Source organism: Exiguobacterium sp. SH5S13, assembly GCF_004337085.1.
GTDB lineage: Bacteria > Bacillota > Bacilli > Exiguobacteriales > Exiguobacteriaceae > Exiguobacterium > Exiguobacterium aurantiacum_A.
Window position 1 is genome coordinate 171,472 of record NZ_SJUS01000002.1, and the last position, 57,671, is coordinate 229,142.

The following is a 57,671-nucleotide window of genomic DNA, read 5'->3' on the forward strand; positions in this document are numbered from 1 at the left end:
ACATCGCTTGAAGGAGCGTTCCTTGCACCGGAATATCCGAACCAATCGAAACAAAACCCGATCGTCATCGAAGGTGCCGAAACAGATACGCTTCGGATTCGGATCGGTTTGATCGGTGGCGTCGAGAAGATTGTCGTCAACGGCCGTGAGCTTGAGCTTGCTGATTCTCCGGTCACACAAAATATATTTGTGAAGAGAGTCGACGCTGAATAAGTCGACGTCTTCTAGAGGAGGAGTTCTCGATGAACCTACCTAACCGCCTGACGATGTTGCGGGTTTTGCTCATCCCCGTATTCGTCGTCTTGCTCGCTGTAGATTTTAACTGGGGAGACATCGCTTTCCTCGGGGCGGAAGTACCGCTTCATCAATTCATCGCCGCGGTCATATTTACGATCGCAGCGATTACCGATTGGCTTGACGGGCACTTGGCCCGTAAGCACAACTTGGTCACGAACTTCGGCAAGTTCATGGACCCGCTCGCTGACAAGTTACTCGTCACGGCGGCGCTCGTCTTGCTCGTCGAGATGGACCTCGTCGCGGCATGGGTCGTCGTCGTCATCTTGTCACGTGAGTTCGCGGTGACGGGGCTTCGTCTCGTCGCGGCTGATGAAGGGATTGTCGTGGCGGCCGGTAAGTCGGGTAAAGCGAAGACATGGGTCCAGCTCTTTGCCATCATCTTCTTATTGTTCGGCAACCCGATTTTCAACTATATCGGCATCCCGTTCGGGGAGTGGGCGATGTGGCTCGCACTCGTCTTGACGATTTATTCTGGGGCCGAGTATTTCGCACAAAACTATAAGATCATTGTAAAATCGATGTAAATCGACGACAGGCGAGTTGTGGGAGCAACTCGTCTTTTTTTTGAATCAAAGGAGGAACTTCGATGAAACGGACCGAAATCATTGCGGTAGGTTCTGAACTACTCTTAGGGGAAATCTCGAACACGAACGCCCGTTACTTATCAGAGCAGTTGTCGAAATATGGACTGTCCGTACTGTATCATGTAGTGGTCGGGGATAACTTCGATCGCTTAAGAGAAACATTCGAGCAAGCGAACCGACGGAGCGAACTCGTGATCGTCACCGGGGGACTCGGTCCGACGAATGATGACATCACGAAACAAGTGCTCGCTGACTTGCTCGGCCGCCCGCTCGTTCGGGACGAAGCGTCTTTAGACACGATCCAGCGCTTTGTCGCCTCGCGGGGACGAGCGATAAACGACGGGGACGCCAGACAAGCGGATGTTTTATCAGGAGCTGAAGTGCTTCACAATCCGGCCGGTCTCGCTCCCGGCATGTGGGTCGAGGACGAGACGACGTGGCTGCTCTTGCCCGGGGTGCCGCGCGAGATGACAGCGATTGTCGAAGCGACGTTTCCGAGCAAATTTTCGGGTGCGACGATCGTTTCTGAATCACTACGTTTTTATGAGATCGGTGAGTCGGCGCTCGACGAGGCGGTATCCGATCTAATGGACGGGGTGAACCCGACTGTCGCCCCGTACGCGGAGTCAGGGGAAGCGCGACTGCGTGTCAGCGCGAAAGCGGAGACCGAGGACGCGGCCCGGCAGATGATCGACCGCGTCAAACGAGACATTCTGTCCCGTGTCGGCGCCTATTATTTCGGTTCGGACGAGGATACGCTGGCTGCGCATTTGATTCGCGAGCTAAGACGGCGCCACGCGACGCTATCGATCGCCGAATCGTTGACTGGGGGACAAGTCCAAGCGATGCTGACGGCGGTCCCAGGGGCGTCAGAAGTCTTTCTAGGAGGCGTCGTCACGTACTCGGACAAGCTAAAAAATAGGTTTTTAGGGGTATCCCTTGCTACAATTGAGTCACAGTCGGTCGTCTCAAAACAAGTTGCTTTAGAAATGATCCAAGGGCTCGTTGATCAGACGGATTCGGATTACGGATTGTCCTTCACCGGTGAGGCCGGACCCGTCTCAAATTCGGGTCGACCGGTCGGCACCGTGTTCATCGGGGTGAAGACGCCGTCAGGTATGGAAGTGATCGAACGCGTCTATCCGCACCAACAGCGGAACGTCATCCAGGCGCGGGCGGCCAAGGACGGGTTATGGGCATTGTGGCAACGAATGAAAAAAGGCGAATAAACGTTCGTAAAAACCTTGTGTAAAAGGTTGGGTTCGTTTATAATGAAGATACAAATCAAAGGAGGCTCATTAATTTATGAGTGATCGTAAACAAGCGTTAGAAATGGCATTACGCCAAATTGAGAAACAATTCGGTAAAGGCTCAATCATGCGCCTCGGTGAAAATACAGATCAACAAGTATCCGTCACTCCGTCAGGATCGATCGCCCTCGACATCGCGCTCGGCGCAGGCGGCTATCCACGTGGTCGTGTCATCGAAGTGTACGGACCGGAATCTTCAGGTAAGACGACAGTGGCGCTCCATGCGATCGCTGAAGTCCAAAAACGCGGTGGCCAAGCAGCGTTCGTCGATGCGGAGCACGCGCTCGATCCGAAGTACGCGCACAACCTCGGTGTCAACATCGATGAACTGCTCTTGTCACAGCCGGACACAGGGGAGCAAGCGCTCGAAATCGCAGAAGCGCTCGTTCGTTCTGGTGCCGTCGACATCCTTGTCGTCGACTCGGTAGCGGCACTCGTGCCAAAAGCTGAAATCGAAGGTGAGATGGGTGACTCACACATGGGACTTCAAGCCCGTCTCATGAGCCAAGCGCTCCGTAAGTTGTCGGGTGCGACGAACAAATCGAAGACGATCGTCATCTTCATCAACCAGATTCGTGAAAAAATCGGTGTCATGTTCGGGAACCCGGAAACAACTCCAGGTGGACGTGCCTTGAAATTCTATTCGTCGGTTCGTTTAGAAGTTCGTCGTGCAGAGACGTTGAAGCAAGGCCAAGAAATGGTCGGTAACCGGACGAAGATCAAAGTCGTCAAGAATAAGGTTGCCCCACCATTTAAAACAGCTGAAGTCGACATCATGTACGGTCTAGGGATCTCACGTGAAGGTGAACTCATCGATATCGGTGCCGATCTTGATATCGTTCAAAAAAGTGGTGCTTGGTATTCGTACAACGAAGAACGCGTTGGACAAGGTCGTGAAAATGCGAAGCAGTTCATGAAAGAAAATCCACAAATCGCCGCAGCGATCGAACAACAAATTCGTGATCACTACGGTCTCAACGGTGAGAAGACGGTCACGGTCGAAGCCGACAGTGATGAAGTGCTCTCACTCATCGAAGAAGATTAAACAAGCGACCCGCCGGATGCGTCCGAGCGGGTTTTTTGTATATCACAATATTTTTTAAGGAATTGGGAGTTCTATCCTGTCCTTGCATTGCATTCTAACAGGTAAATAAGTACAATAAAGCTATGCGCGGGTCCACCCGTGTCATTCAATCTTAAAAAAATAAAATAACCTTGCGAAAGGGAGGTGAACATGATGGAATGGCTAAATTGGCTTATTCTGATCCTCCTTTTGCCGATAGCTTTTGTTGCAGGTTTTTTTGTGCGTAAATCGATCGCCGAAGCGAAGATTCAAGGTGCTGAGACGGAAGCGACCAAGATTGTGGAGCAAGCGAAACAACAATCGGAAGCGATGCAAAAAGAGGCACGGCTTGAAGTAAAAGAAGAGATGATTCAACTTCGCAATGAGACGGAACAAGAGTTACGCGAACGTCGCGAAGAGCAGAAAGTGAAAGAGAATCGCTTCGTTCAAAAAGAAGAGCTTCTTGACCGGAAAGCAGACATGCTCGAACGGAAAGAAGATGCTTTGGATGAACGCGAGGCGGGCATTGCGAAACGGAAACGTGAAGCAGAGACGCTCGAAAGCAAAGTGGAGGAATTATACGAGGAAGCCCGTCAAGAACTTGTACGCGTGGCGGCCTTGTCGAAAGAAGAAGCACGAACCATCATCATGGACGAAGCGAAGCAGGAAGCGCTTCACGATGCTGCTCTCCTTCAAAAAGACATCGAGCAAAAAGCAAAACTTGAAGCTGATAAAAAAGCGAAACACTTGTTGTCTCTCACGATGCAACGTTATGCGGCTGAACATGTCGCTGAGACGACGGTATCCGTCGTCAACTTGCCGAGTGACGAGATGAAAGGGCGCATCATCGGTCGTGAAGGACGTAACATCCGCACGCTCGAGACGCTCACTGGGATCGATCTCATCATCGATGACACGCCTGAAGCGGTCATCTTGTCCGGATTTGACCCGGTCCGTCGTGAGATCGCCAAGATGACGCTAGAAAAACTCGTGCAAGACGGACGGATCCATCCGGCCCGGATCGAAGAGATGGTCGAGAAGTCACGCCGCGAAGTCGATGAGCGCATCCGTGAATACGGTGAGGAAGCGACGTTCGAGGCTGGTATCCACGGGGTACATCCTGACCTTATCAAAACACTCGGACGCATGCGTTACCGGACGAGTTACGGTCAAAACGTACTCGCCCATTCGGTCGAAGTGGCCCACCTCGCCGGCATGATGGCCGCCGAGCTCGGGGAAGACGTGACGCTCGCCAAGCGAGCGGGACTCCTCCACGATATCGGGAAAGCGATCGACCATGAAGTCGAGGGCAGCCACGTCGAAATTGGCGTTGAGCTGGCCACGAAGTATAAAGAACATCCGGTCGTCATCAACTCGATCGCCTCGCACCATGGAGACGTCGAAGCGACATCGACGATCGCTGTTCTCGTCGCAGCGGCAGACGCGCTGTCTGCGGCACGGCCGGGCGCTCGTCAAGAGACGCTCGAGAGTTACATTCGCCGCTTAGAACGCCTCGAGTCAATTTGTGAGTCGTTCGAAGGTGTCGAGAAATCATATGCGATCCAAGCAGGACGCGAAGTCCGCATCATCGTCCGCCCAGACGTCGTCGACGACGTCGTGGCGAACAAGATGGCCCGCGATATTTGCAAACGGATCGAAGATGAACTGGATTATCCAGGACAAATTAAAGTGACGGTCATTCGTGAAACGCGGGCCGTCGATTATGCGAAGTAAAAAGCGGAGACATTCTCCGCTTTTTCTGTTTTGAAGGAGGAAATATTTATGAAGATTTTATTTATCGGTGACGTCGTCGGGAAACCGGGTCGTGACATCTTGGCAGCACAAATCGGGCGCTTGAAAAGCAAATACAGTCCGACGTTCATGCTCGTCAACGGTGAGAACGCAGCCAACGGGCGCGGTATCACAAAAAAAATATACCAACAATTTCTCGAACTTGGATTCCACGGCGTGACGATGGGGAACCATACATGGGACAACCGTGAAATCTTTGATTGGATCGACGACGCCGAGCGCATCGTCCGTCCGGCCAACTATCCGGACGGCACGCCCGGTGTCGGCATGATGGTGCTCAAGCAGAACGGGAAGAAGCTTGCCGTCATCAACGTCATGGGGACGGTGTTCTTGCCGTCGCTCGATTGTCCGTTCCGCAAAGTCGACGCCCTCGTCGATGAGGTTCGGGATGACGTCGATGCCATCTTCGTCGATATGCACGCCGAGGCGACGAGTGAGAAGATTGCGATGGGGTACCACCTAGACGGTCGTGTCCAAGCCGTCGTCGGGACGCATACCCATGTCCAAACCGCCGATGAGCGCGTGCTCAAAAACGGGACGGCGTATATCACTGATGTCGGGATGACAGGTCCGCTCGACGGTGTCCTCGGCATGGACGCGTCTGTCGTGTTGAAAAAGTTTGTGACACAACTCCCGGTCCGGTTTGAAGTTGCCGAGGGACGGGAACAACTTAATGGAGTTTTAATCACGATCGACGACCAGTCGAAACGAGCGACCAAGATTGAACGCATACACCTAGATGATCAGACCGTCTGGTTTGATTGAACAACCTACCCGAGGGGGAAACAAGAATGGACGTACTCAGAGTTTCAGCAAAATCGAATCCCAACTCCGTTGCGGGTGCATTAGCTGGCGTTCTTCGTGAAAAAGGAACGTGTGAGATTCAAGCGATCGGCGCCGGTGCGCTCAATCAATCCATCAAAGCTGTCGCCATCGCCCGCGGTTTCGTCGCGCCGAGCGGTCTTGATTTGATCTGTATTCCAGCGTTCACGGATATTCTAATTGACGGGGAAGAACGAACTGCCATCAAGCTCATCATCGAACCTAGATGAGCTTGTGCGGTCGGGACATAGGTCCTATTCTTGTGAAGAGAAGCCATCGGAGCGGATGGCTTCTCTTTTTTGTTGAAAAATGAGGTTCTATCTTCTCAGTTTCGTCATTTTATGACAAGATGAAAGAGAACGTGAAGTTCGACAAACAGACAAGAGGGGGACGTTTTCGATGGAACAGCTCGTGTCAACGACAGAGAAGGAAGCAACGACACCTGTGATGAAAGCGATTCAAAAACACACGGCCGGATTTGGGGCAAGGCTGGTCGAGGTGCCGATTCCGACACCGGGTGCCGGTGAAGTATTGATTAAAGTGAAAGCGACATCGATTTGCGGGACCGACGTCCATATTTATGAATGGGACGACTGGGCGAAGAGCCGGGTCAAACCGCCTTACGTGTTCGGGCATGAGTTTTCAGGGGAAGTCGTGGCGCTCGGGGAAGGGGCGAAGCGCATCAAAGTCGGTCAGACCGTGTCGGCCGAGACACACATCGTCTGCCACCAGTGTAAACAATGCTTGCGTGGTCAGTATCACATCTGTAAAAACACGAAAATTATCGGGGTCGACACCCAAGGCTGTTTCGCCGAGTATGTCGTCATGCCGGAAGAGAACTTATGGGTCAACCCGGAGACGATGCCGTCGAAGCTCGCGTCGATTCAAGAACCGCTCGGTAACGCGGTCCATACCGTGCTCGCAAGTGACGTAACGGCACAATCTGTCGCCATCGTCGGCTGCGGCCCGATCGGTCTCATGGCCGTCGGCGTCGCCAAGGCGGCCGGTGCGAGCCGCGTGTATGCGATTGATATCAATCCGTACCGGTTGAAGCTTGCAGAACAGATGGGAGCGGACGTCGTCATCAACAGCATGGACCAAAATCCGCTCGACCTGATCATGGCTGAGACGGACGGGGACGGGATCGACGTCGTCTGTGAGATGAGCGGGCATCCGGTCGCGATCGACCAGGCGTTCAAGATGGTGACGGCGGGCGGCGACGTCAACGTCTTGTCACTTCCGGCACGACCGGTCGCGCTCGATTTGACGCGTGACGTCGTCTTCAAAGGAATCCGGGTCCAAGGCATCACCGGTCGTAAAATGTACGAGACGTGGGGCCAAGTGTCGACAATGCTCGCGTCCGGCCAATTGAACGTCGAACCGATCATCACCCACGTCTTCAAGCTCGAGGAGTTCGAGCAAGGTTTTGAGCTCATGCGAGCCGGGAAATGTGGGAAAGTCGTCTTACTACCATAAACAGGGGGAATCGATATGGCATTTGAACATATTACAGAAGCAGTCAATGAAATGAAGCAAGCGGGTACGTTCCGCTCGCTCGTGCCGCTCGAATCGGCGCAAGGGAACGAGGTCACAATCAACGGCAAGTCGCTCGTCCAGCTGTCGTCGAACAACTACCTCGGACTCGCCAACCACCCCCGTTTGAAACAAGCCGCGATCGAAGCGGTCGAAGCGTTCGGAGCCGGGACGGGCTCGGTCCGGACGATCGCCGGAACGTTCGAGATGCACGAGGCGTTCGAGCGTGAACTCGCCGAGTTCAAGCATACGGAAGCGGCACTCGTGTTCCAATCGGGATTCGCGACGAACCTCGGCGTCTTGTCGGCGCTGCTCGGACCGGAAGACGTCGTCATCAGTGACGCGCTCAACCACGCCTCGATCATCGACGGCATCCGTCTGACGAAAGCGGCCCGCCGCATCTACAAGCATACCGACCTTGAAGACTTAGAGGCGGCCTTGAAAGAGACGCAAGACTACCGGACGCGTCTCGTCGTCACGGACGGCGTCTTCTCGATGGACGGCAACATCGCACCGCTCCCGGAGATCGTCGAGCTCGCCGAGAAGTATGATGCTGCGGTCATGGTCGACGACGCGCACGCGTCGGGCGTGCTCGGGCAGAACGGTCGCGGGACGGTCAACCACTTCGGTCTCGATGGCCGCGTCGCGCTTCAAGTCGGGACGTTGTCGAAAGCGATCGGGGTCCTCGGCGGCTACGTCGCCTGTTCGAACGACGTCCGTGACTTCTTGATTCAAAAAGGGCGTCCGTTCTTGTTCTCGACGTCACACCCACCAGCGGTCGTCGCGGCGAACCGTGAGGCGATTCGTGTCATGAAAGAAGAAGAAGAGCTGTTCGACAAGCTTTGGGCGAACACCGAGTTCTTCAAATCGGGTCTCCGTGACCTCGGCTTCGACATCGGCCACGCGACGACGCCGATCACACCGGTCATGCTCGGGGAAGAGACGCTCGCGCACACGTTCTCGGACAAGCTGAAAGACCACGGCGTGTTCGCGCAAAGTATCGCCTTCCCGACGGTCGAGAAGGGCAAGGCCCGCATCCGGACGATTGTGACGGCGGAGCATACCCGTGACGACCTCGACCGCGCGCTCGCTGCCTTCAAGGCGGTCGCGGAAGAGTTGAACGTGACGCTCCACGCGTAAGATTGGACTGCAGACAAATCGTCTGCAGTAGAGGAATGAACCACAGCATGCCTATATCGGGCATGCTGTTTTTGTTTGAAAATTTTGGTAGACATTTAAGAGGACAGGTTCTAAAATTTGAAAAGATGCACTAGAAGATTGAAGTACATATTATTTCAAATACCGAATTTAGAATAAGGAGCTTATACGAATGATGTTAGGGAGCTTTAAGGACGTCGGGATGTACATCGGATTATATGATGAGATTGTTCCGTATGTAAAAGAGATAGGGGAGCGAGGATGATGCAAGCTTCAAGTGTAGTGAGCGGCACGCTCCTGTCCGCTGAAACATTCTCTATCCTGACGATTTCACCGCCATTCATCATCAATGTCATCTTTAGCGTAGTGGCTTTGATGGCAGTGTTCTATTTCCGAAGTGAGAGCTGGAAAGGCCGATTGCTGAATATGGTTGTAATGATGTGGTCGCTATTCTTCATTTCGGTGTATGTGTTCGCTTGGTATGTGAGATTAAAAAACAATATAACTCCGGACTTTGCGGCTTCGTTTGCGCCGGGTCCATTTCCGGGATGGAAAGAGTTGATTGCGCAAAGTATGGAGGAGCCAGATGTTACCGGGAATGCAATCACATATGCTGCGTTTCTATTCCTTACTCGAAAATATAATGATTGGTACATGTGGCCAGTAAAAATCGTCTTTATTTTTTTCGTAGGTCTGTTCTTTGTAAAGTACATCCCCGTCGTCTTTCACTGGCTCATTGGATAAAAAAAGCAAGGCACTTGGCCCTGCTTAAAGGATCAACATCCCGCGGAACCCGCGGGCCGCGTAATAGGAATCCGCACCATTGTGGTAGACGAAGATGTGGTCATAGCGGCGGTCACAGAACAAGGCGCCGCCCTTTTGACGAATCGCTCCCGGGGTTGAAATCCAGCTCGAGGTTTTCACGTCGAACGTGCCGAGCGTCTGTAAATGGCGATACGTTACTTCGTTCAGTAGCGCTATTCCCATCACCTCAGCCAATGTGACGGCGCTCCCAGACGGCTTGTTCTTCTTGCGAGCCGTCAACGCCGGTTCGTCATAGCACAGGCTGCGGCGACCGCTCGGACTTTCGGCTGAGCAGTCACAGAAGACGAGGTCTCCGTTCGGGAGGCGGATAACATCCGGTTCACCACCGGTCTTTTCCATTTCAGAGAGTGCGATGAGCTTGTTCGAATCCGTCTCAAGCTTCGTCAACACGTCTGACCAGACGGCATCGAGATGTCGCTCCATGTGGGTGTGAAAGCGTGATTCGACGATAGCTAATAACTCGTTTTTGTCTTCAGTTGAGAGGGTGGCCATGTTTTTTCACTCCGTTTCAGCAGTTTCTACCAGTATAAGATATTTTTTCGTCATCCATTCATAATTCATTGAGCGAAAGGGGGATGTATGATGAACTTCGATGATATAAATGTTGAGCAACTACACGCGCATTCGTTCCAGACGATTGAGTTGTTTCAATTAAGAACAATCTGGTCACAAAGTTTGCCGCGTGATGCTTACCGAGTGACAGACTTTTCAGAGCTGAACTTACATGTGACGAAGCCAGAATTGCTTCAGCTTCGATGGATCGATTTGACGTTACCGTTCGGAATCTATTCGAATGAAAAACTAGTTTTTTTGTATGACCCGTATCATCGCAAGCTACATACAGAAAAAGTTGTGCCTATTGAGTTAGCCGGACACGATGTTTCCATTCTCGATTTTTTATTGGCACACAGCCAGACGTTTCATGATCCGGATTCGTTTTCTGCAAAAATGGGATCACTCTATGATTTTTCTTGGGACAGCCAATGGAGAGAGTTCGGTTTACCGAAATTGAAAGAACATGCACCATTCCTTGCTGATTTATTGGTTACGCTTGGAGTGCAATCGTTTCAAGTCGTGTCATTTAAGAATGAATTTTTGTCCAATTTTGATATCTGGGCGAAGCGTACGGGATGCGACCATTCGATAGAACGTATCGGGAAATGGAAGTGGTCGAAGACGTATAAGGTGAGCTGCGACGTTTCAAGGCTTTCAGAACACGAGATGCGTCAACTTGTGTCAGTAGTCGAACACTATGAAGAGTGGGAAGGGTTCCGATTCTTAAACCCGACCGAGACAGAAATCGTCTCATTGTTCATTGGAGGCAATTTGACGCAAGGATATGGCTACGGTGTGTTTCAGTATGAACATCCTGGAGAGGTGGTTTCCAATGAGATTTGAAGATTTGTTCCTGTATGACGGGACGATTGAGGTGTTCGCTTTCAATTATGACATCGGTACCCAACAAAAGCCTGACATTTAATCTACAGCTCTACGACCATCCTAGGAAGCGGAACGCCTCCTTCCGTGAGCGGCTTGAGGCGAATGGGATTTCTCCGCAAAGCGAGGTGGTGAACGTGAAGCTCTGCTTTGAAGACATCATCTACATGGAAGTCATCGATGAATCGTATGCCGATGGGGTGGTGATGACGCCTCACGACCAATATGACGGAAATCAAATCGTTCGTTATACAAGGTCGGGATATCTCGAACAGCTACAAGAAACGCGTTTCCAATTGTGGGAAGACATCAAACCGGATAAATGACTTCATCACAAATCTCCTCCAGAACTATTCAATTTGGGGTGGGATGAATGAAGCCAGCTTACATATTTTCACCGCTTTCAAATTATTTACAGATGGTTTACAATAAAACGATTACGAAAACAATGATTGGAAATCGTTTTGGGGGATTCTCATGTTGACCTATGACATCAATGGACAGCTACAGTTACGGATGTTTACCATCGACGACGCGGAGGCGTTGTTCCAATTGACGATGGCGTCGAAGCCATATCTTCGCGAGTGGCTCGGATGGCTCGATTACATCGAGACGATCGAGGACTCGAGACGAAACATCGAAGGGCGAATCAAAGGATTGATTGAGACGGGCGGCTATCCGAAATCGTTCGCTATCTTCTATCAAGATGAGCTCGCCGGCACGATCGGCTTCAACGATCTTGATGCGGGCATCAAGTGCGGGACGGTCGGCTATTGGCTCGGCCAAGATTTTCAAGGGAAAGGGATCATGAGCCAAGCGCTCGAAGCGATCATCGAGTACGGATTTAAGGAACTCCGCTTACATAAAATCGAGATCCGTGTCGCGACCGGGAACGTGAAGAGCCGGGCGCTGCCGGAACGGCTCGGCTTCAAACAAGAAGGCGTGCTTCGAGACGCCGAATGGCTGTACGACCGGTACGTCGACCATGTCGTCTACGGGTTACTAGAAGATGAATGGGCCCATTGATCGACAAAGCAAAACCCGTCCTCGGAAAAGGGCGGGTTTTAGTTCGTCACATTTTCACCGAACAGCTCGGCACCGAACTCGGCATACGCCTGCTCGTATCGGCGGAGCGATGATTCTTTATGCATGCACGTCACGTTCATCCGCTCGAGAGAAGTCATGTCGGTCGCATACGTCTTTAAGACGTGGGCGTTCCGGAGCATCGACGGGGTGACCGAGCGGGTGACGCCGCTGCGCTCGTTCAACTGCCGCATCATCTTCGTGATCATGACGATCGTCAGCTGTTTCGGCTGGTTTTTGGCGTACACCCAGCGGAACGTCATCCGGGCAAAGTCGAACGAGACGAAGACCGGATCTTCCGAGTACCAGCGCGGGCGCACCGGCGTCGGGATGTCGGCGAGATAGTTCATGAGGAGTGATTGGTCCTCAGGCGTCAGCTTCAGCGTGAATTTGTTACCGAGACGGTCATAGACATCGAACTCGTAGCTCGCCAAGTGTAGGTCGTTCATTTTCAGACGGATGATATGATGGACGCGCAAACCGTATTTGTAGAACAGTGTGACGATGAGCGCGTTGCGGTTGACGAGGTACGGATGGGCCTGAAGCTGGTTCTCGCTCAATCCCCGCGGCGACCGGATCGTCCGGACGAGCTTGTCGAACTCGGACTGTAACGCGATCTGGTCGATGGTGAGCGTGTGCGCCGGTTGCGAATAGGCGAGCATCTTTTTGCGGAGCGGGTTCAAAAACTGGGTCAAGCTGTTGATGACGGTGACGATGCGGGCGACCGTCGCCTGTTGGTACTGTTTCTCTTCGATCAAAAAATCGTTGATGAACGTCTTCCATGACTCGAGCGGGACGGCGAGCCATTCCTCGGGGGTGACGAGTTCGACGTTATGGTCGCTGAAGTATTTGTGCACGTCGATCAAGTCGTAGCGATAGCGTTTCAGCGTCGATGGCTGGCGGCCGCTCGCACCGAGATGATATAAATACGTTTCGATATACTCGGGGAGCGAGTACTCTTTTCTGCGTTTCGTCATGGGACGTCCCTCCTTCTCTTCATATCGTACCACAAACGGACGTTCTCCATTCATGGATTCGTGGTAAGATGGAGGATGAGACTTATTAGGAATGAGGGATGTATATGGAACGAGAGAAAGTGATTATCGTCGGGTGTCAGCTACCGACCGTCGACGATTGGACATATGAACAATCGATGGGTGAACTCGTCGAATTGGTCGATACAGCAAAAGGTGAGGTCGTCGCAAGGCTCGACCAGAAACGGCAACAAGTCGACCGCCGGACGTTTATCGGGAAAGGGAAAGTCGAGGAGCTCGCCGTGCTCATCGAACAGTTTGAGCCGGATATCGTCATCTTCAACGCTGAGCTGTCACCGGCCCAATCGAAAAACATTCGGATCTCGTTGAACGACCCGGACGAGATGAAATTGATCGACCGGACGCAACTCATCTTGGACATCTTCGCCGGACGGGCCCAGTCGAAAGAAGGGAAGCTCCAAGTCGAGCTCGCCCAGATGAACTACTTGCTCCCACGCCTGATCGGGCAAGGCACACAGTTGTCACGACTCGGAGGCGGGATCGGGACGCGTGGACCGGGTGAGACGAAACTTGAAAGTGACCGCCGTCACATTAAGCGCCGCATCGATGAGATCAAGAAGCAACTCGAAGGCACGGTCGCGCACCGTGACCGCTACCGTGTGCGCCGGAAAGAGAACCGTGTGTTCCAAGTCGCGCTCGTCGGTTACACGAACGCCGGCAAGTCGACCATCTTCAACCGTCTGACCGATGCCGACACGTATGAACAGGATGAACTGTTCGCGACGCTCGACCCGCTCACGCGTGAGCTCGAACTGCCGCGCGGTGGGAAAGTATTGATCACCGACACGGTCGGGTTCATCCGCGACTTGCCGACGAAACTCGTCGCCGCGTTCCGCTCGACGCTTGAAGAAGTGCTCGGAGCCGACCTCGTGCTTCATGTCATCGACGCGTCGAACCCGCACTACATGAACCAGATCGATACGACCAATTCGGTCTTGTCCGATCTCGGCGCGAGTGAGTTGCCGCAGCTCGAAGTGTACAACAAGAAAGATCGCTTGACGGCTGACTTCGTCGGTGGACCGCTCGTCATCTCGGCGCTCGACTCGGCCGATATCGAGACGCTCATCGGCGCGATCGAGGACAAGATTTCGGACGTGTTGACGAAAGTGCACGTCGTCTTGCCGGTCAGCTCGTTCGAACATTACCATCCGGCCAAAGATTCGATGTACCGGCTCGAGGAGAACTTCCTTGACGACGGCTCGGTCGAACTTGTCGGTTATATGAGAGAAGACACGCGTCTATATGCGACGCTGAAACCATTTGAGGTGTGAATGATGTGGCAAGAAAAGATTGAGCATTACGATGAACTCGCCCCGTTCGTCAAGCAAGCGGAACAACGGGTGAAACCTTATTTTGAAGCGATCGAGGAAACGGCGGAGTTCAACCAATACCGTGTCCTCGAATCGTTCAAGAAGCATAAAGTGTCGGACTTTCATTTCAATCCGACGACCGGGTACGGCTATGACGATATCGGGCGCGACACGCTCGAGTCGATCTATGCGGACGTGTTCGGGGCCGAACTCGCCCTCTGTCGTCCGCAAATCATCTCGGGGACACACGCGATCGGGATTGCCTTGTTCGGTGTGTTGTTACCGGGAGATGAACTCTTGTATATCACGGGTAAACCGTACGATACGCTCGAAGAGATCGTCGGCATCCGTGGCGACGGCCGCGGTTCATTGAAAGAACTCGGTGTCGGCTACGATACGGTCGAGTTGAAAGACGATCAAATCGATGTCGCGACTGCGATCGAACGGATCCGCCCCGAGACGAAGCTCGTCGGCATCCAACGTTCGAAAGGGTACGCCAATCGACGCAGCATCCCGGTGCGTGAAATCGGCGAGGCGATCGCGGCGATCAAAGCAGCGCACCCGCACGTGTTCGTCTTCGTCGACAACTGCTACGGCGAATTTGTCGAGACGATTGAGCCAACACATGTCGGAGCCGACCTCATGGCCGGTTCGCTCATTAAAAACCCGGGCGGTGGCTTGGCGAAGACGGGTGGCTATATCGCCGGAACGAAAGCATTGATCGAACGATGCTCGTTCCGGATGACGACGCCAGGCATCGGCAGCGAGGCCGGTCCGTCGCTCTATTCGCTGCAGGAGATGTATCAAGGCTTTTATATGGCGCCGCACACGGTCGCCCAAGCGTTGAAAGGGGCCCATTTGACGGCGAGCCTGCTCGGCTTGCTCGGCTTTGAGACCGATCCGCATTATACGTCACAGCGGACCGATTTGATTCAATCGGTCACGTTCCGCGACCGCGACAAGATGATCGCGTTCTGTCAGAGCATCCAGATGGCGTCCCCGGTCAACGCCCACGCGCTGCCGGTGCCGGCCTATATGCCAGGCTATGAGGACGACGTCATCATGGCGGCCGGGACGTTCATCCAAGGCTCGTCGATCGAACTTTCAGCGGACGGACCACTCCGGGCGCCGTACACGGCATACGTCCAAGGTGGCTTGACCTATGCACACGTGAAAGTCGCGTTAATGCTCGCCTTGAGCCAATTGCGGACGAAAGGGCTCGTCACATTTGACCGTGAAAATTCAACTCAAACGTTGTAACCGAAATGTCATGTTAACTTTCTTAACATCTATTGACAGGAAAGTTGTCATGTATTATTCTCACATTGTGAGACAGAAAAGGAGGGGTAAGGGATGGCCGATCAATTTCGTCGCTCCAACCCGTTGTTTCCGATTGGGATCGTCCAAGATCTGACGCAACTGACAGGCAGGCAGATTCGATATTACGAAGAACAGGGTCTGGTTTCGCCTAGTCGGACGGAATCGAAACGACGACTTTATTCCTTTAATGATGTCGAACGTTTGCTCGCAATCAAAGATTTCATTGACCAAGGCTTCAACTTGGCGGCGATTCGCCATATGCTCGACAACGACGGTGCCAAAGAGACAGAACAATCTGCTTCTGCGGCTCCGCCAAGCGAACCGCCAAAGATTTCCGAGAAAGAGTTACATCAATTATTGAAAACACAGCTTCAAGAAGCTGGTCGTTTCAATAAAACGTCGCTCATCCAAGGAGAGTTGTCACGTTTTTATCGATGACGCCAGTACACAAACCATTACACAATGTGAGAGGGGACTTTTACCATGGCCAGAAAAACGTTCACAAAAGAAGACATCAAACGGATCGCACAAGAAGAGGACGTACGCTTTATTCGTCTTCAATTCACGGATATCCTCGGTACGATTAAAAACGTCGAGGTGCCAATCAGCCAATTGGACAAAGCACTTGATAACAAGATGATGTTCGATGGCTCTTCAATCGAAGGGTTCGTACGCATCGAGGAATCAGACATGTACCTCTATCCAGACCTTAACACGTGGGTTGTCTTCCCATGGACAGACGGCAGCGGTAAAGTCGCTCGCTTAATTTGTGATATTTATAATCCGGACGGCACACCGTTCAGCGGTGACCCGCGCGGCATTTTGAAACGCAACCTCGAGCACATGCAAAAGCTCGGCTTCTCAGCGTTCAACGTCGGACCAGAGCCAGAATTCTTCCTCTTCAAGAAAGACTTGAACGGACAGCCGACACTCGAATTGAACGACCAAGGCGGTTACTTCGACTTGGCACCGGTCGATTCAGGCGAGAACTGCCGTAAAGAAATCGTTATCGAGCTCGAAAACATGGGCTTCGAGATCGAAGCGTCACACCACGAAGTCGCACCAGGACAGCATGAAATCGACTTCAAATACGCGGATGCGGTAACGACTGCCGACAACATCCAAACGTTCAAACTCGTCGTCAAGACGATCGCGGCGAAGTATGGCCTTCACGCGACGTTCATGCCGAAACCACTCTTCGGTGTCAACGGTTCAGGGATGCATGCGAACATGTCACTCTTTAAAGGCGACACGAACGTGTTCTACGACCCGAACGGTGACATGGAGCTCTCGGATACGGCACGTGCCTTCACAGCTGGTATCCTCGAGCATGCACGTGCGTTCACGGCGATCTGTAACCCAACGGTCAACTCGTACAAGCGTCTCGTGCCTGGATACGAAGCACCATGCTACGTCGCATGGAGCGCCCGTAACCGTTCACCGCTCGTCCGTGTACCGGCTGCCCGTGGCCTCTCGACACGTATCGAAGTACGTTCGGTCGACCCGGCGGCGAACCCGTACCTCGCGCTCTCGGCCCTCTTAGCTTCTGGTCTTGACGGCATCGAGAAAGACTTGAAAGCACCGAAACCGATCGACAGCAACATCTACGTGATGGACAAGCCAGAGCGTGTTGCGAACGGCATCGACGATCTTCCGGCGACACTCTTCGACGCACTCGAAGTACTCCGCGCCGACAAAATCGTCATGGATTCGCTCGGTGACCACATCGGCGAACACTTCCTCGAGTTGAAAGAGATCGAGTGGGACATGTTCCGCACGCAAGTGACGGAGTGGGAACGCGATCAGTACATGACGCTCTACTAAGTCGAATGAACTTGAAAAAACGCTCGATCCAGTTTCTTGGATCGGGCGTTTTTTTAGTCAAAACAAGCGACCACTCGCAATTGAGTGGTCGCTTGTTTTGCGATTAGAACGCACGTTTGAAAAATGTGGACGCATAGTCGAGTGCCGTATGGAGCGTCGTCGCGAACACGAGACCGAGGAAGAACGGGATGCCGTTCAAGTCGAGCCACGTCTTCACAACCGCTTCATACGAAGTGAACGTAAGGATGAGCGCGAGCGGGAAGCCAAGGTAGATGACACGAATGAGATCGCTCAACACCGGCAAGTGCGACAGCGGAGACCGGTGCGGCATCAGCTTCACGTAAGGGAGCCAAAAGCCACGCAGCGGTCCCCACCGATAGTATGCATCCGATTTCAAATCGAGGTCCGGGGAGAGCCAAAACGTCCCGATAAGCGCACCGAGGAAAAGGGTAGTCGGGATATCGACATCAATAAAAGGCGTGGCAATCGCTAAAGCACCGATTGCCACGAGGTTCGTACGCGTATGTGTCTTGCCGCTAGCCATTAATGGATCGTCCGGTATACACCGATGACCTTCCCTAAAATGGATACGTTATCGAAATACATCGCCTCAAGTTCATCGTTCTCCGGCTGGAGTCGGACTTTCGACGCCTCTTTGTAGATCCGTTTGACGGTCGCCTCACCCTCGTCCGTCATCGCGACGACAATCTCTCCATTGTCTGCCGTGTTCTGTTGTCTGACGAGTACGCGGTCTCCGTCGAGGATTCCGGCGTTGATCATCGAATCGCCAGAGACGGAGAGCATATACACGTTATCCGAACCGACGATATGGGCCGGGAGCGGGAAGTGTTCTTCCACGTTCTCGATCGCCGTGATCGGTGTTCCGGCCGTAACTTTCCCGATAACCGGGACGTACATGACCGTCTCACGCTCCTCGATAGACGGGGCGTCCTCGCTCAACACTTCGAGCGCACGCGGTTTTGTCTTATCGCGCCGAATCAATCCACGTTTTTCAAGACGGTCCAAGTGACCGTGCACGGTCGAGCTCGATGCGAGACCGACGGCTTCACCAATTTCTCGGACTGACGGCGGATAACCTTTCGTCCGAACTTCAGCTTTTATAAAATCAAGAATCTGTTGCTGTCTTGCTGACATTTTTTTCAATGGATTTCACCTCGTTTATGTCGAATAACCTGCGAACGCATCCTATTCTTTATGGATTTATTTTAACACAAGAACATATGAGCGTACAAACATTCGTTCGTTTTTTCTTGACCGAACAGAAGTTCTTGTTTTATGATAAGGACAGATAAAACGAACAGACGTTCCTAAGAACGCATATTCTTATATTTGGAGGCGGTTCAAATGAAAGATACAGTCAATGGATTCATATTGGTCGGAATGGTAGTGCTCGGGATGTTCGCCTTTTACTTAGTCGGCGAGTTTCGCCAAGGCGGGACTGTGGAGCCGAAAGTGATGACGGTCGAAAGAAGTATCGAACAAGAAGTTGCGTTCAACGAAGCAGAAACGCTCGAAGCCCAGCTGTTAGCGGAACGTGCGGAAAAAGAAGAGCGGAAAACGACTTGGTTCGCTGCTGAATGATCGATTTGGATTGCGAACACCCGCTCATCCTGTGTATCGTAAGAGGATGACTGGAAAGAAAGGAAGTGACGAGATGCGAGTCGTCATTTATTGTCGCGTATCGACGAACAAGTCAACTCAGGAAACCTCGCTCACGAGGCAAGAAGCAGAATTGTTACAGATGGCCAAACGTCTCGATGCGGAAGTGATCGATGTGATCACCGAACAAGAGAGCGGATTTGAGGTCAATCGGACGGGTCTGCTCGATTTGTTAGAGCATGTGTCGGCGTCAAAGCTCGATGCCGTGCTCGTGAGCGATGACAGTCGCCTCGGCCGGGGGAATGCAAAAATCGCCATCTTGCATACGCTCATGAAGCATAACGTCCGGCTGTTGACGATGCAGTCGTCCGATGAATACGTCGTCTCCGACGCCGAGAAGATGGTGCTTGAGATTGTCAGCGTCGTCGAGGAGTATCAACGGAAGATTCATAACGCCAAGATATCGCGCGGCATGCGCCGTGCGGTCGCGAATGGGTTCAACCCGCAACGCAACATTCAGCACCATGACCAAGGGGGACGGAGCCGGATTGAAGTGCCGATCGAGGAGATCGTCCAACTCCGGGAGCGGGGGCTCACTTTCGCCGAAATCGCGGCCACGCTCCGTGGATTCGGCTACGAAGTCTCGAAAGCGACTGTGAACCGTCGCTATTTGGAACATGTGGCAGTGCCAGAAACTTGATTCCTACGCCCTGATTTTGTACAGTAGAACTACAAATTCAGTAGAGAGGGGGCGAACCTCATGTTAGCACCCGAACAATTGGAGCGGATTAACTTCCTCGCCAACAAGGCAAAGACAGACGGCTTGTCACAACAAGAGATGGACGAGCAACAAGCGTTACGTCAACAATATTTAAAAGCGTTCCGTCAATCGTTCAAATCCCAGATGATGGGCATGAAAGTCGTCGATCCGGAAGGCAACGACGTGACACCAGAAAAACTAAAAGACGAACAGAACCGACACCGTTCTGAATGAACTCGAATGCACATCCTATTTCGTATAGGATGTGCATGTTTGTTATACACGAAGCTCGATAAGGTTCGACCATTCCCTCGAAAACAGACGTATGGAAGTAAACGATTCCAATCAATGTGACATACTATTTAATTAGTTGTGACACACGATTGAGTGTGCTAAAATATGACGGGTAGAAACTTTCTTAACAACAGAGAGGATGAAATTAGTGGAAACAACTACTAAAGAATTATTAGCGATTAACTCGATTCGGACGCTCTCGATTGATGCTGTCCAACAAGCGAACTCAGGTCACCCAGGTATGCCGATGGGTGCGGCCCCGATGGCGTTCACGCTTTGGACAGACAAAATGCGTCACAACCCGAAAAACCCGAACTGGTTCAACCGCGATCGGTTCGTCCTTTCAGCGGGACACGGTTCGATGCTGTTGTACTCGCTGCTTCACTTGTCTGGTTATGACCTTTCACTCGACGACATCAAGTCGTTCCGTCAAATGGACTCGAAGACGCCAGGACACCCTGAGTATCGTCACACTGCAGGTGTAGACGCAACGACGGGACCACTCGGCCAAGGGATTGCGATGGCTGTAGGTATGGCGATGGCTGAAAAACATTTGGAAGCAACATACAACCGCGATGAGTTCAACGTGGTCGACCACTATACGTTCGGGATCTGTGGAGACGGTGACTTGATGGAAGGTGTGTCGGCCGAGGCTGCCTCGCTCGCCGGTCACTTGAAACTCGGGAAACTCGTCGTCTTGTATGATTCAAACGACATCTCGCTTGATGGCGACCTTCATAAGTCGTTCTCGGAAAGCGTAGAAGATCGGTTCAACGCTTACGGATGGCAAGTCATTCGCGTCGAGGATGGAACGGACATCGATACGATCGCCAAAGCGATCGACGAGGCGAAAGCTGAGACGTCGAAACCGACGATGATTGAAGTGAAGACCGTCATCGGTTTCGGTTCACCGAATAAATCAGGTAAATCAGCATCACACGGCGCTCCACTTGGAGAAGCAGAGATCGAACTCACGAAACAGTTCTATAAATGGGAAGGCGAGACGTTCTACGTCCCGAACGAAGTGTACGACTTGTTCAACGATAAAGTCGTTGAGCCTGGCGCTAAAGCTGAGTCGGATTGGAACGAACTCGTCGCAGCCTACAAATCGGCTCATCCTGAGCTCGGTGCTCAGTTCGAACGTGCGATGAACAACGAACTTCCTGAAGGTTGGGATAGCGAGTTGCCGACGTTTGAAATCGGGTCGAAAAAAGCGACGCGCCAAACGAGCGGAGAAGTCTTGAACGCGATCGCAAAAGCGGTACCGACATTGTTCGGGGGATCGGCTGACCTCGCCGGCTCGAACAACACGATGATTAAAGGCGCTGCTGACTTCGACGAAGATCCGGCCGGCCGTAACATCTGGTTCGGTGTCCGTGAATTCGCAATGGCGGCAGCTGTCAACGGGATGGCGCTTCACGGTGGCGTACTTCCTTATGGCGCAACGTTCTTCGTCTTCTCGGATTACCTCCGCCCAGCGGTCCGTCTCGCTGCACTCATGGGAATCCCGTCGACATTCGTCTTGACGCATGACTCGATCGCAGTCGGTGAAGACGGTCCGACGCACGAACCGGTCGAGCACTTGATGAGCTTCCGGGCGATGCCGAACTTGTCAGTTCTCCGTCCGGCAGACGGAAAAGAGACGATCGCCGCTTGGAAACAAGCGATCACGACGACGTCAGCTCCGTCACTTCTCGTCTTGACGCGTCAAGCGTTGCCAGAACTCGCAGGAACATCTGTCGAAGACGCGGCAAAAGGTGCCTATGTCGTCGCAGGTGACTCGAGCGAAGCGGACGTCCTTCTTCTCGGTACAGGCTCAGAAGTCCACGTCCTCGTCGAAGCACGTGAACAACTCGCTTCTGAAGGCGTGAACGCTGCTGTCGTCTCAATGCCGTCATGGGAACTGTTCGAAGCCCAATCGGCAGAGTACAAAGAATCAGTTCTTCCCTCGTCGATCACGAAGCGCGTCTCGCTTGAAGCGGGTGCGACGCTCGGATGGTACAAGTACGTCGGATTCGGCGGTAAAGTGCTTGGAATCGACAAGTTCGGTGCCTCGGCTCCTGGGGACCTCCTCATGAAAGAGTACGGCATGTCTGTCGAGAATGTCATCGACGCTGTCAAATCACTATAATTGTCATTAAAAACGTGTGATGGCCTAGCAATGTCTAGGTCATCACTTTTTTTTCTGACGACTAGCGAATTAGCGTAATATAGTGTATAGTAAAAAACGATGTTTCATATGGTAGAGGAGGTAAAACCTTGAGTACATTATTTTGGATTCTTCTTGTCGTGGCAGCACTCATCGGGGGTATCGCGATCGGATTCTTCATCGCTCGTAAATACATGATGAACTACCTTGAACAGAACCCACCAATCAACGAAGACATGATTCGTACGTTAATGATGCAGATGGGTCAAAAACCGTCACAGAAAAAAGTCAACCAAGTGATGCGTGCCATGAACGTTCAAGCGAAGAACGAAAAAAAATCATAATGAGTCACCGAAGCACTTCGCACCCGCGAAGTGCTTTTTTTTATTCATCTTTTGTTCGACAATCGAACAAACTTTCGCTACCATAAATGAATAGTCTTATTTCAAGATATAGGGGGCGTTTCAGATTCGTGTATTTAAACAATTAGCTTGGTTCTTCAGGCTCGAATGGCGGACGTATGCAGTCGGTATCGTCTTGCTCATGTTTGTCGCCGCACTCGAGCTCATACCGCCGCGCATCATCGGCCGAGTCATCGATGGGATGAACCAAGGTTCGCTCGAAGCGGACTTGCTGTGGATGCTGCTAGGCGGGCTTGCGGCTGTCGGGATCGGAAACTATGTGGCGCGCTTTTTTTGGCGCTATTTCATTTTCGGGGCCTCGATCCGGCTCGGACGCCTGCTCCGGAGCCAACTATATCGTCACTTCACGGATTTGGATCAACGGTTTTATAAAAAGTCGCGTGTCGGCGATTTGATGGCGCACGCGACGAACGATGTCCAGGCTGTCTCGACGACGGCGGGGGCGGGTATTTTGACGCTCGTCGACAGTGTGACGATGGGTACGTTCGTCATCATCACGATGGTGACGACGATCAGCTGGAAGCTGACGGTCGTCGCTTTACTGCCGCTGCCGATCATGGTTATTTTGACGACACGATATGGAAAGATGCTCCATAGCAGGTTCGGTGTCGCTCAAGCGGCATTTTCCGAATTGAATGACAAGGTTCAGGAGAGCGTGAGTGGGATTCGCGTCTTGAAATCGACCGGGGAAGTCGACCACGACGTCGAATCGTTCGAGAAGTTGTCAGATGAAGTCATGGCAAAAAACGTCCGCGTCGCTAAAATTGACGCCTTGTACGACCCGACAATCTTCGGGATCGTCGGATTATCTTACATATTGTCGATCGGCTACGGGGCCTATTTGATCGAACAAGGCGAGCTCACGATCGGTCAAATCGTCAGTTTTACTGCTTATCTTAGTCTGCTCACTTGGCCGATGCTCGCTTTCGGTTGGTTGTTCAATATCGTCGAACGTGGTCGTGCTTCGTACGACCGGATCGAGCGCATGCTCGCCATCAAGCCAGAGATCCAAGACGATCCGATGGCGGCGACGAAACTGGATCATTCCGAGCTCGAGGCGGATATCGGTTCGTTCCGTTATGACGATACGACCGTGCTGCGTGATGTCACATTCCGGATCGAGCGCGGCAAGACACTCGGGATTGTCGGTCGGACCGGTTCTGGTAAGACGACGATCGTTCGATTGTTGACCCGGGAATATGACGTGACCGACGGTAAAATTAAAATCGGCGGCGTCAATGTTCGTCAAGTCAAAAAATCACTTCTACTAGATAAAGTCGCCCTCGTCCCGCAAGACCACTTCCTGTTCTCGGATTCGATTGCGAGCAATATCGCCTTCGGAAAACCGGAAGCAAAAATGGATGAGATCATGGCGGCTGCCAAGATCGCCGAAGTGCATGACGATATCATGCGGCTGCCGGAAGGGTATGCCACGCTCGTCGGTGAACGCGGCGTGACACTCTCGGGGGGACAGAAGCAACGTATCTCGATTGCCCGGGCGCTCATGATCGAGGCCGATCTCTTGATCCTTGATGACGCGTTGTCCGCCGTCGATGCGAAGACGGAAGAAGCTATCATCGAACATTTCCGTGTCGGCAATCCGGAGCAATCTCGATTGATCGTCGCCCACCGTCTGTCGGCAGTGGAGCATGCCGATGAGATTCTCGTACTCGCTGATGGCCAAGTCATTCAGCGGGGCCGACACAACGATCTCATTCGAGAACCGGGCTGGTACAAAGAAACGTACGACCGCCAACAACTTGAGGCGATCGTGGAAGGAGGGGGCCACCATGAAGCATGATATTCAAGAATGGGCGGTCATCAAGCGGTTATTGGCCTATACGAAACGATACGGCCGGCCGCTCAGCCTCGCCTTCGTCTTTTTGCTTCTTGCGACGGGAGCGAAGCTTGCCGGACCGTTTTTAATCAAAGTGTTCATCGATGAGTTCGTGACACCGGGCGTCTATCCGACGAATTGGGTCGTCACGCTGCTCGTCGTCTATATGGTGTTACACATCTCGGCCGTCATCTTCGACTATTTACAATCGATTGCGTTTCAGAAGATCGCCCTTAAAATCGTCCAAAATATTCGAATGGACATCTTCCGTCATGTGATGGGGCTGCGTCTCGCCTATTTCGACCGGACGCCAGCGGGTGTGCTCGTCTCCCGGATCACGAACGACACGGAAGCGGTGAAAGAGTTGTACGTCGGCGTGATGAGCACGTTCGTCCAGTCGGGCGTTCAATTGCTCGGGACGTACATCTTCCTGTACATTTTAGAGCCGACGCTCGCCACGATCGGGCTCGTCCTCCTCCCGTTGTTTTGGCTCATCATTTGGGCGTATCGCCGGTACTCGACTAAATATTTTGCCCAAGTCCGTGATTTGTTATCGCGACTGAACGCGCAGTTGAGCGAGTCGATCAACGGGATGGGAATCGTTCAACAGTTCCGTCAAGAAGAGCGTCTCGTCCGTCAGTTCGAAGCGACGAACGAGGCGCATCAAGAAGCGCGGTTCAAGAACTTGAAGCTCGATAGTATGTTGCTCCGCCCGATCATCGAGCTATTGCTTGCGTTCTCGATCATCGGTTTGCTCGGTTACTATGGCTTCCTGTCAATGACGGAACAAGTTCAAGTCGGGGTCGTCTATGCGTTCATCAGTTATATCGAGCGCATTTTCCGCCCCGTGCTCGATATCATGCAACGGCTGAGTGAATTCCAACAAGCGGTCGTCTCGGCAGACCGCGTCTTCAAAGTGCTCGACACCGATGAACCGGCGCCAGGAAAAAGTCTTTCCGGCGAGGCAGCGATCGGGGCAGGAGAAGTTCGGTTTGACGATGTCACGTTCAGTTATGACGGGGAAGTCGATGTTTTGAAGAACATCTCATTCGTCGCCAAGCCGGGTGAGACGGTCGCGCTCGTCGGTCACACGGGGAGCGGGAAAAGTTCGATCATCAACTTGCTCACTCGGTTTTACCCGTACGAAGGTGGACAGATCACCATCGACGGACACCCGCTCGAACAGTTCGAGGAAGTGGAACTTCGCGATAAGATCGGTCTCGTCTTGCAAGACCCGTTCCTGTTCAGCGGCACGATCGAAGATAATTTAAAATTGTTCAATCCGACAGTTAATTCCGATAAAGTTCGCCAGTCGGCGGAATTTGTCCAAGCCAATACGTTCATCGAAAAACTCGAGATGGGATATGGCCACGCAGTCGGTGAACGGGGGGCGACGTTCTCGAGCGGGGAACGGCAACTGCTCGCCTTCGCCCGAACGGTCGCCCGTGATCCGAAAATACTGATTTTGGACGAGGCGACGAGCTCGATCGATACGGAGACAGAGGAGCGGGTACAGTTCGCGCTCGACCGGATGCGTCGTGGACGAACGACGATCGCGATCGCCCACCGTTTGTCGACGATTCAGGATGCCGACTTGATTCTTGTCTTACATCGCGGCGAAATCGTCGAACGGGGCAATCATCAGGCCTTATTGAAGCATGATGGATTGTACAAAAAAATGTACGAGTTACAGTCAGGACAACGTCTGATGTCATAATTTACAAAGGACACCCGTGGGGGTGTCCTTTTTCCATGGAAAAAGCTCGCCACTAGAAAGTGACGAGCTGGAGTTGATGATTAATTTAAGTTGTCTGCTAGGTGTTTGGAAAGGACGTGAGACGTGATTAACGTGTCTAGCTCTTGGCTGACATGAATCACTTCTGGAGACGTCCAACTGTACTGCGAGGCGATTTCATACAGTTCATCGCGTTTTCGTTCAATGGCATAGTGTAAGGTTTCAGCTGTGATGACCGCCACGGTATTTCCCCCATCGTATTAAAATAGAACCTGATAAAGTAGAATATCCAAATCTTAGCATTCAACACTACGCATCACAAGTTACATTTCCATTTCAATAATTACAAAATCGGACGGAGTGAACGGAGAAAAGATGCGAGCATTTTGAAATGGTTTTCGCTATAATGGGGCTGAAAGGTGGAAAAACGCATGGAAGTCACTTTATGGCTCGCTTTTGGGGCGGGCGTCTTGTCTTTTTTATCACCGTGTACGCTGCCGCTCTATCCGGTCTTTTTGTCGTATATCACAGGGGTATCTGTCTCTGACTTGAAAAGCGAAGGGCTCCGGCAACGGACGGCTTGGTTTCATACGTTCTCATTCTTATTCGGATTCTCGATCGTCTTTCTCGTCCTCGGTTTATCGACTTCGTTGATCGCCGACTTCTTCATTCAATTTAAAGATAGTCTACGCATGTTCGGGGCAATCCTTATTTTTGTGTTCGGGGTCTTTTTAGCGGGGCTGTGGCAACCGCGCTTCATGATGCGCGAAAAGAAACTCGCACTTGGAGAACGGAAGAGCGGGTATTTTGGGACCGTGTTGATCGGAATCGGGTTCGCAGCCGGATGGACGCCGTGCACAGGACCGATTCTCGCCGGGGTGATCGCACTGGCTGCGTCTAACCCGAGCCAAGGCATGGGGTATATGCTCGCTTACGTCATCGGGTTCTCGATCCCGTTTCTCGTCATGGCCGGTTTCGTCGGCAAAATCAAATATTTGGCGCGCAACAGTGCGAAAGTAACAAAGTTCGGAGGCTATTTGATGATGGCTTTCGGAGTCGTATTATATTTTGATGGAATGAATCGCTTCGCTGCCTGGATGAGCGAATTAGTGGGATTCACCGGATTCTAAAGGGGCTGACCATATGTCGATATTTTGGGGATCGACTCTCGTCGCATTGCTGATGGGGGTCATCGCGAGTTTCGTTCGCGTGAAGGCATCGGCCCGACCGACGAATGCGAAAAAAATCTTGATTCCACCGCTCGCGATGTCGACGGGCATGCTTCAATTTGTAGTGCCGGCTTTTCGTCTGACTTGGCTCGAAGTCGGTGAGGCGCTTGTTGTAGGCTTGATTTTTAGTATCTTTTTGATCAAGACGTCCAATTTTGAAAAACGTGATGGTGAGGTTTATTTATCCCGCTCGAAAGCGTTTTTCATCGTCGTCTTCGCCTTACTCGCGATCCGGACGGTCATGAAAGCGTTCCTCGGCGATGAGGTCAACATTTTCGCGACGGGCGGCTTGTTCTATTTGATCGCTTGGGGCATGATTGTGCCATGGCGGATCGCCATGTATCAAAAATATAAGCGCATCGCGACGACATAAACAACGGCGTACCTCGAGCGAGGTACGCCGTTGTTTTCAGTTTGAGCGTTTGGCCATGGCGACTTCGGTCTTGGCATCGATCCCGGTGTTCGCTTTCACAAGAATCCGTTCGAAGTTTCCGACGGCCTCGTCCGACTTCGTCAAATATGTCCCGACGATGGCAGCAAGGAAACCGAGCGGGATCGACACGATGCCCGGGTTCGTCAGCGGGAACAACGCTGCGCCGACGAAGATGGCTGAGCCGTCCGGTGCCCATAGGTTCGGACTGATTGCGACGAGGAAGAGCGACGAGAACAACCCGACGACCATCCCGAAGATGGCTCCGCCCGTATTGAAGCGTCGCCAGTAGATCGTGAACAAAATGACCGGCAAGTTCGCGCTCGCCGCGACCGCGAAAGCGAGCGAGACGAGAAACGCGACGTTCATCGATTGGGCGAAGAAAGCGAGTCCCATCGAGACGATCGCGACGGCGATCGAGGCGATCCGTGCGGCCAAGACTTGTTCTTTCTCCGTCGCTTCACCTTTTCTGACGATGTGCCCGTAAAAGTCGTGGGCAAAAGCCGATGCCGCCGACAAGACGAGTCCGGCGACGACGGCAAGAATCGTCGCGAATGCGATCGCTGCCACGAAGGCAAACAATAAGTCGCCGCCGAGTACTTGCGCGAGGAGCGGTGCGGCCATGTTACCAGCTGGGTTCGCCGCGATGATGGCGTCTGACCCGACGAAGGCGGCAGCGCCGAAACCGAGGAAGATCGTGAGGATGTAAAACGCTCCGATGATCCAAGTCGCGTAGACGACGGATTGACGCGCGGTCGGTGCGTCCTTGACCGTGAAGAAACGGATGAGAATATGCGGCAGCCCGGCCGTCCCGAGGACGAGCGCCAAGTTCAACGAGATCGTATCGAGCGGAAGTTTGAATTTGTTACCCGGATTCAAGAAGCTTTCCCCGAGCGGTGTCGCTTTGCTGACTTCGGAGAACATGTTGAGCACTGAGAAATCAAATCTCGCGAACACGAGAAACGAGATGATCGCCGTCCCGATCATCAAGAGCACCGCTTTCGTAATCTGGACCCAAGACGTCGCCGTCATGCCGCCGAAGACGACGTAAACGGTCATCAACAAGCCGACAACGACGACACTCGTCGTGTAAGGGATGCCGAGCAGGAGCTCGATGAGCGCACCGGCGCCAACGAGCTGGGCAATCATGTAGAAAATCGAAATGACGATCGCGTTCATCGCTGCGACCCCGCGGACGCGCGGCTTGTTGAATCGGGCAGCGATCATGTCGGCCATCGTGTACTTGCCGAGGTTACGAAGCGGTTCGGCGACGAGGTATAAGACGACCAGATAAGCGACGAGGAAACCGATCGAATAAAAGAAACCGTCAAATCCGGCGAGTGCGATCATCCCGGCGATGCCGAGGAATGAGGCGGCCGACATGTAGTCCCCGGCAATGGCGAGCCCGTTTTGAAAACCGGTCAAGCCGCCGTCGGCCGTATAGAAGTCACTCGCCGTCTTCGTCTTGCGGGCGGCGAAGAACGTGATCACGAGCGTCAAGCCGACAATGGCGAGGAACAAGAGAATGGCTGTCCAGTTCATCGTCCGTCCTCCTCTTGCTTGATTTTCTCGACGAACTTGTCAAAGCGACGAGCACGGCGGCTATACAAAACGCAAAACGTCCACGTCATGAAGAACTGGGCGAAAGCAAGGACCCAGGCCCAAGTGATATCCCCAGCCGCAGGGATGTTGAGGAACGTGAAATAGCTCGTAGAGATGGGGAGCGTGAAATAGAAGATAAGGGAAAAGATGATGGACGGAAGAATGAAACGGTTTTTTTCTCGCATCAGTTGGTGGAATGTGGCACTTTCGACGATTGATTCGGCAGAACGTGTACTTTCCGTACGCGTGGCTTGCGTGACGTCATGCATCGGTGGACCTCCTCGGTAATCAAGATAGCTACATTATAGAAACGGTACGAAAGGAAAAGCTATCCATTTTTTATTCGTTATTATCCATTTATTATACTAATATTGGTCATACCAATTAAATGTAAGCGTTTTCGATATTGTCTATAATTTGAACTATATACAAGAATACTAAAAAGAAGACAAAAAGGTACTTTAGACCTAGTAACCGTATGTCACATATTGGCGAACGTGCATCAAAAAATGAGCCCCGTGGAATCCAGGGGCTCACTGTTGGAAATAACGTTTATAAGTCATCCAATCAATCTGCTCTTCTTCGAGCGCTTTCTTCAAAAACTTGTGGTCCCGCTTCGGTGTGGCGGCGATATATCCTTTGACGACGAGTTCCGTCGTCATCACTTTCGCTCTCGATTCGAGCGCGAACTGTCCGATCTTGCCGGCAATCTTGCGAATGGCGACATCGCGGAACAGCTCAGGCACTGGCGTGACGAGCCGATCGAGTAGCGTCCGTGTCTCGGGTGTCCACAGGTGGCGTGTCTTCGCGATGTAATCGTCCTCGATATCTAGGAGAGAGCGGCCGTCTTCTTTCGGCATCCGTTTTAAAAACTTACGGAACATGAAGTATCCGCCGATCGTCATCAACCCGATCATCACAAATCCCCAGAAGACAATGAAATACATCATCAAGTTTTCTGGCATCGTCTTTCCCCCGTTCTTTCATTTCACAATCATTCAAGCTTAGTATACAAAAAAGACCGCGAATACAAAAGCATGAGCATCCCATAATGATGGACGAAACGACGCCGTTTCGTTAGAATAGAGAGCGTTGCAGTCAGAAATGAGAATGAATTTGAAAGTCTGGAAAGGAAAGGACTCTATATGAATCAATTAAAACAAGAAGTAGAGAAACGCCGCATTTTCGGCATCATCTCCCACCCGGATGCCGGTAAGACGACACTCACGGAGAAATTGCTCTTACACGGGGGAGCGATCCGCGAGGCGGGAACGGTCAAAGCCCGCAAAAATTCAAAACACGCCAAGTCCGATTGGATGGAGATCGAGAAACAACGGGGCATCTCTGTCACGTCGTCTGTCATGCAGTTCGTCTATCGCGACAAGGTCGTCTCAATCATGGACACGCCGGGTCACAACGACTTCGGAGAAGACACGTACCGCGTCTTGACGTCTGTCGACAGTGCGGTCATGGTCATCGATGCCGCCAAAGGGATCGAGACACAGACGAAGAAATTATTCCAAGTCTGTCGTATGCGTGGTATCCCGATCTTCACGTTCATGAACAAGTTGGACCGGCAGGCGAAAGATCCGCTCGAGCTCATGGAAGAACTTGAAGAAGTGCTCGGTATGCCTTCGGTCGCCGTCACATGGCCAATCGGCAGCGGGATGCAGTTCGAAGGTGTGTTCGATCGTATCAAGAACGAGATCCACTTGTTCCGTGGCGAGAAAGGCAAGCTCACGTTGAACGAGGACGGGGTCAACGATCCTGTGCTCGCCGACTACTTGACAGAAGAAAACTTGACGAACTTGCGCGACGAGATCGACCTGTTAGACGGTGCCGGCAACGACATCGACGTCGAGGCGATCCAATCAGGTAAGCTGACACCTGTCTTCTTCGGTACGGCGCTCGTCGACTTCGGGGTGACATCGTTCTTAGACCACTACCTCGACATGTCGCCGGCCCCAGAGGCCCGTAAATCGAACGTCGGTCCGATCGACCCGACGTCTGAAGACTTCAGCGGTTTCGTCTTCAAGATTCAAGCGAACATGAACCCGGCCCACCGTGACCGCATCGCCTTCGTCCGCATCTGTTCGGGTGTGTTCGAACGGGGAATGGACGTCACGTTGACGCGGACCGGCAAGAAAATCAAACTGAGTCAATCGACGCAGTTGATGGCCAACGACCGGGAGACTGTCGATAAGGCGTTTGCCGGTGACGTCATCGGGATCTACGATTCTGGGACGTACCAGATCGGTGACACGATCACGACGTCGAAGCAAAAGATCGCGTTCGAGGCGTTGCCGACGTTCCCGCCGGAATTGTTCATGCGCGTCTCGCCGATCAACTCGCTCAAGTCGAAACACTTCCACAAAGGTGTCGAGCAACTCGCCCAAGAAGGAGCGATCCAAGTGTACCGCAACGAGTATAACGAGATTTATCTCGGCGCGGTCGGTCAACTCCAGTTCGAGGTGTTCGAATATCGTCTCAATAACGAGTACGGGGTCGACATCCGGATGGAGCCGGTATCGTACAGTGTCGCTCGCTGGGTGAAGGACAAAGAATTGAAGGCGCTCAAGCCGTTCCAAGACTCACGAAACATGCTCGTGACCGACCGTTGGGAACGCCCTGTGTTCTTGTTCGCCAACGAGTTCACGTTTGACCGTTTCAAAGAACGCTATGAAGATGAGTTGACGCTCGTCGACGCACTCGATGTCAATGTCGAGATCGGTGCCGAATAAGCTAGATTGTAAAGACGGCCTTAGATGGCCGTCTTTTTTCGTGTTTTGAGACGATCAGAGCAATTGATAAGTTTTACTTATGACTAATTTGTGACGGAATGTATTTTACGTCACGCTATAGTTGTATTATGATAAACATGTGATAAGTAAGCGATTACGGCAACTGCTGTGGTCGTCGCTTTCAAAAAGGGGGAAATTGTATGGAACAGACGAACGTAGTAGACGCTTTTTCATCTCGGACACAGTTCGAGGTCAACGGACAAGCGTACGATTATTACCGGCTTAAAAAGTTAGAGGAAGAAGGGGTGACGGAACTCAGTCGCCTCCCGTACTCGATTCGTGTCTTGCTCGAGTCGGTTTTGCGTCAACAAGACGGCCGTGCCATCACGAAGGAACATGTCGAGAACTTGGCAAAATGGGGTACTGCCGGCGTCTCGAAAGACATTGACGTACCGTTCAAACCGGCTCGCGTCGTCTTGCAAGATTTCACGGGTGTCCCGACGGTCGTCGACCTCGCTTCACTTCGTAAAGCGATGGCTGACCTTGGTGGCGACCCGAACAAGATCAACCCGGAAATCCCGGTCGATCTCGTCGTCGACCACTCGGTCCAAGTCGATGCCTACGGATTCGCCGGCGCGCTCATGAAAAACATGGACATCGAGTTCGAGCGGAACGAAGAGCGTTACAAATTCTTGCGTTGGGCTCAGACGGCGTTTGACAACTACCGTGCCGTACCACCGGCGACGGGAATCGTCCACCAAGTCAACCTCGAGTACTTGGCGTCGGTCGTGCTTGAAAAGAATGATGGGACAGGTAATGTCGCGTATCCAGATTCACTCGTCGGAACGGATTCGCACACAACCATGATCAACGGACTCGGTGTCCTCGGCTGGGGCGTCGGCGGAATCGAAGCCGAAGCGAGCATGCTCGGACAACCGTCATACTTCCCGGTACCAGACGTCGTCGGCGTCAAAATCATCGGTGAGGTCAACCCAGGTGTCACAGCGACAGACGTCGCGCTCGTCGTGACCGAGATGCTCCGTAACGAGAAAGTCGTCGGTAAGTTCGTCGAGTTCTTCGGACCGTCACTCCACACGATGCCGCTCTCTGACCGGGCGACGATCGCCAACATGGCGCCTGAGTACGGGGCGACTTGCGGCTTCTTCCCGGTCGATACGGAAACGTTGAACTACATGCGTACGACAGGACGCTCAGAAGAGTTGATCGACCTCGTCGAGGCGTACTCAAAAGCGAACGACATGTTTTACACACCTGATCAAGCCGATCCGGCGTTCACAAAGACGCTCACACTCGACTTGTCTAAAGTAGAACCTTCACTCGCAGGCCCGAAACGTCCGCAAGATCGCATCAACTTGTCTGACTTGCATACGGCGTTCATCGACAGCTTGAGCGCACCGGCCGGGCACAGCGGCTTCGGTCTCGACCGTGCCGAGCTCGACAAGAAAGCTGCCATCCATTATGAGGATGGACCGGTCGACATGCAGACGGGTGACGTCGCGATCGCGGCGATCACGAGCTGTACGAACACGTCGAACCCTTACGTCATGGTCGGCGCTGGCCTCGTGGCCAAGAAAGCCGTCGAGCGTGGACTCACAGTACCGAAATACGTGAAGACGTCGCTCGCCCCGGGCTCGAAAGTCGTTACTGACTACCTCGATAAAGCCGGACTCACGACGTACCTCGACCAGCTCGGGTTCAACACGGTCGGTTACGGCTGTACGACATGTATCGGGAACTCTGGGCCGCTCGACCGCGAAGTCGAAGAGACGATCACGTCGAACGACTTGCTCGTGTCGTCCGTGCTCTCGGGTAACCGTAACTTCGAAGGCCGCGTCCATCCGCTCGTCAAAGCGAACTTCTTGGCGTCACCGCCACTCGTCGTCGCTTACGCGCTCGCAGGATCGGTCAACTTCGACATCATGAACGAATCATTCGGGACGGATAAAGACGGCAACGAAGTCTTCTTCAAAGACATCTGGCCGTCAAACGATGAGATCAAGATGGTCGTTCAAGACGTCGTCTCGCCGGAAGCGTTCCGTAAAGAGTACGACACGGTGTTCACAGGCAACGAACGTTGGAACGCACTCGCCGTCCCAGAAGGTAACTTGTACGACTTCTCGGACGATTCGACGTACATCCAAAACCCGCCGTTCTTCGAAAACCTCGAACCGGAAGCGGGCGTAGTGCTCCCACTCAATGGTCTTCGTGTCATCGGGAAGTTCGCCGATTCGGTGACGACTGACCACATCTCGCCGGCAGGAGCGTTCTCGAAGACGACACCAGCTGGGCAATACCTGCAGTCGAAAGGCGTCGCACCGCTCGACTTCAACTCATACGGGTCGCGTCGTGGTAACCACGAAGTGATGATGCGCGGTACGTTCGCGAACATTCGCATCCGTAACCAAGTCGCGCCGGGCACAGAAGGCGGATACACGACGTACTGGCCGACAGGTGAGATCATGCCGATGTATGATGCGGCTATGAAATATAAAGAGCAAGGCACAGGTTTGATCGTGCTCGCCGGAAACGACTACGGCATGGGCTCGTCGCGTGACTGGGCAGCCAAAGGTACGAACCTGCTCGGCATTCGTGCCGTCATCGCCCAAAGTTTCGAACGGATTCACCGTTCAAACCTCGTGATGATGGGTGTGTTACCGCTCCAGTTCATGGACGGGGAGTCTGCGGAATCACTCGGACTGACAGGCGAAGAGGCACTTGATATCCAAGTCGATGAGTCGGTACGTCCGCGCGATATTTTGAACGTCACGGCCACGCATGAAAATGGCACGGTGACAGCGTTCAAAGTCGTCGCCCGCTTCGACTCGGAAATTGAGATCGACTACTACCGTCACGGCGGGATCCTCCAGATGGTCCTCCGTAACAAATTGAAGTAAGCGTCAGACCTTCCTTTGAAAAAAGGAAGGTTTTTTTCGTGAATGTGCGAATATAAGGTGAGAGGATAACAGATATCGGGAAAGGAACGGGGAGAGGGGGGAGTGTATGGAACGACAAACAAGGTCAGGAAAAAATTGGTGGCAGCGTCTGACGCAAAAAGAAGAAGTAGTGGAGCAAGAAGTCGATATCACGTTGCCGCAACTGCGGGAAGCCATCCATGAGTACGAACAGACATTGCCGAAAGGGGTCAACCGGACGGTACTGTTGGACGAGTCCCAAGAAATCGACCTTGGACGCTTGAAACGTCATTTGCCAGGCAAGCCAAGACAGCGGTTTTACATGTCAAAAGAGACGTTCCACATCGCCCCGGAGGACGAACGTGACGTCGTCTATGAGATGGACCAGGTGCAGCGGGCGCTCGACTTATATTTCGAACAAGAAAAAAAGTTACCGTTACGCAAATTCCAACAGTCGGCGCAACTTGATTTGACACGTCTGCGTGAAGGCGGCTATTTGAAAGTGTTGCCGAAACGACCCTATTATGTCGTCGATGAGACGTTGATTGTATCGTTAGAACCGAAGCCGACCGAGTGACGAGATTACATCGTCACTTTTTTCATCGTGACACGAGCGAACACGTTTTCGGGTTGTGCCGAGATTGTAAACTGTGTTAGGGTGGAAAACGTATATGAAAATAAGAGAATTAAATAGGAGTGAGATTATGGAAAGAGAAAGTCGAGTGACGACCGTATTTATCGTATCAGCCATCATTACGGTCCTCTTTACGATTTGGGGAATCTTCCCTGAGCGTTGGCTCGGAAACACAAGCTTGATCAACGTGACGACGAAACTGCAAGGTTTGCTCTCGAACGGGATGGGCTGGTTCTACCTGCTCAGCGCGACCGGCATTTTACTCGTCGCGATTTTTTTAATCTTTTCGCGCTTCGGGTCGATCCGACTCGGAAAAGATACAGACCGACCGGATTTTGGATATTTAACATGGTTCGCCATGCTGTTCAGCGCCGGGATGGGAATTGGTCTCATCTTCTGGGGAGCGGCGGAACCGTTGCTTCACTTCCACGCGCCACCATTCGAATCGCTGACGCCGGAAGGGAATGCGCGCACGGCGATGCGTTACGCCTTCTTCCATTGGGGCTTCCACCCATGGGCGATTTACGCGATGATCGCTCTCGCCATCGCCTACTCGACGTTCCGCAAAGGGCGTCCGGCGACGATCGGGGAGACGATCGGTTCACTCGTCAACGACCGCTATGAACGTCCGGTCAAACAGACGGTCGACATTTTGGCCGTCGTCGCGACAGCATTCGGGGTCGCGACGTCGCTCGGGTTTGGTGCCAAACAGATTGCTGGTGGGCTTCACTATTTAATTCCGGGCGTACCGAACGCGTTCTCGACGCAGTTGATCATCATCGCTGTCGTGACGGTGCTGTATATGCTCAGCGCTTCGACCGGGCTCGATAAAGGGATTCGCATTCTCAGTAACACGAACATCTTCCTCGCCGTCGTCTTGCTAGTCGCGACGCTCATCGCCGGACCGAGCGCGTTCATCCTCGACTTGTTCACGCAGACGATCGGGACGTACTTGCAACAATTGCCGACGACGAGCTTCCGTACGGGTGCTTTTGAACCGGTCGAGCGCGAGTGGATCAACGGCTGGACGATCTTCTACTGGGCGTGGTGGATCTCATGGTCACCGTTCGTCGGGACGTTTATCGCCCGTGTCTCAAAAGGTCGGACGATTCGCGAGTTCCTCATCGGAATCTTGCTCGTGCCAACGTCGTTCGGACTGCTTTGGTTCTCTGTCTTCGGCGGATCGGCCATTTGGGCTGACTTGTTCGGTGGGGCGAACTTGATCGACACAGTCAACGAGGTCGGAACGGAAGTCGGACTGTTCGCCTTGTTCGAGACGTTCGGTGGATTCGGGACGGTGCTCAGCATCGTCGCCATCTTCTTGATCTCGACGTTCTTCATCACTTCAGCCGACTCGGCAACATATGTGCTCGGGATGCTGACGACAGGAGGGAAACTCATCCCGCCGATGCGGATCAAGTTGATTTGGGGCTTCATCCAATCATCGATCGCAGCCGTGCTCTTGTACGCGGGTGGTCTCGGCGCGCTTCAAGCCGTTGCGATCCTTGTCGCCTTCCCGTTCATCTTCGTGCTGATTCTGATGATCGTCGCCTTGTTCAAGGACTTGGCCGATGAACCGGACGAACGGGATAAGTGGATTGAAAGCTATAAGCGTGATGAAGATAAACTTGGATAACATTAAGGGGTCTCAGTCGAGGCCCTTTTTTTAGTTGTAAATGTTTTGCATGGCACCCTCGCTAGTGTAGGATAGTAAGTGAAGAATATTGGGAGGGCATGTTATGAAACGAGAAGTGAAAAAGCAGCTCAGTTGGATTATTTTTGCCGGCATCCTCATCGTCGGCGCTCTGCTCGCTTATAATTTTTATTTGGTCACCAACTTGAATGATGACGACAACGGTCGTGAGAACCGGACCGAACCGTTCTACACGTCCGTCGAAATCGGCTATGAAGAGAAGAAGTTGCCGGCAGACGGGGAGACGCTCGAAGTACGCAACTACCTCGTCACGTACGATGAGAACGGACATTTCGTATCCGAGGTCGTATCGGGACCGAACGCCGGTGCCCGGGCCGAATGGGATGGCACGATGTACCGTGAGTTCAATCCGGAAGGCGACGAAACGAACAGTCAAGAGACGAGTTCGGGTGCAGTCGCACCCCATCCGTTCTTGTCGCGGGCGACGAACGAACAGATTCGCAAGTGGCTTGATGACGGGACGCTAGGTACGGGTGAAGGAGACGTCAATATCATCGGTCGGACAGCTCAGGCGTTCGTCAAAACGGAATCCGCCGAGGCGGTACCTGCGGAGTGGGTCGAGAAATACCCATCGATCTTCGACGAAGGCGAAAATGAGGAAGCAGTGACGTATTACGTCGATGTGAACGAACGGATCCTGCTCGCTGCCGAGTCACGCAACAACGGGAACTTGTTCCACTCGATTCGCATGACTTCTTTTGAAGCACTATAACCCGACGAGGAGCAGACTGAGACGTCGGCTCCTTTGTCGTCTGAAAGGGAGAACTTTATGAAACAGATCCATTTGGAACAAGTTCAGCATGACTTGGAACGGTGGGAACAAGGCGACAAGGTCGATGAAGCGGCGCTCTTGTCCTATGCCCACTGGTCGCGTGCGACAGAGCATAACGACGAGTTGATCCGGACGTTGACACTGCTCTCGACGAGACGGTTGCAGCACAACCAAACGATCGATCCGCTTCTCAATCGCTGGGTGAAGGAACTCGAGTCGCTCGGCGCCTTACCGGCCGAACTGAGAGTCAGCCAACTGAATGAGAAGTTGCGCCGCTTCAGACAATCGCTCCATGTCGACTGGCCGACTCTTCGCGAAGCCGACTACGCCTCGATGAAAGTCCAAATTTTGACCGAGTACGAAGCGAAGACGTCCGAACTGCTCGATCAGCTCGATCGGTTACACGACGAAATCGAACGGGCCAAGTCAGATCTGCGGGACTCCGAGTTCAAAGATCAATTGGAGCGTTTGTTCGAGGTCGTCATCGAAGCGATGCAAGAAGTCGCGTCACTCGAAGATGACACCGCGTCGCTGCTCGCGTCGATGCAAGGCAACTACTTCAGCCGGGAGGCGTTCCGTCGTTTCGGTGAGCGGGTCGGTCTCGTCAAACAACGGATCGAGGCGATTTGCGAGCTGTTGCCAGAACGTCCGCGGGAGGTCCGCTCGAGTGCGATCGAGTCGCTCGAGTCGATGATCGGTCTAACGGAAGTGAAGCAGCGGGTGAAAGCATGGTATCGGTTCTTGTTGTTCCAAAAAGAACGGGACAAGGCCGGTTTCTCGTCGAAACATCAACCATCGCTCCATCTCGTCTTCACAGGGAACCCCGGTACCGGCAAGACGACGCTCGCCCGGCTCATGGCCGAGATCTATTTCGAGCTCGGTCTTCTCGGACGACCCGATGTCATCGAGGCAGACCGCTCGAGCCTTGTCGGTGCCTTCGTCGGCCAGACGGAAGAACAAGTCATGAATAAAGTCAAGGAAGCCGAAGGGGGCGTCTTGTTCATCGATGAGGCATACGCGCTCAAACGGCAAGATGCGAGCGGGAGCGATTACGGGCAGGCGGCAATCGACACACTCGTCGCCGCGATGACGAGTGGAGAATATGCCGGGAAGTTCGTCGTCATCCTGGCCGGTTATCCGGAAGAGATGCGCCACTTCTTACTCGCGAACCCAGGACTCAGGTCGCGGTTCCCTGAATCGAACCATTACGAGCTGCCGAACTACAGCGACGAAGAGCTCGTCGCGATCGGTGAGAAAGTGGCCGAAGAGAACAACTATGTGCTGACGACCGATGCCAAGCGCGCCCTCATCGCCCGGATTGACCGGGAACGAGTCGATGCGACGTTTGGGAACGCCCGGACCGTCCATAACATCTTGCTCGATGCGATGTTCAAAAAAGGATCTCGTTTCGGTGCCGACGCCCCGCTCGACGAGATGGCTTTGTTGACAGAGCTCGATTTTGAAGAGGCGACGAGCGAAGACGGCACGGCTCCGACGCTCGATGACATGATCGGGATGGAAGAAGCGAAACGACAGCTTCAGGAGATCGAGGCACTGATCACGATTCAAAGACGGCGGCGCGAGCTCGGGCTGAAGACGGCTCCGGTCCAACTTCACGCCGCGCTCGTCGGCAACAGCGGTACCGGCAAGACGACGTTCGCGCACGTGTACGCTCAGTTGTTGAAGAAGACGGGCTACTTGAAACGGGGACATTTGAAAGTCGTCAGCCGTGCCGACCTCGTCAGCGGCTACGTCGGGCAGACGGCCCAAAAGACGAAAGCAGCCATCCGCGACGCGCTCGGCGGGGTATTGCTGATCGATGAGGCGTACAGTTTGAACGGCGGTCCGAACGACTACGGACGCGAAGCGATCGATACGCTCGTCGACGAGATGCCGAAGCACGGGGAGAACCTCGTCGTCATCTTGGCGGGCTATGAGGCGCCGATGCGCCGGTTGATCGATTCGAACCCGGGACTGAGCAGTCGGATCAAGCGAACGATTCAGTTCGACGACTATTCACTCGCGCAACTTTCCCAAATCGCGAACAGCTATGCCGAGAAGTTTGGTTATGCGTTCGGGGACGGTGTCGAAGCTGCGCTGGCCGAACGACTGAAGCATGCAGATAAACCGAACGCACGGACGGCGCTGTCGCTCGTCGATGAGGCGATCGCCCGGCAATCGTACCGGCTCATCGCCGAGAACGCCGAGGATAGCGAGTTAAATCAGATTTTAGTAGTAGATATTAAGAGCAAGTTATAATATACTGTAGACTGAAAAGAGGGCGATTTGATGCATACGATTCAGATTCCTGTACGATACCAAGAGACGGACATGATGGGGATCGTCTATCATGCGAATTATTTAGTCTACCTTGAGATCGCGAGAACCGAGTTGTTACGACAACTCGGAGTGGAATATAAAGACATGGAACAGGCCGGGTTCGTGTCGCCGGTGACGAACGTGACGGTCGACTATAAGAAGAGCGTCACGTTCGGGGACACGGTCAACGTGCGCGTCTGGGTCGACAGTTATTCGAAGATCCGTACTGTCTACGGGTACGAGTTGACCGATCAAAACAATGATTTGGTCGGGACGGCGAAGACGACGCATGTCGTCGTGAAGCGCGGCGATTTCAAGCCGATCCGGCTCGACCGGGAATTCCCGGCATGGCACGATATGTATTTGAAAGTCTTGAGCCCGGTTCAATAACAGTCGTTCCTTTGTACCGTCAGTGTGGTATCATATCTTGACGGTATTTTTTTGTATGAAGAAAGGGGAAGATCGCATGCGAAAACCATCTGTGTTGATGGTGTGCTGCGCCTTGACGCTCACGTTAGTGGGATGTACGACAAGCGAACAAGCTGATCCGAACGAACCGATAGAACAACCGACCGTGTCTGACACGGAGAAGCCGGCGGAAACGCCGACTGATAACGAGACAGCACCGGCAGAGCCGGCTCCGGAAGCGGAAGAGCCGGCCGAAACGGACAAGGACGAACAACCGGCGACCGAACCAGAGCCGCCGGCCGAGGAAGAACCAGTGGCCGAGCCGGCAGAGCCGAGTCAACCGATTGAATTGAACGGGCAAGCAAACCTTGAGTTGGACGCACTCGTCCTCGTCAATAAACAGATTGCCTTGCCGAGTGATTATCAACCGGCTGATTTGGTGACGGCGAACATCGATTTCGTCGATTCGGCGACCGGTGAGCGTAGAATGTTGCGTAAAGAAGCGGCCCGTGCCATCGAGTCACTCATGAAGGACGCGAAAGCGGCCGGGATTGACTTGAAAGGGACGAGCGCGTTTCGGACGTATGCGTATCAAGTGCAGTTGTTCAACGCCTACGTCGCGCGTGACGGCAAGGAGCAGGCCATGAAGTACTCGGCGCCTCCGGGACACTCAGAGCATCAGACAGGGCTCGCGATCGACGTCTCGAGCGCGTCAGTCGGTTATCAACTGACGCAAGAGCTTGAACAGACGACAGAGGGCAAGTGGCTTGCTGATAATGCACAAAAATACGGTTTTATCGTCCGTTACCAACGTGCATACGAAACGGAAACCGGTTATATGTATGAACCGTGGCACTTACGATATATCGGGGTAGACCATGCGACGAACGTTCATAAAACGAACGTTCCGTTCGAGCGCTACCTCGAGCAATTAATGGACTAAGGGGAATTGCGATGCCTTACATGACAGAAGTGATAATCATCATCGTCAGCTATTTGCTCGGCTCGATCCCGTTCGCGCTCATCGTCGGAAAGCTCGGCTATCGAGTCGACGTGCGGGAGCATGGGAGCGGGAACTTAGGGACGACGAACACGTTCCGCGTGCTCGGAAAAAAAGCGGGGACGCTCGTATTATTAGGAGATATAGGCAAAGGGTTGGTTGCGGCGCTGTTGCCGCTCCTGTTCGGGAGCGACATGAGTCTCTTGCTCGCAGGGATTCCAGCCATCATCGGCCATTCGTACCCGATCTTTGCCAAGTTCAAAGGCGGAAAATCGGTCGCGACGAGCGCCGGGATCTTACTCGCGGCGTTCCCGTGGTTCTTCTTCGTCGTCGTCGGGACGTTTATCGTGGCGCTCCTCATCTCGAGGATGGTGTCGCTCTCATCGATGGCGGCGTCAGCCGTCGGACTCGTGACGGTCGTGACGTATAGTGTCATCACAAAAGATTGGTTGCCACTCATCGTCATCGTACCGCTCGCCTCGTTCATCATCATCAAGCACCGCACGAACTGGCAACGGATCCGCGCGGGCACCGAACCGAAAGTGCCGCTGTTCCAAAAGAAAAAATAAAGATGTTACCGAACGGAACCTGTCTAGCAGGTTCCGTTCGGTTTTTTAGCGTTTGCGACGAAACGATTTCGAACGACCGACCAATTGTTGTGGATTTCCGTGGATTTTTGCTAAAAAGAATGAAAAAAGTGTTGGATTTGCCCGTTCTTTACTTTCAGTTTACGTTAAATTTACATCCGTTCGCTAAAATGGAAGAGGAAGCGATTTTTGCGGAGGAGGCAGGCTTGTGTCGTTAATTGGAGAAGAACGTAAACAAAAGATTGTCGAGTGGATCGAGCGGGAAGGTAAAGTGAAGACGAGTGAACTGATCGAACGGTTGAACGTCTCGGGGGAGTCGATTCGCCGCTACTTAGAAGAGCTTGAGAAAGAACATCGCATCAAACGGGTATACGGGGGAGCCGTCTTGCATCAAAGCGTCTCGTTCCAACCGATGACGATTTCGAACATGGACGGGATTCGTCGCATCGCCTATACGGCGTTTCAACTCGTCGAAGACGACATGCTACTCTACATCGGGCATGGTGTCGCCCCCGAGCAAGTCGCGTCAAGGCTCCGCGGGCGAAACTTGACGGTCGTCACGCCTTCACTCATGGTTGCGAAAGCGCTATTCGAGCAGCGGGCCAAAGGTGTGTTCACGGGCGATATCCAATTGCTCGGGGGTACGATCGACCCGAAACATCTCGTTACCGTCGGCGAACAAGTGCTTCAACAACTGAAAGCGTACGTGTTCGATATGGCGATTTTGTCTGTCGAAGGGGTCGATGCGACGCTCGGGCTGACGTGTGACGCCCATGGGCTGTCGACCGTGACGCAAGCCGTCATGACGCAGAGCCGTATGTGTTATCTACTCGCCGACCACACCCAGTTCAATCAACAGAGACGATATCGTGTCTCCGACTTCTCGACGGTGACGACGATCATCTCAGATTTTCCAGAACCGACCGATTGGAAGCGGGCGTTGGCCGAACACGAAGTCGAATGGCGTTTCGCTCCATAACTAAAGGAGGAGTCATTTATGATCGAAGTCATCGTCACGACGTTAAACGAAGCGAAAGCAGCGGCACGATATGGGGCGAATCGGCTCGAACTGATTGCCGATATGCGTGCCGGTGGGACGACCCCGAGCTTCGGGACGATCCGTAACGTATTGGAGAACGTCACGGTCCCTGTCCACGTCATGATCCGGCCGCATACCGACTCGTTCGTCTACAGCGAAGATGATAGTGAGACGATTTTGGCGGATGTCGGGCTATGCCGTGCGCTCGGGGCCGACGGGATCGTCTTCGGTGCATTGACGGAAGACGGACGAATCGATGAACGGCTGCTCGGCGAGGTCATCAAGCATAAAGGCGACATGGCGCTCACGTTTCACCGGGCGATCGACGAGGCGGCTGATCTCGTTCAAGCAGTGGACGTGTTGAACGGATTTCCGGAAGTCGATCAAATTTTGACGTCCGGGGGAGCGGTGACGGCCCTCGAAGGGATCGAACGTCTCGAAGCGATGCGGGACGCGGCGACGATGACGATACTGCCTGGAGCCGGGATCACGGCGGACAACGTCGCTCAACTCGTCGCCCGGCTCGATGTTCCTTTCGTCCATGTCGGCAACGGCGTTCGGACGGACGGGAGACTCGACGAGGCGAAATTTCAAAACCTGCTCGAGCAAATGAAACGCTAAAAACAGTCGGATGACTGTTTTTTTGCTATAATGAAAAAAACGATAATGAAGGTGACGTCATGCAATCAGCAGTCTATAAACAATTTGCGCTCCGGATGTTGTCCGGAAACTGGGGGATCTCACTCCTTGCCGTGCTCTCGACGATGCTCGTTCAAGCGATGATCACGACGCAACTCGATTTGTCATCGACGGACCCGTCCGTCATGCTCGTCTCGATCGGTCTCTTGTACGGTGCGACCGTCTTGCTCGCCCCGCTCGAGATGGGACGAAACTGGATCTTCCTCGACATCGCCAAAGCGGAAAAACCAAGGTTCGGTCTTTTGCTCGAGTCGTTCGGATCCGTTAAAGACTACGTCCGTGCCGTCACGTATTACGCCGTGTTCTATCTTGGGTTGAACGTGCTCATGCTCTTCTTGATCGTCCCTGGCGTTTGGTTTTACTTGACGTATCGAATGGTCCCGTTCATCCTTCGCGATCAACCTGAACTGACGGCGTTCACGGCGATGCGTGAGAGCCGACGCCTCATGCGCGGGAAAAAACAGATCATGCTCAGGCTTTATGCAAGCTTTATCGGTTGGTACGTGCTTGTCCTCATGACAGGCGGAATCGCCTATATCTTCGTCCAGCCGTATCTTCATACGGCGCTCGGCGGGCTCTACCTCGAAATCAAAGCAGAAAAACAAGCAAACGAAACCACGGCCGGCTGAATCTCAGCCGACCGTGGTTTTTTTATGATCCGTGCCGATCTGACTTCTGTGGATCGGGCGCGTCCTTAAAGTCTTGTCTCTCTTCATTCGTCGCATGTTCATGCCACTTTTTAGCCTGTTCTGTCGCGATCGGTATCGCTTTTTGATCGGAATACCCTTGAGCTATGAGGGCGTTGGCGATATCGATCGCTTTCTTTTTGACGAGCGGGTCGAAGTTTTTCAGTGACTCTGGATAATCTTTCATATTCCAAGGCATCATGATCACTCCCTTCTGTACTACTAATTCCACAACAACGTCGATTCAAACGTCTTGATTCATATAGTATTCGATGAGCGCCTGCGTCCCGTTCTCACCGTATCCGTTCTCTTCTAAAATCGAATAGAGTCGGTATGCGAGCTCGAGGCTTGGCAGTTTGACACCTAACTCTTTCGCGCTCTCGAGGGCGAGCGCCATGTCCTTGATGAAGTGTTTGATGAAGAAGCCTGGCGAATAATCTTCGACGATCATGCGAGGTACCAGGTTCTCGAGCGTCCAACTGCCGGCCGCGCCGCCACGGATCGTCTGGCGCAATTGATCGGGGTCGAGCCCGGCACGCTTCGTGAAGGCGAGTAGTTCGGCGTTGCCCATCATGATGCCTGCGATCGCAATCTGGTTGGCGAGTTTGGCGTACTGGCCGCTCCCGGCGTATCCCATCCGTTCGATCGCTTGCCCCATCGCTTCAAACAGCGGCATTGCTTTCGTGAACGCGAATTCGCCACCGCCGACGAGAATCGATAGCGTCCCGTTCTTGGCGCCGACATCGCCGCCCGTGACCGGGGCGTCGAGCGGGAGCAGGCTGCGGTCGATCGCGGCCTCAGCGATTCGTTCGGCGAGCTTCGGTGACGACGTCGTCATGTCGATGACGAGTGTGCCGGGTTCGGCGGAGTCGAGAATCATCCCTTTACCGAAATAGATGCTTTCGACGTCTGACGGATAGCCGACGATCGTGATGACCGCATCGGCGTTTTGACACGCCGCTTCGATGGAGTCACACCACGCCACGCCTTCTGCGAGCAGGTCGGCGGCCTTGTCTTTCGTCCGCGTGTACGCTTGGACGGTATAGCCTGCCTTCATTAAGTTTCTGACCATCGATTGACCCATGACGCCGAGTCCGATAAATCCGATTGTCTTCATGGTTGATTTCCTCCTAGTAGTTGCTGTTTAACGAGCCGTTCATATAATTTGTTGTCTTGAAGCAGCGTCTTGTGCGTGCCGAGCCCGCTGATCCCTCCGTTCTCAAGGACGATAATTTGATCGGCGTGTTGGACGGTCGAGAGGCGGTGGGCGATGACGAGCGTCGTCCGTCCCCGCATGAGCCGGTCGAGCGCCTCTTGGACGACACGCTCGGACTCTGAATCAAGGCTCGACGTCGCTTCATCGAGCAACAAGATTTGGGGGTCACGGAGCAGCGCCCGGGCGATGGCGAGCCGTTGCCGTTGGCCACCCGATAAACGGACACCGCGTTCACCGATCTCGGTCTCGAGCCCGTTCGGCATCGTATCGATGAACGACCAAGCGTTCGCCATCTCACAGGCGTTTTTAATCTCGGTCTCGGTCGCGTCACGCTTCAGGCCGTACAAGATGTTTTGGCGGACCGTTCCCGAGAGGACGGGTGAGTCTTGGGCGACATAACCGATGACTTGCCGCCAATTGTCGCGGCCGTACGAATCGATGTCGCGGTCGCCGTACAGGATGCGCCCCGACGATGGAACGTAAAACTGTTCGACGAGCGCGAACAGCGTCGTCTTGCCGGCGCCGCTCCGTCCGACGATCGCGGTCGTCGCCCCGAACGGCACGGTCATCGAGATGGCATCGATGACTGGTTGCTCATCGTAGCGGAACGTGACGTCCTCGAACGTCAGTGTCGACTGTTGGATGTGTTCCGTGGCAGCGGCGTAACGTTCCGGTTCGACCGCGAGCAGTTCAGAGATGCGCTCGGTCGCGCCGCGAGCCTTTTGCAGGCGCGTGATAAATTCTGTCATCGTGATGAGCGGGGTGATGATTTGGAACAAGTAGAGCATGAAAGCGAGCAGCGCCCCGGTCGATAACGCCCCGGTCGAGACACGGTACGCCCCGAAACCGAGGATGGCGATCAGCATCGCCGTCAGCGTGACGTTCAAGAGTGGGATCAAGATCGCTTGAATCCGTCCTTCTTTCACACCGTAATCGAACAAGCGTTCAATCCGCCGGCTCCCTTCGGCTACTTCCTCACGTTCGGTCGCCTGTGATTTGACGAGCCGGATCTCACCGAGCAGCTCGGCGAAAAATCCAGACAACCCGCCAAGTTCGTGTTGCGTCTTCTTGGCGATCGTTCTAAGTTTGCGGCCGAGCGGGATGACGATCACGAGCGTCGTCGGGACCGAGAACAAGATGACGAGCGTCATCTGCCAGTCGAGCGTGAACAAGATACCGACGGCCCCGATGACCGATACGAACGAAGTGAGCAGGCGGACGCTCTGTTCCGACAACAGCTGTTGCAGCGTCGTCGTATCGCTGTTCAGGCGTGAGACGAGGTCCCCCGATTTGACACCGTCATAGAACGGGATCGGCAACGCGACGAGGTGCTCCCATAACGTCGTCCGGAGATTGGCGACGACGCGTTGTCCGACGATATGTAGCCAATAGATGGAAATGGCGCTCGAGACGACTTGAACGAGAAAAGCGACGACAAAAATGGCGACGAGCCGGGCATCGAGCACGGCCTCGCTCCAATTGTCGACGACACGTTGCAAAATGAGCGGGATGGCGAGGGCCGCCATCGCTTGGACTAAAGAAATCAATACGGCACCGATAAACAATTGTTTCGGCGGTTTGGCGACTCGGAACAAGCGAAGGAAAGCTTGCCAAGTAGTTGTGGACTCCATCGAACGTCCCCCTTTCCTATTAACTTTCGCTGTTTCGAAAACAAGTGTCAAGACGTCGAATCGTTGCGGTGAAAAATGCTAGAATGGGAAGAGAGGTGAGGACGAATGAAATGGATACATACGGCCGATTGGCATTTAGGAAAAATCGTCCACGGCCGCCATATGACAGAAGATCAACGCATCATTTTATTTGAATCGTTTTTACAGATTGTCGACGAGGAGAAGCCGGACGCAATCGTCGTCGCGGGAGACCTATACGACCGGTCCGTTCCCCCGGTTGAAGCCGTCGATTTGCTTGACGAGATGTGGCAAGCGCTCGTGCTCGAGCGGAACATCCCCGTGCTCGCAATCGCCGGCAACCACGATTCGGCCGAACGGCTCCAATATAGTTCGAAACTGTTGACGAAAGTCGGGCTCCATATCGTCGGGAAGTATGAGCCGGGTGCGGGACCGATCATCGTCGCGGGCATCCCGTTTTACTTGATGCCGTTTTTAGAACCGGCCCGGATCCGCTACACGCTGCAAGACGAGACGATCCGGACCCATCACGACGCGCTCACGGCCGTCGTCGAATCGTTCGGTTCCATCGATGCCCGAGCGGTCGGGGTCGGCCACAGCTTCGTCGCCGGCGGTCTCGAGACCGACTCTGAGCGGCAACTGTCGGTCGGCACGGCCGGACAAGTCGCCAAAGGACTATACGAACCGTTCGGTTATACGGCGCTCGGCCATCTCCATAACCGCGACGCGCTCCGCGACGACAAGATCGCCTATAGCGGTTCGCTCATGAAATATTCATTCTCTGAGGCGAACCACGTGAAATCGGTCGACGTCATCGAATGGGACGGAGGATGGACGCGCCGACGTCGTCCGCTTCAAGCAAGACGCGACTTGCGCATCTTGACGGGCACGTTGAATGAACTACTCGATCCGGTGTTCTATCAAGACGAGAAAACGGATGATTACTTGAAAATCGTCTTGACCGACGAGTCTGCCTTATTCGACCCGATGGCGAAACTGCGGACCGTCTATCCGAACATCTTGCATCTCGAGCTTGAACTGTTGCGCCGCCAAGACGAGACGTCCCGCTTCGAGCGTGAGACGCTCGAACGGCAGTCAATCGAGGACGTCTATATGGAGTTCTATAAAGCTGTCCATGGCCGAGACGCCGATGAGACGGTACGACGATTCGTGGAAGGAGATGGACCGATATGAGACCTGAACGATTGACGATCACCGCATTCGGTCCTTACGCCGAGACAGAACAGATCGACTTCACACAGCTTGAAGGGCGCTCGATGTTCGTCATCAGTGGACGAACCGGCGCCGGCAAGACGACGATTTTTGATGCGATGACGTTCGCCTTGTATGGACGGGCGAGCGGTGCCCTCCGGAACGCCAGCGATTTTAGAAGCCAATACGCCGAACCGGAACGAAAGACGGAGATTGATTTCTCGTTCACGATTCGTGAGGAACGGTACCGGATCGTCCGCCAGCCCCAACAACCGCACCCGAAAAATAAGACACCGATCCCGCATGAGGCGGTCCTCTATGAATGGGCGGACAGCTGGAAACCGCTGGCGACGAAAGTCGGGGATGTCGAGCAGCAGATCGAATCGTTGCTGCAACTTGATTATGAGCAGTTCAGCCAAATCCTGCTGCTCCCGCAAAACCAGTTCCGCCAACTACTCGACTCGGACTCGATGAAGAAACAACAGATCCTCCAGTCGATCTTTAAGACCGAGGCGTATCGAGCGTTTCAAGAGAATTGGGTCGAGCGGTATGGCAAGTATCGGAAACAAGTCGAGTGGGCGACCGAGACGACACGCTTGAAGCTGCTTGAACTTGAAGACGATGACATCGAAACCGTCGCCGAGCGTAACTTGCCGGAGATTCAGGACTGGCTCGAGGCCAGAGAAGAGCGCCTGCTGACGGCGACCGAGTCGTTACGAGGCGAACGGGACGTACAATCGAAACGGGTCGATGCGATACGGAGCGAACTCGAACAGGCGAACGCGCTCGTCCGTTTGTTCGTCGAACGTGACGAGCAGGCACGCGCCCTTGAACGCTACAAATCGGGTGAAGCCGATCGGATGGAGCGCCGCCGATTGATTGAACGGTTGGAGGCGTCAAGCCGTGTCCGGCCGTTATACGATCGCTACTTGGCGAATCGACAAGATATCGAACGGCTAAATCATGACATCGACGGTGTTCAAACACGGTTGACACAATACGCGAGCAAACTAGACGAGCTCCACGCCAAGACGGAGCGCATCGCGACTTCGAAGCAAGAAGTCGAGACGATCACCGCCCGTCTGAAAGCCATCGATGACATGCTTCCGTTCGTTGACGAATGGCAGACCGCCGTGACAGAGCGAGACGAGTTGAAACGCTTGACCGACCAACTCGCTGTCTTCAAGGACGATTCTCGTTTAACCGAACTGAGACGGCAGGAAGAGGTGTTGTCAGCAGAGCTCGCACAGGAAACGACACCGAACCGTCTCGTCGAAGCTGAACGAAAGTATGACCGGCTCACGGCACACACGCAACTCGAAGCAAGATTTCAAGCTGTAACGGAGCGGCTCGCATCGTGTGAGCGCAACGGCAAGGAAGCGCAACGGCGTCACAAGGCCCAGTCGGATATCGTCGAGCAGTTCATGCATGAAGAGCAGGCGTTATGGGCACAGAAGCTCAGTGTGACGCTCGTCGACGGTGAGCCTTGTCCCGTATGTGGATCGCGGACCCATGGGACGGTCGCGTCGCACGAGGTGACGAGTGACCAAGGCGAGCTCGTCGCCGCGACGGAGATGCTGAAACAATATGAGGCGGCCTTGCACGAGGCGAGAGCGGACTATCGGGCGTTGAAGCAACAGGCTGAAGAAGTCCGAGGCGAACTCGAATCGTCAAGACAGGCACTCGACTTGTCCGGGTCGGTCCAGGAGGCGATCGCTCTGCAAGAGCGACTCATCCGTTCGCTTCGAGATGAAGAGCGGGCGCGTGCTCAAGCGGAACGCACGTACCGCACGGTCATGACAGAACTAAAACGATTAGAGAAAGAAAAACGCGAACTGACGGAGCGACGGCAGCAATTGCTCGAGCGGTTGCAAGCCGTCCAAGAACGGCTGCAAGTGATGCGGCAACCGGATGCGGCCTCGCTTCAACAACTGCAAGCCGAACGTGACGCGCAATCGACGCAGCTCGACCGGTTGCAGCAAGTTATCGCGCAGTATGAACGCGAACTCGAGGACGTGACACGCTTGAAGTGGACTGAAGCAGAACGTTTGCGGCTTCTAAACGAACGGCTCGACCTCGAGCAGAAACGTTTTGACCAGACCGCGACCGAGCTCGAGGAGTCGCTAGCGAAAAACGAATTGAGCCGTGACGTCTTTTTGACACACGTCGAACAGATCGACACGGTGTCGTCGCTGCAAGAACAACTCGCGGAAGAACAGGCAGACGGGATCCGCCTCGAACATGGCTTCAACGCATTGACCGACAAGATCGGTGATGCGGTCAAACCGGATCTCGTTCTGTTAAACGACCGATTGACGACAGCGCAGGTAAGTCTCGACGCATTGGCGGAACAACTCGTCACAGCGGACAGCCAATTGAAGCGCCATCGCCATGTCATTTCGGAATGGGACCGGCTTCGAGACCAGACCGCAGACGAGCAACGCAATCTCGAGACGGTCAAACTGATTGCCGACACGGGTCGTGGTTTGAACCCACAGAAACTGACGTTCGAGACGTATGTGCAGACCGCGTTCTTCGATCAGATTTTACATGCGGCCAACATTCATCTTGATCTGATGACGAGTGGGCAGTTCCAACTCGAGCGAAAAGTCGAGACGGCGAAAGGGAACGCAAAATCTGGACTCGAACTATTGGTCTTTGACGCCTATACGGGACAATCCCGACGCGTCCAAAACTTGTCGGGCGGGGAAGGGTTCAAAGCCTCGCTCGCACTCGCGCTCGGATTGGCCGAGGTTGTCCAGCAACTGAGCGGTGGTGTCAGCCTCGAGACGATGCTCATCGACGAAGGCTTCGGGACGCTCGACGCCGAATCGCTCGACCAGGCGATCGAGTTGCTCATGTCGCTGCAGTCGAGCGGACGGCTCGTCGGTGTCATCAGCCACGTCCAAGAGTTGAAAGACCGCGTCGATGCGCGGATCGAAGTGAAAAAATCAAGAAGCGGGTCGACGATCCAGCTCGTTGTGGAGTGAAACCGATGAAACATATGGTAACAAGTTCAAGTTTGGCTGACCAGTTGCGTGCAGTGGGCATTCAGACAGGAGATTCATTATTTGTCCACAGCTCGTTATCCAAGCTCGGGTGGGTTTGCGGCGGACCGGAGGCGGTGATCGAAGCGTTACAAGACGTCGTCGGGCCGACCGGGCTCATCATGATGGCGACTCAAAGCGGGGATAACTCGGACCCGGCTGAATGGGAAGCGCCGCCCGTCCCAAGCGAGTGGTGGGACGAAATCCGAGCCGAGATGCCTGCTTATGATCAACGGAAGACGGCGACTCGCGGCATGGGCCGCGTCCCTGAGCTGTTCCGGACGTATCCGGACGTACACCGGAGCGAGCATCCGATGTGGTCGGTCGCGGCCTGGGGTCGTGACGCCGGGCAACTGGTCGCGAATCACACGACCGATATCGGATTCGGACCAGGGTCACCGATCGAAAAAATGGTCGAACGAGACGCTCGTATCCTCCATCTCGGGTCGCCGCTCGACGCGACGACGTTATGGCATTATGCCGAATATGGGATCGACGGACCGGTGAAGCAGTTCGGTTGCGCCGTATACGAGAATGGCGAGCGGGTGTGGAAGACGTTTGAACATACGGACGTCAACAGCGACCCGTTCGGTGCCATCGGGGAGAACATCGTCAAGCGGGCGGACGTCAAGACGTTCGTGATCCATGAAGCAACGTGTTACTTGATCCCGGCGTCGACATGGGAGCCGGTGCAACACGCCTTGATCGCGTTACGGAGCTGGCTCCGATGAAACGATCGGGCAATATTTTGAAGATGAGGGAGAGTCGGGCGATGAGTCGATGGGGAAAATATATAGGAATTGCGGTAAGTGTCGTGGTGACCGTCGCCATGTTGGCCGTCGTCGGCATCTCGGCCCATATCGGCGACCAATTGACGTCGCCGGTGCGGGAGACGCTGACGTTCACGCCAAAGGCGCTCGGCATCAAATATGAGAACGTGACGATCCAGGCAGAGGATGACAGTGACCTGTACGGTTGGTGGATCCCTCATCCGACGCCACGGGCAACGATCGTCTTCGCCCATGGTTATGGGAAAAACCGCGAGCAGTCCGACTTGCCGCTGAAAGAACTCATCCCTGAGTTCCATGAGCAAGGCTACCAGTTTTTGACGTTTGATTTTCGTGGCTCGGGCATCTCGGAAGGAGACCGCGTGACGGTCGGGGCGAAAGAACAGACGGACCTGATGGCCGCCATCGATTTTGCGAATGAGCGGACGGATGGACCGATCGTCCTATACGGCGTATCGATGGGAGCGGCGACGGCACTCGCGACAGCCGATGAGATGGATGTCGCGGCCGTCATCGCCGACAGTCCGTTCAGCGATCTTCGCGGTTATCTCGAGACGAATCTGCCGATATGGAGCGATTTGCCGAACGTACCGTTCACACCGGTCATCATGACGGTGACCCCGTGGTTCACGGGGCTGGACGCCGATTTGGTTCGCCCGATTGAAGATGTCGCTCAAATCGAGGCCCCGATCCTGCTCATTCATGGGAAAGGCGACGATGCCATCCCGGTGTCAGAAAGTGAGCAGTTGGCCGAGCGAAACGACGGGATCGAGCTATGGGTGACCGACAATGACGGGCACGTGGCGTCGAACCGGTCGTTCCAAACCGAGTACCGTCAGAAACTGTTCGATTTTTTAGAGCGGTCGTTATGAGTGGGGGCGCATCTTGCGCTCCTTTTTGATATGATTGCTAACGAGAATGAATGAAAGAAGGGTTCTATATGGATGTCACTGCGTTATTATCATTTTTACTGCTCGGAACGCTCATCGGGATTTTGAGCGGATTCTTCGGCATCGGGGGCGGGATCTTACTCACGCCGCTCTTACTCGTCTTCGGATATGAAGCGAGTGCGGCCATCGCGCTCAGCTTGATGCTGACGCTCGGATCGACGACGGCGGGTACGATTTCACATCTCAAACTGAAGAACGTCAATCCAAAACACGCCCTCTTGATTGGGGCGTTCGGGGTTGTCGGGACGTGGGTGGCGACGCCGCTCGTCTTTTACTTAGAGACGCTCGACGGTGCGAAGCCGGTCATCTCGCTCGCCTACATCGCGCTACTCACATACTTCGCCGTCTCGTTTTTCCGTTCGAAGCAACATGAGGAGGGAAGTATCGGATCGGAATCTTTGCCACGACTCGGTTTTATCGGTCTGTTCGGCGGATTCATCTCGTCACTCATGGGCGTTAGCGGCGGGTTCGTGTTGACCCCGCTCCAAGTCAAGCTGCTCAATACCGAGATGAAACGGGCCGTCGGGACGAGTATCGCCGCGGCGTTCCTCATCGTCGTCTCGGGCGTGATCAATTACGCGGTCGCCGGTGCCGATACGAACTATTGGCACGGTTTGGCGCTTATTGCCGGTGCGATGATCGGTTCGCCGATCGGTGCGAAGCAGTTGCAGCGGTTCAGTTCGCAGCTCGTCAAGAAAGCGCTCGGCGGATTTTACGTCGCCGTCGCCATCAGCGTCGCCCTCAACTTGCTCGGCTTCAATGACATCTCTCTCGGACTGCTCGTCGTCCTGGCGCTTTCGTTCATCGTCGCACTGTTCATCCGGCCGCGACGAAAGAAATGACAACAAAACCCCGTCCGTGGACGGGGTTTTAGCGTCTAGAAATATGATCAATGTTCTCTTGGATTTCGCCGACTTTGCTCTTCGCTTCACGGAGTCGTCGTTCGAACGCCTCTGTGTCGCGTTTCTCATGACGCGATTCATCTTTGCCGCGCTTTGGTCCTTTTGTGGAGCGATGGAGATGGGTCGCTTTCATCAAGCGTTTTTTAAACGTTGAATCGCTCATAAGGACACCCCCCTTCCATACTATATAAGTTCCACATAAGGGAGAAGGCGAAACGTTTGAACACTCACGAAGCAAGTAAATGTCGGACTTGCGAATTTGCCGAGACTTTGACGGCGATGGCTGCGGCGAGCACCGCTTTAATGACGTCGCCGAAGATGAACGGGATGTTCACTTTAAGCGCATCGATAAACGATAGACCGAATACGGCTTGGAGGCCGAGGCTGCCGACGAGATAGACGAAGCCGAGACCGATCAACAGGTTGTAGGCGATAAGGGCGGGGAAAGAGCGATATCGTTCTGACAACCACCCGATCAAGTAAGCGGCAAGCGGGAACGCGATCAAATAACCGACCGTCGGGCCGACGAACGGGGCCAAGCCGCCGGAACCGCTGAGCACCGGGAGACCGATCATTCCGAGAAGTAGATAGACGACGACGGCGAGTCCGCCTTTTTTCGCACCGAGAATGGCGCCGATCGTCATGATGCCGAGCATTTGCAGCGTGATCGGGACGGGTCCAATCGGGATGGCGACAGAACCGATACTAGCCAGCAATGCGGCACCGATGGCCACTTGTGTCAAATCATGAATCTTCATATGTAAACCTCTTTTCTGTTAACGTTGACTATATATAGGTTAACATCTAGTGATTTACGTTGGCAAGCATAAAATGAGCACCTGGTCATGAGTGGCCAGGTGCTTTCGTGTCAACTCGTTGGTTGATGAAGTTTGGTGGCCGCTTCCGTAAGTTGCGTCCGTACCGCATCGAAGCCGGTCCCGCCGTAGCTATTCCGGCGTTTGACGGCCGTGACCGGTGAGAGTGCCTCGTAGACGTCAGTCCCGATCAAAGTGGAGTGGGTTTGATACGTCTCTAAAGGAAGCTCTGACAAGTAGAGGCGCTGCTCGATACAGTAGCGGACGAGCGTACCCGTCACTTCGTGGGCCTCGCGGAACGCCAGTCCTTTCGCGGTCAAGTAGTCGGCGAGCTCGGTCGCGTTCGAAAAATCGCGCTCGGTCGCTTGTTTCATCGTCTCGGCGTGGAACGTCATGTCTTGAATCATGCCGGTCATGATGCTCAAACTACCTTGAAGTGTCTTGACCGTGTCGAACATACCTTCCTTATCTTCTTGCAAGTCCTTGTTGTAAGCGAGCGGCAGACCTTTCATGATCGTGAGTAGACCCATCAGGTTACCGATGACGCGACCCGATTTGCCGCGGACGAGCTCGGCCATGTCGGGGTTTTTCTTTTGCGGCATCATGCTCGAACCAGTCGAGAACACGTCTGAGATCGTGATGAATTTAAATTCTTCGCTGCTCCACAAAATCAGTTCCTCACAAAACCGGGACAAGTGCATCATCAGGAGTGACGCGTTCGACAAATATTCTAAAATGAAATCACGGTCGCTGACGGCGTCGAGGCTGTTCGGATAGACCCGGCTGAAACCGAGCAGCTCGGCCGACCGATGGCGGTCGATCGGGAACGTCGTCCCGGCGAGCGCGCCGGCACCGAGCGGACTCATATCGATCCGTTTCAAACTGTCACTGAAGCGTTCCTTGTCACGGTCGAGCATCCAAAAATAAGCGAGCAAATGGTGGGCGAGCGAGACCGGTTGCGCCCGTTGCAAGTGCGTGTAGCCAGGCATGATCGTCTCGACGTTGTTTGCCGCATGGTTATAGAGCGCCGTCTGTAGTGCTTCAATGCCTTCGATCGTCTCACCGACGCGACGCTTCAAATATAGGTGCATGTCGGTCGCGACTTGGTCGTTTCGACTGCGCGCCGTATGCATCTTCCCGGCGACCGGACCGATTTCCTCGCGAAGTAACGACTCGAGGTTCATGTGGATGTCTTCATGGAACACGCTGAACGACAGCTCGCCGGCTTGTGCTTTCTCAGCGAGGGTGTTCAGACCGCCGATGATCTGTTCGGACTCGTCAGCGGTTAAAATGTGCTGGTCCCCGAGCATCGTCACATGGGCGATGCTCCCTTCGATATCTTCTAGCACGAGCTGGGCGTCGAAATGGATCGAGGCACCGAACTCGTCGACCCATTCGCTCGCTGTCTGCTCGAACCGTCCCCCCCATAGTTTACTCATGGGGCATCAATCCTTTCTCGGCTAACACTTCGGCCTGGACTTTTGTCGGTAGGCCCCAAAGTTTGATGAAGCCGACGGCAGCCTGTTGGTCGAACGTATCGGCTGACGTGTACGTGGCAAGTTGTTCATCATAGAGCGAGATTGGCGACTTCCGTCCGTCGACGATGGCTTGACCTTTGAACAGTTTCATCCGCACCGTTCCGGTCACCGTCTGTTGTGTCTCATCGATGAAAGCGAGGAGTGCTTTCGTGAGCGGTGAATACCACAGGCCATTATAGATCGTCTCGGTCAATTTTTGTTCGACGATCGGCTTGAAATGGGCGACTTCACGAACGAGCGTCAACGCCTCGAGCGCGTGGTGTGCCGTGATCAACGTCATCGCCCCAGGTGCCTCATACACTTCACGCGACTTGATACCGACGACCCGGTTCTCGATATGATCGATCTTGCCGATCCCGTGGGCGCCGGCGGCGATGTTCAATTGTTCAAGGATCGACGTGAACGTCGCTGGTTTCCCATCGAGGGCGACCGGGACGCCTTGTTTGAATTCGATCTCGACGTACGTCGGTTCATGCGGCGTATCCTCGAGCGGCGCCGTCAATTCATAGGC

At 53.7% G+C, this 57,671-nt stretch carries 58 protein-coding genes (2 of these 58 only partly in view); 43 read left to right on the forward strand and 15 right to left on the reverse strand.

All coding sequences use genetic code 11. The features are described 5' to 3' along the window. From EVJ30_RS02330 to EVJ30_RS02375, 10 genes are all read left to right on the forward strand, one after another. Positions 1–213, forward strand: partial view of a helix-turn-helix domain-containing protein gene (locus tag EVJ30_RS02330; RefSeq protein ID WP_233589550.1) — the end only. The gene continues 642 nt to the left of window position 1, outside the view; the window shows 213 of its 855 coding nt (coding positions 643–855); its start codon lies off the left edge, out of view; its stop codon occupies positions 211–213. A 29-nt stretch (positions 214–242) separates the two neighbouring features. Continuing rightward, positions 243–821 carry a CDP-diacylglycerol--glycerol-3-phosphate 3-phosphatidyltransferase gene (gene pgsA, locus EVJ30_RS02335; RefSeq protein ID WP_131458416.1) on the forward strand — a complete coding sequence of 193 codons (579 nt, stop codon included), beginning with the start codon at positions 243–245 and terminating at the stop codon, positions 819–821. Between the two features lie 62 nt (positions 822–883). After that, a complete protein-coding gene (locus EVJ30_RS02340; protein ID WP_131458414.1) occupies positions 884–2,110 on the forward strand; it encodes a competence/damage-inducible protein A in 1,227 nt (408 codons plus the stop codon). 76 nt (positions 2,111–2,186) lie between these two features. After that, positions 2,187–3,236 (forward strand): recombinase RecA, encoded by a 1,050-nt coding sequence (recA, locus tag EVJ30_RS02345; RefSeq protein ID WP_070327130.1) that lies wholly within the window; start codon positions 2,187–2,189, stop codon positions 3,234–3,236. A 189-nt stretch (positions 3,237–3,425) separates the two neighbouring features. Then, positions 3,426–4,988, forward strand: coding sequence for a ribonuclease Y (gene rny, locus EVJ30_RS02350; protein ID WP_370246299.1), 1,563 nt, complete (start codon positions 3,426–3,428; stop codon positions 4,986–4,988). Positions 4,989–5,036: 48 nt separating this feature from the next. Next, entirely contained in the window at positions 5,037–5,831 is a 795-nt protein-coding gene (locus EVJ30_RS02355; protein ID WP_035386387.1) for a TIGR00282 family metallophosphoesterase, read from the forward strand. Between the two features lie 26 nt (positions 5,832–5,857). Then, the gene (locus EVJ30_RS02360) at positions 5,858–6,118 is read left to right on the forward strand and encodes a stage V sporulation protein S (RefSeq protein WP_016509762.1); all 261 of its coding nucleotides are present in this window, start codon (positions 5,858–5,860) and stop codon (positions 6,116–6,118) included. A gap of 169 nt (positions 6,119–6,287) precedes the next feature. Then, positions 6,288–7,364 (forward strand): L-threonine 3-dehydrogenase, encoded by a 1,077-nt coding sequence (gene tdh / locus EVJ30_RS02365; RefSeq protein WP_131467901.1) that lies wholly within the window; start codon positions 6,288–6,290, stop codon positions 7,362–7,364. Positions 7,365–7,379: 15 nt separating this feature from the next. After that, entirely contained in the window at positions 7,380–8,561 is a 1,182-nt protein-coding gene (locus EVJ30_RS02370) for a glycine C-acetyltransferase (RefSeq protein WP_131467903.1), read from the forward strand. 282 nt (positions 8,562–8,843) lie between these two features. After that, on the forward strand, positions 8,844–9,323 hold the full coding sequence (locus EVJ30_RS02375; RefSeq protein ID WP_131467905.1) for a hypothetical protein: 480 nt from the start codon (positions 8,844–8,846) through the stop codon (positions 9,321–9,323). A gap of 24 nt (positions 9,324–9,347) precedes the next feature. Here EVJ30_RS02375 and EVJ30_RS02380 read toward each other — a convergent pair whose 3' ends face one another. After that, entirely contained in the window at positions 9,348–9,896 is a 549-nt protein-coding gene (locus EVJ30_RS02380; RefSeq protein ID WP_131467907.1) for a DUF4256 domain-containing protein, read from the reverse strand. 90 nt (positions 9,897–9,986) lie between these two features. Between EVJ30_RS02380 and EVJ30_RS02385 the strand changes: the two genes are divergently transcribed. The 3 genes from EVJ30_RS02385 (at position 9,987) to EVJ30_RS02395 (ending at position 11,867) form a co-directional block, all read left to right on the forward strand. Beyond that, positions 9,987–10,802 carry a hypothetical protein gene (locus tag EVJ30_RS02385; protein ID WP_131467909.1) on the forward strand — a complete coding sequence of 272 codons (816 nt, stop codon included), beginning with the start codon at positions 9,987–9,989 and terminating at the stop codon, positions 10,800–10,802. 167 nt (positions 10,803–10,969) lie between these two features. Beyond that, positions 10,970–11,167, forward strand: a complete 198-nt coding sequence (locus EVJ30_RS02390; RefSeq protein WP_161568812.1) for a hypothetical protein — start codon at positions 10,970–10,972, stop codon at positions 11,165–11,167. Positions 11,168–11,318: 151 nt separating this feature from the next. Continuing rightward, complete coding sequence (locus EVJ30_RS02395) at positions 11,319–11,867, forward strand: GNAT family N-acetyltransferase (protein WP_131467914.1); 549 nt, start codon at positions 11,319–11,321, stop codon at positions 11,865–11,867. A gap of 38 nt (positions 11,868–11,905) precedes the next feature. Here EVJ30_RS02395 and EVJ30_RS02400 read toward each other — a convergent pair whose 3' ends face one another. Beyond that, positions 11,906–12,901, reverse strand: coding sequence for a tyrosine-type recombinase/integrase (locus EVJ30_RS02400; protein WP_070327139.1), 996 nt, complete (start codon positions 12,899–12,901; stop codon positions 11,906–11,908). A gap of 104 nt (positions 12,902–13,005) precedes the next feature. Here EVJ30_RS02400 and hflX point away from each other — a divergent pair, with 104 nt between their 5' ends. From hflX to glnA, 4 genes are all read left to right on the forward strand, one after another. Continuing rightward, a complete protein-coding gene (hflX, locus tag EVJ30_RS02405) occupies positions 13,006–14,250 on the forward strand; it encodes a GTPase HflX (RefSeq protein ID WP_070327140.1) in 1,245 nt (414 codons plus the stop codon). 3 nt (positions 14,251–14,253) lie between these two features. Continuing rightward, on the forward strand, positions 14,254–15,549 hold the full coding sequence (locus EVJ30_RS02410; protein ID WP_131458794.1) for a methionine gamma-lyase family protein: 1,296 nt from the start codon (positions 14,254–14,256) through the stop codon (positions 15,547–15,549). 93 nt (positions 15,550–15,642) lie between these two features. Beyond that, positions 15,643–16,047, forward strand: a complete 405-nt coding sequence (locus tag EVJ30_RS02415) for a MerR family transcriptional regulator (protein ID WP_070327141.1) — start codon at positions 15,643–15,645, stop codon at positions 16,045–16,047. A 45-nt stretch (positions 16,048–16,092) separates the two neighbouring features. Next, on the forward strand, positions 16,093–17,433 hold the full coding sequence (gene glnA / locus EVJ30_RS02420) for a type I glutamate--ammonia ligase (RefSeq protein ID WP_131458795.1): 1,341 nt from the start codon (positions 16,093–16,095) through the stop codon (positions 17,431–17,433). A 103-nt stretch (positions 17,434–17,536) separates the two neighbouring features. Here glnA and EVJ30_RS02425 read toward each other — a convergent pair whose 3' ends face one another. Together EVJ30_RS02425 and lexA are read right to left on the reverse strand one after the other, a co-directional pair. After that, on the reverse strand, positions 17,537–17,977 hold the full coding sequence (locus tag EVJ30_RS02425; protein ID WP_131458796.1) for a metal-binding protein: 441 nt from the start codon (positions 17,975–17,977) through the stop codon (positions 17,537–17,539). Then, positions 17,977–18,597: a transcriptional repressor LexA gene (gene lexA, locus EVJ30_RS02430; protein ID WP_070327143.1), complete on the reverse strand. Its 621-nt coding sequence runs from the start codon at positions 18,595–18,597 to the stop codon at positions 17,977–17,979. Before lexA ends, EVJ30_RS02425 begins: the two co-directional genes overlap by 1 nt. 201 nt (positions 18,598–18,798) lie before the next feature. Here lexA and EVJ30_RS02435 point away from each other — a divergent pair, with 201 nt between their 5' ends. The 7 genes from EVJ30_RS02435 to EVJ30_RS02465 all read left to right on the forward strand — a co-directional run bounded on the left by EVJ30_RS02435 (position 18,799) and on the right by EVJ30_RS02465 (position 26,232). Further along, the gene (locus EVJ30_RS02435) at positions 18,799–19,035 is read left to right on the forward strand and encodes a hypothetical protein (protein ID WP_236635968.1); all 237 of its coding nucleotides are present in this window, start codon (positions 18,799–18,801) and stop codon (positions 19,033–19,035) included. Positions 19,036–19,108: 73 nt separating this feature from the next. Further along, positions 19,109–19,753 (forward strand): YneB family resolvase-like protein, encoded by a 645-nt coding sequence (locus EVJ30_RS02440; protein ID WP_035386380.1) that lies wholly within the window; start codon positions 19,109–19,111, stop codon positions 19,751–19,753. Positions 19,754–19,813: 60 nt separating this feature from the next. Then, a complete protein-coding gene (locus EVJ30_RS02445; protein ID WP_070327145.1) occupies positions 19,814–20,047 on the forward strand; it encodes a DUF896 domain-containing protein in 234 nt (77 codons plus the stop codon). Positions 20,048–20,246: 199 nt separating this feature from the next. After that, on the forward strand, positions 20,247–22,238 hold the full coding sequence (gene tkt, locus EVJ30_RS02450; protein ID WP_131467916.1) for a transketolase: 1,992 nt from the start codon (positions 20,247–20,249) through the stop codon (positions 22,236–22,238). 128 nt (positions 22,239–22,366) lie between these two features. Then, on the forward strand, positions 22,367–22,600 hold the full coding sequence (locus tag EVJ30_RS02455; protein ID WP_131439735.1) for a YneF family protein: 234 nt from the start codon (positions 22,367–22,369) through the stop codon (positions 22,598–22,600). 124 nt (positions 22,601–22,724) lie between these two features. Continuing rightward, a complete protein-coding gene (locus tag EVJ30_RS02460; protein ID WP_131458800.1) occupies positions 22,725–24,479 on the forward strand; it encodes an ABC transporter transmembrane domain-containing protein in 1,755 nt (584 codons plus the stop codon). Continuing rightward, positions 24,469–26,232 carry an ABC transporter ATP-binding protein gene (locus EVJ30_RS02465; protein WP_131458801.1) on the forward strand — a complete coding sequence of 588 codons (1,764 nt, stop codon included), beginning with the start codon at positions 24,469–24,471 and terminating at the stop codon, positions 26,230–26,232. Before EVJ30_RS02460 ends, EVJ30_RS02465 begins: the two co-directional genes overlap by 11 nt. Positions 26,233–26,312: 80 nt before the next feature. Here the strand turns inward: EVJ30_RS02465 and EVJ30_RS02470 are convergent, their stop codons facing one another. After that, positions 26,313–26,492 carry an aspartyl-phosphate phosphatase Spo0E family protein gene (locus EVJ30_RS02470; protein ID WP_131458802.1) on the reverse strand — a complete coding sequence of 60 codons (180 nt, stop codon included), beginning with the start codon at positions 26,490–26,492 and terminating at the stop codon, positions 26,313–26,315. 189 nt (positions 26,493–26,681) lie between these two features. Here EVJ30_RS02470 and EVJ30_RS02475 point away from each other — a divergent pair, with 189 nt between their 5' ends. Together EVJ30_RS02475 and EVJ30_RS02480 are read left to right on the forward strand one after the other, a co-directional pair. Then, positions 26,682–27,380 (forward strand): cytochrome c biogenesis CcdA family protein, encoded by a 699-nt coding sequence (locus tag EVJ30_RS02475; RefSeq protein WP_016510637.1) that lies wholly within the window; start codon positions 26,682–26,684, stop codon positions 27,378–27,380. Between the two features lie 13 nt (positions 27,381–27,393). Continuing rightward, positions 27,394–27,852, forward strand: coding sequence for a CcdC family protein (locus EVJ30_RS02480; RefSeq protein WP_201738343.1), 459 nt, complete (start codon positions 27,394–27,396; stop codon positions 27,850–27,852). Between the two features lie 36 nt (positions 27,853–27,888). On the opposite strand, the gene EVJ30_RS02485 is transcribed toward EVJ30_RS02480, so the two are convergent. The 3 genes from EVJ30_RS02485 to EVJ30_RS02495 all read right to left on the reverse strand — a co-directional run bounded on the left by EVJ30_RS02485 (position 27,889) and on the right by EVJ30_RS02495 (position 30,476). Then, complete coding sequence (locus tag EVJ30_RS02485) at positions 27,889–29,451, reverse strand: solute symporter family protein (protein WP_131467918.1); 1,563 nt, start codon at positions 29,449–29,451, stop codon at positions 27,889–27,891. Beyond that, complete coding sequence (locus EVJ30_RS02490; protein WP_131458804.1) at positions 29,448–29,780, reverse strand: DUF485 domain-containing protein; 333 nt, start codon at positions 29,778–29,780, stop codon at positions 29,448–29,450. Before EVJ30_RS02490 ends, EVJ30_RS02485 begins: the two co-directional genes overlap by 4 nt. Before the next feature lie 264 nt (positions 29,781–30,044). Further along, the gene (locus EVJ30_RS02495; protein ID WP_070327153.1) at positions 30,045–30,476 is read right to left on the reverse strand and encodes a DUF2621 family protein; all 432 of its coding nucleotides are present in this window, start codon (positions 30,474–30,476) and stop codon (positions 30,045–30,047) included. A gap of 180 nt (positions 30,477–30,656) precedes the next feature. On the opposite strand from EVJ30_RS02495, the gene EVJ30_RS02500 reads away from it, so the two are divergent. The 12 genes from EVJ30_RS02500 (at position 30,657) to EVJ30_RS02555 (ending at position 44,986) form a co-directional block, all read left to right on the forward strand. Continuing rightward, positions 30,657–32,252: a peptide chain release factor 3 gene (locus EVJ30_RS02500; RefSeq protein WP_131458805.1), complete on the forward strand. Its 1,596-nt coding sequence runs from the start codon at positions 30,657–30,659 to the stop codon at positions 32,250–32,252. 200 nt (positions 32,253–32,452) lie between these two features. Continuing rightward, positions 32,453–35,167 (forward strand): aconitate hydratase AcnA, encoded by a 2,715-nt coding sequence (gene acnA, locus EVJ30_RS02505; RefSeq protein ID WP_131458806.1) that lies wholly within the window; start codon positions 32,453–32,455, stop codon positions 35,165–35,167. A gap of 106 nt (positions 35,168–35,273) precedes the next feature. Continuing rightward, a complete protein-coding gene (locus EVJ30_RS02510; protein ID WP_083273944.1) occupies positions 35,274–35,762 on the forward strand; it encodes a DUF3939 domain-containing protein in 489 nt (162 codons plus the stop codon). 127 nt (positions 35,763–35,889) lie between these two features. Further along, entirely contained in the window at positions 35,890–37,455 is a 1,566-nt protein-coding gene (locus EVJ30_RS02515) for a BCCT family transporter (RefSeq protein ID WP_131458807.1), read from the forward strand. Positions 37,456–37,558: 103 nt separating this feature from the next. Further along, complete coding sequence (locus EVJ30_RS02520; RefSeq protein ID WP_131458705.1) at positions 37,559–38,245, forward strand: hypothetical protein; 687 nt, start codon at positions 37,559–37,561, stop codon at positions 38,243–38,245. A 57-nt stretch (positions 38,246–38,302) separates the two neighbouring features. Beyond that, entirely contained in the window at positions 38,303–40,564 is a 2,262-nt protein-coding gene (locus EVJ30_RS02525) for an AAA family ATPase (RefSeq protein WP_131458706.1), read from the forward strand. 30 nt (positions 40,565–40,594) lie between these two features. Continuing rightward, positions 40,595–41,014, forward strand: coding sequence for an acyl-CoA thioesterase (locus EVJ30_RS02530; protein WP_070327159.1), 420 nt, complete (start codon positions 40,595–40,597; stop codon positions 41,012–41,014). Between the two features lie 76 nt (positions 41,015–41,090). Continuing rightward, positions 41,091–41,975 (forward strand): M15 family metallopeptidase, encoded by an 885-nt coding sequence (locus tag EVJ30_RS02535; RefSeq protein ID WP_236635969.1) that lies wholly within the window; start codon positions 41,091–41,093, stop codon positions 41,973–41,975. Positions 41,976–41,986: 11 nt separating this feature from the next. Continuing rightward, a complete protein-coding gene (plsY, locus tag EVJ30_RS02540; RefSeq protein WP_370250774.1) occupies positions 41,987–42,601 on the forward strand; it encodes a glycerol-3-phosphate 1-O-acyltransferase PlsY in 615 nt (204 codons plus the stop codon). Positions 42,602–42,827: 226 nt separating this feature from the next. Next, on the forward strand, positions 42,828–43,598 hold the full coding sequence (locus tag EVJ30_RS02545) for a DeoR/GlpR family DNA-binding transcription regulator (RefSeq protein WP_131458708.1): 771 nt from the start codon (positions 42,828–42,830) through the stop codon (positions 43,596–43,598). 18 nt (positions 43,599–43,616) lie between these two features. Continuing rightward, positions 43,617–44,279 carry a copper homeostasis protein CutC gene (locus tag EVJ30_RS02550; protein ID WP_131467922.1) on the forward strand — a complete coding sequence of 221 codons (663 nt, stop codon included), beginning with the start codon at positions 43,617–43,619 and terminating at the stop codon, positions 44,277–44,279. Positions 44,280–44,338: 59 nt separating this feature from the next. Then, positions 44,339–44,986, forward strand: coding sequence for a DUF975 family protein (locus EVJ30_RS02555; RefSeq protein WP_131439712.1), 648 nt, complete (start codon positions 44,339–44,341; stop codon positions 44,984–44,986). 22 nt (positions 44,987–45,008) lie between these two features. On the opposite strand, the gene EVJ30_RS02560 is transcribed toward EVJ30_RS02555, so the two are convergent. From EVJ30_RS02560 to EVJ30_RS02570, 3 genes are read right to left on the reverse strand one after another with little or no spacing between them, the layout of a single operon-like run. Then, entirely contained in the window at positions 45,009–45,230 is a 222-nt protein-coding gene (locus tag EVJ30_RS02560; protein WP_370250775.1) for a DUF2188 domain-containing protein, read from the reverse strand. A gap of 57 nt (positions 45,231–45,287) precedes the next feature. Next, on the reverse strand, positions 45,288–46,160 hold the full coding sequence (locus tag EVJ30_RS02565; RefSeq protein ID WP_131467924.1) for an NAD(P)-dependent oxidoreductase: 873 nt from the start codon (positions 46,158–46,160) through the stop codon (positions 45,288–45,290). Continuing rightward, positions 46,157–47,890 (reverse strand): ABC transporter ATP-binding protein, encoded by a 1,734-nt coding sequence (locus EVJ30_RS02570; RefSeq protein WP_131467926.1) that lies wholly within the window; start codon positions 47,888–47,890, stop codon positions 46,157–46,159. Before EVJ30_RS02570 ends, EVJ30_RS02565 begins: the two co-directional genes overlap by 4 nt. A gap of 105 nt (positions 47,891–47,995) precedes the next feature. On the opposite strand from EVJ30_RS02570, the gene EVJ30_RS02575 reads away from it, so the two are divergent. From EVJ30_RS02575 to EVJ30_RS02595, 5 genes are all read left to right on the forward strand, one after another. After that, the gene (locus EVJ30_RS02575) at positions 47,996–49,102 is read left to right on the forward strand and encodes an exonuclease SbcCD subunit D (protein ID WP_131467928.1); all 1,107 of its coding nucleotides are present in this window, start codon (positions 47,996–47,998) and stop codon (positions 49,100–49,102) included. Next, a complete protein-coding gene (locus tag EVJ30_RS02580; protein WP_131458713.1) occupies positions 49,099–52,110 on the forward strand; it encodes an AAA family ATPase in 3,012 nt (1,003 codons plus the stop codon). Before EVJ30_RS02575 ends, EVJ30_RS02580 begins: the two co-directional genes overlap by 4 nt. A 5-nt stretch (positions 52,111–52,115) precedes the next feature. After that, on the forward strand, positions 52,116–52,898 hold the full coding sequence (locus EVJ30_RS02585) for an AAC(3) family N-acetyltransferase (RefSeq protein WP_201738403.1): 783 nt from the start codon (positions 52,116–52,118) through the stop codon (positions 52,896–52,898). 41 nt (positions 52,899–52,939) lie between these two features. Further along, the gene (locus EVJ30_RS02590; RefSeq protein WP_131458715.1) at positions 52,940–53,827 is read left to right on the forward strand and encodes an alpha/beta hydrolase; all 888 of its coding nucleotides are present in this window, start codon (positions 52,940–52,942) and stop codon (positions 53,825–53,827) included. Positions 53,828–53,895: 68 nt separating this feature from the next. Next, positions 53,896–54,747, forward strand: a complete 852-nt coding sequence (locus EVJ30_RS02595; protein ID WP_131458716.1) for a sulfite exporter TauE/SafE family protein — start codon at positions 53,896–53,898, stop codon at positions 54,745–54,747. 28 nt (positions 54,748–54,775) lie between these two features. Here EVJ30_RS02595 and EVJ30_RS02600 read toward each other — a convergent pair whose 3' ends face one another. The 4 genes from EVJ30_RS02600 to EVJ30_RS02615 form a co-directional block, all read right to left on the reverse strand. After that, positions 54,776–54,970 (reverse strand): hypothetical protein, encoded by a 195-nt coding sequence (locus EVJ30_RS02600; RefSeq protein WP_131458717.1) that lies wholly within the window; start codon positions 54,968–54,970, stop codon positions 54,776–54,778. Positions 54,971–55,034: 64 nt separating this feature from the next. Further along, positions 55,035–55,565: a biotin transporter BioY gene (locus tag EVJ30_RS02605; RefSeq protein ID WP_131458718.1), complete on the reverse strand. Its 531-nt coding sequence runs from the start codon at positions 55,563–55,565 to the stop codon at positions 55,035–55,037. 110 nt (positions 55,566–55,675) lie between these two features. Then, the gene (gene argH / locus EVJ30_RS02610; protein ID WP_131458719.1) at positions 55,676–57,061 is read right to left on the reverse strand and encodes an argininosuccinate lyase; all 1,386 of its coding nucleotides are present in this window, start codon (positions 57,059–57,061) and stop codon (positions 55,676–55,678) included. Next, positions 57,054–57,671, reverse strand: the 3' portion of a protein-coding gene (locus tag EVJ30_RS02615) for an argininosuccinate synthase (protein WP_070327175.1). The gene runs 594 nt beyond the window's last position; 618 of the gene's 1,212 nt are visible here — the last part of the coding sequence; its start codon lies beyond the right edge, outside the window — the gene reads right to left on this strand; it ends in the stop codon at positions 57,054–57,056. Before EVJ30_RS02615 ends, argH begins: the two co-directional genes overlap by 8 nt.

Coding starts and splice junctions, on each gene's coding strand:
- tdh (WP_131467901.1), top strand. CDS start 6,288: ATGGAACAGCTCGTGTCAACGACAGAGAAGGAAGCAACGACACCTGTG.
- EVJ30_RS02370 (WP_131467903.1), top strand. CDS start 7,380: ATGGCATTTGAACATATTACAGAAGCAGTCAATGAAATGAAGCAAGCG.
- EVJ30_RS02585 (WP_201738403.1), top strand. CDS start 52,116: ATGAAACATATGGTAACAAGTTCAAGTTTGGCTGACCAGTTGCGTGCA.
- EVJ30_RS02410 (WP_131458794.1), top strand. CDS start 14,254: ATGTGGCAAGAAAAGATTGAGCATTACGATGAACTCGCCCCGTTCGTC.
- EVJ30_RS02415 (WP_070327141.1), top strand. CDS start 15,643: ATGGCCGATCAATTTCGTCGCTCCAACCCGTTGTTTCCGATTGGGATC.
- EVJ30_RS02465 (WP_131458801.1), top strand. CDS start 24,469: ATGAAGCATGATATTCAAGAATGGGCGGTCATCAAGCGGTTATTGGCC.
- EVJ30_RS02475 (WP_016510637.1), top strand. CDS start 26,682: ATGGAAGTCACTTTATGGCTCGCTTTTGGGGCGGGCGTCTTGTCTTTT.
- EVJ30_RS02600 (WP_131458717.1), bottom strand. CDS start 54,970: ATGAGCGATTCAACGTTTAAAAAACGCTTGATGAAAGCGACCCATCTC.
- EVJ30_RS02570 (WP_131467926.1), bottom strand. CDS start 47,890: ATGGAGTCCACAACTACTTGGCAAGCTTTCCTTCGCTTGTTCCGAGTC.
- EVJ30_RS02560 (WP_370250775.1), bottom strand. CDS start 45,230: ATGAAAGATTATCCAGAGTCACTGAAAAACTTCGACCCGCTCGTCAAA.
- EVJ30_RS02595 (WP_131458716.1), top strand. CDS start 53,896: ATGGATGTCACTGCGTTATTATCATTTTTACTGCTCGGAACGCTCATC.
- EVJ30_RS02510 (WP_083273944.1), top strand. CDS start 35,274: ATGGAACGACAAACAAGGTCAGGAAAAAATTGGTGGCAGCGTCTGACG.
- EVJ30_RS02340 (WP_131458414.1), top strand. CDS start 884: ATGAAACGGACCGAAATCATTGCGGTAGGTTCTGAACTACTCTTAGGG.
- pgsA (WP_131458416.1), top strand. CDS start 243: ATGAACCTACCTAACCGCCTGACGATGTTGCGGGTTTTGCTCATCCCC.
- EVJ30_RS02555 (WP_131439712.1), top strand. CDS start 44,339: ATGCAATCAGCAGTCTATAAACAATTTGCGCTCCGGATGTTGTCCGGA.
- EVJ30_RS02425 (WP_131458796.1), bottom strand. CDS start 17,977: ATGGCTAGCGGCAAGACACATACGCGTACGAACCTCGTGGCAATCGGT.
- EVJ30_RS02550 (WP_131467922.1), top strand. CDS start 43,617: ATGATCGAAGTCATCGTCACGACGTTAAACGAAGCGAAAGCAGCGGCA.
- tkt (WP_131467916.1), top strand. CDS start 20,247: ATGAAATTAGTGGAAACAACTACTAAAGAATTATTAGCGATTAACTCG.
- glnA (WP_131458795.1), top strand. CDS start 16,093: ATGGCCAGAAAAACGTTCACAAAAGAAGACATCAAACGGATCGCACAA.
- EVJ30_RS02355 (WP_035386387.1), top strand. CDS start 5,037: ATGAAGATTTTATTTATCGGTGACGTCGTCGGGAAACCGGGTCGTGAC.
- EVJ30_RS02525 (WP_131458706.1), top strand. CDS start 38,303: ATGAAACAGATCCATTTGGAACAAGTTCAGCATGACTTGGAACGGTGG.
- rny (WP_370246299.1), top strand. CDS start 3,426: ATGATGGAATGGCTAAATTGGCTTATTCTGATCCTCCTTTTGCCGATA.
- argH (WP_131458719.1), bottom strand. CDS start 57,061: ATGAGTAAACTATGGGGGGGACGGTTCGAGCAGACAGCGAGCGAATGG.
- acnA (WP_131458806.1), top strand. CDS start 32,453: ATGGAACAGACGAACGTAGTAGACGCTTTTTCATCTCGGACACAGTTC.
- recA (WP_070327130.1), top strand. CDS start 2,187: ATGAGTGATCGTAAACAAGCGTTAGAAATGGCATTACGCCAAATTGAG.
- EVJ30_RS02400 (WP_070327139.1), bottom strand. CDS start 12,901: ATGACGAAACGCAGAAAAGAGTACTCGCTCCCCGAGTATATCGAAACG.
- EVJ30_RS02435 (WP_236635968.1), top strand. CDS start 18,799: ATGAAAGATACAGTCAATGGATTCATATTGGTCGGAATGGTAGTGCTC.
- EVJ30_RS02535 (WP_236635969.1), top strand. CDS start 41,091: ATGCGAAAACCATCTGTGTTGATGGTGTGCTGCGCCTTGACGCTCACG.
- EVJ30_RS02440 (WP_035386380.1), top strand. CDS start 19,109: ATGCGAGTCGTCATTTATTGTCGCGTATCGACGAACAAGTCAACTCAG.
- EVJ30_RS02385 (WP_131467909.1), top strand. CDS start 9,987: ATGAACTTCGATGATATAAATGTTGAGCAACTACACGCGCATTCGTTC.
- EVJ30_RS02380 (WP_131467907.1), bottom strand. CDS start 9,896: ATGGCCACCCTCTCAACTGAAGACAAAAACGAGTTATTAGCTATCGTC.
- EVJ30_RS02490 (WP_131458804.1), bottom strand. CDS start 29,780: ATGCATGACGTCACGCAAGCCACGCGTACGGAAAGTACACGTTCTGCC.
- EVJ30_RS02395 (WP_131467914.1), top strand. CDS start 11,319: ATGTTGACCTATGACATCAATGGACAGCTACAGTTACGGATGTTTACC.
- hflX (WP_070327140.1), top strand. CDS start 13,006: ATGGAACGAGAGAAAGTGATTATCGTCGGGTGTCAGCTACCGACCGTC.
- EVJ30_RS02360 (WP_016509762.1), top strand. CDS start 5,858: ATGGACGTACTCAGAGTTTCAGCAAAATCGAATCCCAACTCCGTTGCG.
- EVJ30_RS02515 (WP_131458807.1), top strand. CDS start 35,890: ATGGAAAGAGAAAGTCGAGTGACGACCGTATTTATCGTATCAGCCATC.
- EVJ30_RS02445 (WP_070327145.1), top strand. CDS start 19,814: ATGTTAGCACCCGAACAATTGGAGCGGATTAACTTCCTCGCCAACAAG.
- EVJ30_RS02480 (WP_201738343.1), top strand. CDS start 27,394: ATGTCGATATTTTGGGGATCGACTCTCGTCGCATTGCTGATGGGGGTC.
- EVJ30_RS02605 (WP_131458718.1), bottom strand. CDS start 55,565: ATGAAGATTCATGATTTGACACAAGTGGCCATCGGTGCCGCATTGCTG.
- EVJ30_RS02520 (WP_131458705.1), top strand. CDS start 37,559: ATGAAACGAGAAGTGAAAAAGCAGCTCAGTTGGATTATTTTTGCCGGC.
- EVJ30_RS02575 (WP_131467928.1), top strand. CDS start 47,996: ATGAAATGGATACATACGGCCGATTGGCATTTAGGAAAAATCGTCCAC.
- EVJ30_RS02495 (WP_070327153.1), bottom strand. CDS start 30,476: ATGCCAGAAAACTTGATGATGTATTTCATTGTCTTCTGGGGATTTGTG.
- EVJ30_RS02375 (WP_131467905.1), top strand. CDS start 8,844: ATGCAAGCTTCAAGTGTAGTGAGCGGCACGCTCCTGTCCGCTGAAACA.
- EVJ30_RS02500 (WP_131458805.1), top strand. CDS start 30,657: ATGAATCAATTAAAACAAGAAGTAGAGAAACGCCGCATTTTCGGCATC.
- EVJ30_RS02530 (WP_070327159.1), top strand. CDS start 40,595: ATGCATACGATTCAGATTCCTGTACGATACCAAGAGACGGACATGATG.
- EVJ30_RS02485 (WP_131467918.1), bottom strand. CDS start 29,451: ATGAACTGGACAGCCATTCTCTTGTTCCTCGCCATTGTCGGCTTGACG.
- EVJ30_RS02580 (WP_131458713.1), top strand. CDS start 49,099: ATGAGACCTGAACGATTGACGATCACCGCATTCGGTCCTTACGCCGAG.
- EVJ30_RS02565 (WP_131467924.1), bottom strand. CDS start 46,160: ATGAAGACAATCGGATTTATCGGACTCGGCGTCATGGGTCAATCGATG.
- EVJ30_RS02590 (WP_131458715.1), top strand. CDS start 52,940: ATGAGTCGATGGGGAAAATATATAGGAATTGCGGTAAGTGTCGTGGTG.
- plsY (WP_370250774.1), top strand. CDS start 41,987: ATGCCTTACATGACAGAAGTGATAATCATCATCGTCAGCTATTTGCTC.